The sequence below is a fragment of the Burkholderia sp. MSMB617WGS genome, assembly GCF_001532025.2.
Lineage (GTDB): Bacteria > Pseudomonadota > Gammaproteobacteria > Burkholderiales > Burkholderiaceae > Burkholderia > Burkholderia savannae.
On the sequence record NZ_CP013458.1, the window covers coordinates 1,944,169 to 2,000,712 of the forward strand.

50 protein-coding genes (2 of these 50 cut by a window edge) are annotated in these 56,544 nt (G+C 68.0%); 24 read left to right on the forward strand and 26 right to left on the reverse strand.

Annotated elements, in window-relative coordinates; translation table 11 throughout:
- Together bprR and WT60_RS29475 are read left to right on the forward strand one after the other, a co-directional pair.
- Positions 1-510 carry the 3' portion of a two-component system response regulator BprR gene (gene bprR, locus WT60_RS29470; protein ID WP_038752686.1) on the forward strand. It extends 216 nt beyond the left edge of the window, so 510 of the gene's 726 nt are visible here — the last part of the coding sequence; its start codon lies beyond the left edge, outside the window; its stop codon occupies positions 508-510.
- Positions 511-1,839 (forward strand): ATP-binding protein, encoded by a 1,329-nt coding sequence (locus WT60_RS29475; protein ID WP_060355750.1) that lies wholly within the window; start codon positions 511-513, stop codon positions 1,837-1,839. It begins immediately after the preceding gene.
- Between the two features lie 583 nt (positions 1,840-2,422).
- Here WT60_RS29475 and WT60_RS29485 read toward each other — a convergent pair.
- The 3 genes from WT60_RS29485 to WT60_RS29495 all read right to left on the reverse strand — a co-directional run bounded on the left by WT60_RS29485 (position 2,423) and on the right by WT60_RS29495 (position 6,352).
- Complete coding sequence (locus WT60_RS29485; protein WP_038752398.1) at positions 2,423-3,826, reverse strand: LLM class flavin-dependent oxidoreductase; 1,404 nt, start codon at positions 3,824-3,826, stop codon at positions 2,423-2,425.
- A 68-nt stretch (positions 3,827-3,894) separates the two neighbouring features.
- Positions 3,895-5,109: an SfnB family sulfur acquisition oxidoreductase gene (locus tag WT60_RS29490; RefSeq protein WP_059670275.1), complete on the reverse strand. Its 1,215-nt coding sequence runs from the start codon at positions 5,107-5,109 to the stop codon at positions 3,895-3,897.
- Between the two features lie 4 nt (positions 5,110-5,113).
- The gene (locus tag WT60_RS29495) at positions 5,114-6,352 is read right to left on the reverse strand and encodes an SfnB family sulfur acquisition oxidoreductase (RefSeq protein ID WP_059578677.1); all 1,239 of its coding nucleotides are present in this window, start codon (positions 6,350-6,352) and stop codon (positions 5,114-5,116) included.
- Between the two features lie 443 nt (positions 6,353-6,795).
- On the opposite strand from WT60_RS29495, the gene WT60_RS29505 reads away from it, so the two are divergent.
- On the forward strand, positions 6,796-7,152 hold the full coding sequence (locus WT60_RS29505; protein ID WP_038752406.1) for a DUF3564 domain-containing protein: 357 nt from the start codon (positions 6,796-6,798) through the stop codon (positions 7,150-7,152).
- A 418-nt stretch (positions 7,153-7,570) separates the two neighbouring features.
- Here WT60_RS29505 and WT60_RS29515 read toward each other — a convergent pair whose 3' ends face one another.
- Both WT60_RS29515 and WT60_RS29520 read right to left on the reverse strand, forming a co-directional pair.
- Complete coding sequence (locus WT60_RS29515; protein ID WP_038752688.1) at positions 7,571-7,969, reverse strand: nuclear transport factor 2 family protein; 399 nt, start codon at positions 7,967-7,969, stop codon at positions 7,571-7,573.
- Positions 7,970-8,126: 157 nt separating this feature from the next.
- Entirely contained in the window at positions 8,127-9,116 is a 990-nt protein-coding gene (locus tag WT60_RS29520; RefSeq protein ID WP_059578687.1) for an AraC family transcriptional regulator, read from the reverse strand.
- A 195-nt stretch (positions 9,117-9,311) separates the two neighbouring features.
- Here WT60_RS29520 and WT60_RS29525 point away from each other — a divergent pair, with 195 nt between their 5' ends.
- The 3 genes from WT60_RS29525 (at position 9,312) to WT60_RS29535 (ending at position 13,019) form a co-directional block, all read left to right on the forward strand.
- The gene (locus WT60_RS29525) at positions 9,312-9,773 is read left to right on the forward strand and encodes a (2Fe-2S)-binding protein (protein WP_038752415.1); all 462 of its coding nucleotides are present in this window, start codon (positions 9,312-9,314) and stop codon (positions 9,771-9,773) included.
- A gap of 3 nt (positions 9,774-9,776) precedes the next feature.
- On the forward strand, positions 9,777-12,005 hold the full coding sequence (locus tag WT60_RS29530) for a xanthine dehydrogenase family protein molybdopterin-binding subunit (RefSeq protein ID WP_060355752.1): 2,229 nt from the start codon (positions 9,777-9,779) through the stop codon (positions 12,003-12,005).
- A 528-nt stretch (positions 12,006-12,533) separates the two neighbouring features.
- A complete protein-coding gene (locus tag WT60_RS29535; RefSeq protein ID WP_038752421.1) occupies positions 12,534-13,019 on the forward strand; it encodes a winged helix-turn-helix domain-containing protein in 486 nt (161 codons plus the stop codon).
- 44 nt (positions 13,020-13,063) lie between these two features.
- Here the strand turns inward: WT60_RS29535 and asnB are convergent, their stop codons facing one another.
- Complete coding sequence (asnB, locus tag WT60_RS29540; RefSeq protein WP_038752423.1) at positions 13,064-15,034, reverse strand: asparagine synthase (glutamine-hydrolyzing); 1,971 nt, start codon at positions 15,032-15,034, stop codon at positions 13,064-13,066.
- Positions 15,035-15,251: 217 nt separating this feature from the next.
- Positions 15,252-16,076, reverse strand: a complete 825-nt coding sequence (locus WT60_RS29545) for an autoinducer binding domain-containing protein (protein ID WP_060355753.1) — start codon at positions 16,074-16,076, stop codon at positions 15,252-15,254.
- A gap of 460 nt (positions 16,077-16,536) precedes the next feature.
- Between WT60_RS29545 and WT60_RS29560 the strand changes: the two genes are divergently transcribed.
- Positions 16,537-17,427 (forward strand): LuxR family transcriptional regulator, encoded by an 891-nt coding sequence (locus tag WT60_RS29560; RefSeq protein WP_059641978.1) that lies wholly within the window; start codon positions 16,537-16,539, stop codon positions 17,425-17,427.
- Between the two features lie 371 nt (positions 17,428-17,798).
- Here WT60_RS29560 and treA read toward each other — a convergent pair whose 3' ends face one another.
- On the reverse strand, positions 17,799-19,508 hold the full coding sequence (gene treA, locus WT60_RS29565; RefSeq protein ID WP_038752433.1) for an alpha,alpha-trehalase TreA: 1,710 nt from the start codon (positions 19,506-19,508) through the stop codon (positions 17,799-17,801).
- Between the two features lie 511 nt (positions 19,509-20,019).
- Here treA and WT60_RS29575 point away from each other — a divergent pair.
- The 3 genes from WT60_RS29575 (at position 20,020) to WT60_RS34095 (ending at position 23,408) form a co-directional block, all read left to right on the forward strand.
- A complete protein-coding gene (locus WT60_RS29575) occupies positions 20,020-21,417 on the forward strand; it encodes an MFS transporter (RefSeq protein WP_060355755.1) in 1,398 nt (465 codons plus the stop codon).
- A 470-nt stretch (positions 21,418-21,887) separates the two neighbouring features.
- Complete coding sequence (locus WT60_RS29585; protein WP_059670042.1) at positions 21,888-23,099, forward strand: crosslink repair DNA glycosylase YcaQ family protein; 1,212 nt, start codon at positions 21,888-21,890, stop codon at positions 23,097-23,099.
- A 105-nt stretch (positions 23,100-23,204) separates the two neighbouring features.
- Positions 23,205-23,408, forward strand: a complete 204-nt coding sequence (locus WT60_RS34095) for a hypothetical protein (protein WP_145986911.1) — start codon at positions 23,205-23,207, stop codon at positions 23,406-23,408.
- A 285-nt stretch (positions 23,409-23,693) separates the two neighbouring features.
- Here WT60_RS34095 and WT60_RS29590 read toward each other — a convergent pair whose 3' ends face one another.
- The 3 genes from WT60_RS29590 to WT60_RS35780 all read right to left on the reverse strand — a co-directional run bounded on the left by WT60_RS29590 (position 23,694) and on the right by WT60_RS35780 (position 25,275).
- Positions 23,694-23,912 carry a DUF1653 domain-containing protein gene (locus tag WT60_RS29590; RefSeq protein ID WP_038752445.1) on the reverse strand — a complete coding sequence of 73 codons (219 nt, stop codon included), beginning with the start codon at positions 23,910-23,912 and terminating at the stop codon, positions 23,694-23,696.
- Between the two features lie 75 nt (positions 23,913-23,987).
- Positions 23,988-24,440: a GNAT family N-acetyltransferase gene (locus WT60_RS29595; protein WP_059578730.1), complete on the reverse strand. Its 453-nt coding sequence runs from the start codon at positions 24,438-24,440 to the stop codon at positions 23,988-23,990.
- Between the two features lie 226 nt (positions 24,441-24,666).
- Positions 24,667-25,275 (reverse strand): helix-turn-helix domain-containing protein, encoded by a 609-nt coding sequence (locus WT60_RS35780; protein WP_197430370.1) that lies wholly within the window; start codon positions 25,273-25,275, stop codon positions 24,667-24,669.
- Between the two features lie 114 nt (positions 25,276-25,389).
- Between WT60_RS35780 and WT60_RS35785 the strand changes: the two genes are divergently transcribed.
- The gene (locus WT60_RS35785) at positions 25,390-25,818 is read left to right on the forward strand and encodes a hypothetical protein (protein WP_161788689.1); all 429 of its coding nucleotides are present in this window, start codon (positions 25,390-25,392) and stop codon (positions 25,816-25,818) included.
- 163 nt (positions 25,819-25,981) lie between these two features.
- Entirely contained in the window at positions 25,982-26,557 is a 576-nt protein-coding gene (locus tag WT60_RS29605; RefSeq protein ID WP_059578738.1) for a hypothetical protein, read from the forward strand.
- Between the two features lie 428 nt (positions 26,558-26,985).
- Here WT60_RS29605 and WT60_RS29615 read toward each other — a convergent pair whose 3' ends face one another.
- From WT60_RS29615 to ftrA, 4 genes are all read right to left on the reverse strand, one after another.
- Positions 26,986-27,564, reverse strand: coding sequence for an NnrU family protein (locus WT60_RS29615; RefSeq protein ID WP_059578743.1), 579 nt, complete (start codon positions 27,562-27,564; stop codon positions 26,986-26,988).
- Positions 27,565-28,086: 522 nt separating this feature from the next.
- The gene (locus WT60_RS29620; protein WP_038752693.1) at positions 28,087-28,452 is read right to left on the reverse strand and encodes a TfoX/Sxy family protein; all 366 of its coding nucleotides are present in this window, start codon (positions 28,450-28,452) and stop codon (positions 28,087-28,089) included.
- A 109-nt stretch (positions 28,453-28,561) separates the two neighbouring features.
- Complete coding sequence (locus tag WT60_RS29625) at positions 28,562-30,013, reverse strand: M20 family metallopeptidase (RefSeq protein WP_059578746.1); 1,452 nt, start codon at positions 30,011-30,013, stop codon at positions 28,562-28,564.
- A gap of 629 nt (positions 30,014-30,642) precedes the next feature.
- On the reverse strand, positions 30,643-31,599 hold the full coding sequence (ftrA, locus tag WT60_RS29635) for a transcriptional regulator FtrA (protein WP_038752461.1): 957 nt from the start codon (positions 31,597-31,599) through the stop codon (positions 30,643-30,645).
- 111 nt (positions 31,600-31,710) lie between these two features.
- Here ftrA and WT60_RS29640 point away from each other — a divergent pair, with 111 nt between their 5' ends.
- A complete protein-coding gene (locus tag WT60_RS29640; protein ID WP_060355758.1) occupies positions 31,711-32,118 on the forward strand; it encodes a rhodanese-like domain-containing protein in 408 nt (135 codons plus the stop codon).
- A 166-nt stretch (positions 32,119-32,284) separates the two neighbouring features.
- A complete protein-coding gene (locus WT60_RS29645; RefSeq protein WP_059578759.1) occupies positions 32,285-32,611 on the forward strand; it encodes a superinfection immunity protein in 327 nt (108 codons plus the stop codon).
- 188 nt (positions 32,612-32,799) lie between these two features.
- Here the strand turns inward: WT60_RS29645 and WT60_RS29650 are convergent, their stop codons facing one another.
- Together WT60_RS29650 and WT60_RS29655 are read right to left on the reverse strand one after the other, a co-directional pair.
- Positions 32,800-33,069, reverse strand: coding sequence for a YodC family protein (locus WT60_RS29650; protein ID WP_081989964.1), 270 nt, complete (start codon positions 33,067-33,069; stop codon positions 32,800-32,802).
- Between the two features lie 384 nt (positions 33,070-33,453).
- Positions 33,454-34,314 carry a MurR/RpiR family transcriptional regulator gene (locus WT60_RS29655; RefSeq protein WP_059670036.1) on the reverse strand — a complete coding sequence of 287 codons (861 nt, stop codon included), beginning with the start codon at positions 34,312-34,314 and terminating at the stop codon, positions 33,454-33,456.
- An 892-nt stretch (positions 34,315-35,206) separates the two neighbouring features.
- On the opposite strand from WT60_RS29655, the gene WT60_RS29665 reads away from it, so the two are divergent.
- The 3 genes from WT60_RS29665 to WT60_RS34100 all read left to right on the forward strand — a co-directional run bounded on the left by WT60_RS29665 (position 35,207) and on the right by WT60_RS34100 (position 38,523).
- A complete protein-coding gene (locus tag WT60_RS29665; RefSeq protein ID WP_059578771.1) occupies positions 35,207-35,869 on the forward strand; it encodes a response regulator in 663 nt (220 codons plus the stop codon).
- Positions 35,866-37,248: an ATP-binding protein gene (locus WT60_RS29670; protein WP_038752476.1), complete on the forward strand. Its 1,383-nt coding sequence runs from the start codon at positions 35,866-35,868 to the stop codon at positions 37,246-37,248. The genes WT60_RS29665 and WT60_RS29670 overlap by 4 nt, the downstream gene beginning before the upstream one ends.
- Before the next feature lie 645 nt (positions 37,249-37,893).
- Positions 37,894-38,523 (forward strand): hypothetical protein, encoded by a 630-nt coding sequence (locus tag WT60_RS34100; RefSeq protein ID WP_145986912.1) that lies wholly within the window; start codon positions 37,894-37,896, stop codon positions 38,521-38,523.
- Positions 38,524-38,619: 96 nt separating this feature from the next.
- Here WT60_RS34100 and WT60_RS29680 read toward each other — a convergent pair whose 3' ends face one another.
- The 4 genes from WT60_RS29680 to WT60_RS29695 form a co-directional block, all read right to left on the reverse strand.
- Positions 38,620-38,907: a hypothetical protein gene (locus tag WT60_RS29680; protein ID WP_236860895.1), complete on the reverse strand. Its 288-nt coding sequence runs from the start codon at positions 38,905-38,907 to the stop codon at positions 38,620-38,622.
- Positions 38,908-39,019: 112 nt separating this feature from the next.
- Positions 39,020-39,730, reverse strand: coding sequence for a DUF899 family protein (locus WT60_RS29685; RefSeq protein ID WP_060355759.1), 711 nt, complete (start codon positions 39,728-39,730; stop codon positions 39,020-39,022).
- Positions 39,731-39,755: 25 nt separating this feature from the next.
- Complete coding sequence (locus WT60_RS29690; RefSeq protein ID WP_038752481.1) at positions 39,756-40,415, reverse strand: glutathione S-transferase family protein; 660 nt, start codon at positions 40,413-40,415, stop codon at positions 39,756-39,758.
- A 157-nt stretch (positions 40,416-40,572) separates the two neighbouring features.
- Positions 40,573-41,049, reverse strand: coding sequence for a VOC family protein (locus tag WT60_RS29695; protein ID WP_038752483.1), 477 nt, complete (start codon positions 41,047-41,049; stop codon positions 40,573-40,575).
- A 99-nt stretch (positions 41,050-41,148) separates the two neighbouring features.
- Here WT60_RS29695 and WT60_RS34105 point away from each other — a divergent pair, with 99 nt between their 5' ends.
- Positions 41,149-41,412, forward strand: a complete 264-nt coding sequence (locus WT60_RS34105; RefSeq protein ID WP_145986913.1) for a hypothetical protein — start codon at positions 41,149-41,151, stop codon at positions 41,410-41,412.
- Between the two features lie 56 nt (positions 41,413-41,468).
- On the opposite strand, the gene WT60_RS29700 is transcribed toward WT60_RS34105, so the two are convergent.
- The 3 genes from WT60_RS29700 to WT60_RS29710 form a co-directional block, all read right to left on the reverse strand.
- Positions 41,469-41,732, reverse strand: coding sequence for a hypothetical protein (locus WT60_RS29700; protein ID WP_038752486.1), 264 nt, complete (start codon positions 41,730-41,732; stop codon positions 41,469-41,471).
- A 96-nt stretch (positions 41,733-41,828) separates the two neighbouring features.
- Entirely contained in the window at positions 41,829-44,102 is a 2,274-nt protein-coding gene (locus WT60_RS29705; protein WP_060355760.1) for an amylo-alpha-1,6-glucosidase, read from the reverse strand.
- Between the two features lie 598 nt (positions 44,103-44,700).
- A complete protein-coding gene (locus WT60_RS29710; protein WP_059578992.1) occupies positions 44,701-46,278 on the reverse strand; it encodes a family 10 glycosylhydrolase in 1,578 nt (525 codons plus the stop codon).
- Between the two features lie 279 nt (positions 46,279-46,557).
- On the opposite strand from WT60_RS29710, the gene WT60_RS34110 reads away from it, so the two are divergent.
- On the forward strand, positions 46,558-46,851 hold the full coding sequence (locus WT60_RS34110) for a hypothetical protein (protein WP_145986914.1): 294 nt from the start codon (positions 46,558-46,560) through the stop codon (positions 46,849-46,851).
- A gap of 707 nt (positions 46,852-47,558) precedes the next feature.
- Here the strand turns inward: WT60_RS34110 and WT60_RS29715 are convergent.
- Positions 47,559-52,085: an autotransporter domain-containing protein gene (locus WT60_RS29715; protein ID WP_060355761.1), complete on the reverse strand. Its 4,527-nt coding sequence runs from the start codon at positions 52,083-52,085 to the stop codon at positions 47,559-47,561.
- Between the two features lie 293 nt (positions 52,086-52,378).
- Here WT60_RS29715 and WT60_RS34115 point away from each other — a divergent pair, with 293 nt between their 5' ends.
- From WT60_RS34115 to WT60_RS29735, 5 genes are all read left to right on the forward strand, one after another.
- Positions 52,379-52,684, forward strand: coding sequence for a hypothetical protein (locus WT60_RS34115; RefSeq protein ID WP_145986915.1), 306 nt, complete (start codon positions 52,379-52,381; stop codon positions 52,682-52,684).
- Between the two features lie 165 nt (positions 52,685-52,849).
- On the forward strand, positions 52,850-53,416 hold the full coding sequence (locus WT60_RS29720) for a hypothetical protein (protein ID WP_038752698.1): 567 nt from the start codon (positions 52,850-52,852) through the stop codon (positions 53,414-53,416).
- Complete coding sequence (locus WT60_RS29725) at positions 53,413-53,859, forward strand: hypothetical protein (protein ID WP_038752497.1); 447 nt, start codon at positions 53,413-53,415, stop codon at positions 53,857-53,859. Before WT60_RS29720 ends, WT60_RS29725 begins: the two co-directional genes overlap by 4 nt.
- Positions 53,860-54,295: 436 nt before the next feature.
- Positions 54,296-55,504 carry a cytochrome C gene (locus tag WT60_RS29730; protein WP_186448667.1) on the forward strand — a complete coding sequence of 403 codons (1,209 nt, stop codon included), beginning with the start codon at positions 54,296-54,298 and terminating at the stop codon, positions 55,502-55,504.
- A 49-nt stretch (positions 55,505-55,553) separates the two neighbouring features.
- Positions 55,554-56,171 (forward strand): c-type cytochrome, encoded by a 618-nt coding sequence (locus tag WT60_RS29735; RefSeq protein ID WP_038752500.1) that lies wholly within the window; start codon positions 55,554-55,556, stop codon positions 56,169-56,171.
- 42 nt (positions 56,172-56,213) lie between these two features.
- On the opposite strand, the gene WT60_RS29740 is transcribed toward WT60_RS29735, so the two are convergent.
- A protein-coding gene (locus tag WT60_RS29740; RefSeq protein ID WP_038752503.1) for a rod shape-determining protein crosses the window boundary here: on the reverse strand, positions 56,214-56,544 show its 3' portion. It continues 734 nt past the right edge of the window; the window shows 331 of its 1,065 coding nt (coding positions 735-1,065); its start codon lies off the right edge, out of view; its stop codon occupies positions 56,214-56,216.

The window sequence follows — 56,544 nt, forward strand, 5'->3', positions numbered from 1 at the left end:
ATCCGCGCGTTCTCGAACGTGCCGGTGCTGATCCTGACCGCGCGCTCGGACGTCTACGATCAGGTGGCGGGCCTCGAGACGGGCGCGGACGACTACGTGACGAAGCCGATCGAGCCGCGCGTGCTCGTCGCGCGCGCTCGCGCGTTGCTGCGCCGCGCGCAGCCTGCCGGCGCGCCCGTCGACTCGCCGGCGAGCGAGGCGCTCGTGTTCGGCGAGCTGACGATCTCGCCGCCGAACCGCACGGTCACGTGGCGCGGCGAGCCCGTCGATCTGAAGACAGCCGAATTCAACCTGCTGCTGATTCTCGCGCGCGCGGCGGGCACCGTGCTGAGCCGCGACGACATCCTGAAGCAGTTGCGCGGCATCGAGTTCGACGGCCTCGACCGCTCCGTCGATTCGGGCATCTCGAAGCTGCGACGCCGGTTCGAGGACGCGTCGTCCGAGCCGCACAAGATCAAGACGATCTGGGGCCGCGGCTATCTGTTCAGCCCGTCTGCCTGGGATGACTGAATGCTGCGCTCGCTCGTCAGGCTGTATCTCGTCGTGGTCGTCTGCGGCGCAGCGGCGATCGTCTTCATCAACACGTCGTTCAACCACTTCTTCTACGAGCGAATTTCGAGCGCGGCGCGCGAGACGCTCGCCACCTACGCGTTCGTGCTGAACGACTATCTCGAGCGCCATCCGGGCCCCGAGCGGCGTCAGGCGCTGCGCGAGCTCGCGAAGCACGGCAACGAGGGCTTCGAGTTCATCTCGATGGACGCGGCCCGCAAGATGCTGAGCGCCAGGCAGCAGCGCGACCTCGATCGCGGCGAGATCGCGATCAGCTACGACGGCAGGGACTATTTCATGCCGCTCGTCGACGGCACCGTTCTGCACGCGCGCCCGGACGAGCCGACGAGCCTCGACATCCAGATCTACGCCTATCTGACGGTCGCGCTCGCGACGCTGCTCGCCGTCGCGCTGTGGATTCACTATCACTGGCGCGACCTGCGCAAGCTCGAGGCGGCCGCGCGCGCGTTCGGCAGCGGCCGGCTGTCGACGCGCGCGCAGGTATCGCGCAAATCGAACATCTACGAACTGTCGCAGCAGTTCAACGACATGGCGAAGCGGATCGAAGCATCGATCCAGCAACAGCGCGAGATGATGCACGGGATCTCGCACGAACTGAAGACACCGCTCGCGCGGCTCGAATTCGGCCTCGCGCTGCTCGCGTCGCCGGACGCGGCCGAGCGCATGCACGAGCGGCAGGAAGCGCTGCGTCGCGACGTGCGCGAACTCGACGAGCTCGTCACCGAGCTGCTGACGATCGGCCGGCTCGAACAGGACGAGCGGCATCTCGCGTTGATGCAGGTGACGGTTTCGGAGCTGATCGACAGCGTCGTCGCGAGCGTCGCGAACGACATCGCCGACCGCCGGCTCACGCTCGACGTATCGATGCGCGGCGCGCCCGCTTGCCACGTGTGCGATCCGAAGCTCGTCGCGCGTGCGCTCTTGAACCTGATCCGCAACGGCATGCGCTACGCGGCGACGACGATCTCGCTGCATGCGTCGCTCGGCGACGCGGGCGCGCTCGTGCTGACGGTCGACGATGACGGTCCCGGCATTCCGGCCGCCGATCGCGACCGCGTGTTCGAGCCGTTCCATCGGCTCGATTCGAGCCGCGACCGGCAAACGGGCGGCTTCGGCCTGGGGCTCACGATCGTGCGGCGCGTCGCGTTCGCGCACGGCGGCAACGTGCGGCTCGACGGCGCGCCGATCGGCGGCGCGCGCTTCGCGATCACGCTGCCGGCGCTCGAATCGCCGCCTCACGACCAGAAGGCGCGGGCGACGGCGGCCTGACGCCTGGTTGGCGGGGGAGGCGGTGGAAGCGTCGAATCGCGGGTGGGGTAAGCGCCGGACGCGTCGGTGCAACGGCGAATGAAGCCGCTAGCGAAGCAACTGACGAAGCGACAAACGAGGCGACAAACGAAGCGAAAAACGAAGCGACAAACGATTCATCGGCACGATGCGCGCCGCTCCGTCGAGACGCATCGCTTCCGCGTGGCGGCCTTGCTTCGTCGTTCGAATCGTCGTTAGGTTCGCTGTTCGATTCATCGTTTGAATCGCCATGCGGTTTGCCGCACGATTCCTCATTCGATCGCGCGCGCGGTTTGCAGCTCGATCAGCAACGCAATCGGCAACGTGGTCAGCAATCCGATCGGCGATTCATCGGCGATTCGTCACGCATTTGATTCGCCGCGGCGATTCGGCCGCGCGCATTCCCGCTCGCGTCATCGTCCGATTCGTCGCGCGCCGCATCACGCGATGCCGCGATCGCGCAGCGCGATTCGCGCCGTTGCGGCAGCCCGTCGAATCATCCATCGCCGGCGTCGCGGCCGAGGCCAGCGTTCGCCGCCGAGTCGCGCCGACACGCCGCCCTCCTTCACTCTTCCGCCGCGATGCGCTCCGCCGCCGCATGCTCGTGGCCAACGCGATATCGCGCGGCCGGATGCGGCGCGGCCAGCCTCGGCCCCGCGCGATGCAGCTTCTCGCGCAGCGTGCCCGGCGCGTAGTCGGTCTGATAGACGCCGCGCCGCTGCAGCTCCGGCACCACAAGCTCGACGACATCGACGAACGTCTCCGGCGTTACCGCGTACGCGAGGTTGAAGCCGTCTACGTCGGTCTCGTCGACCCACGATTGCAGATCGTCGGCGATCTCGCGCGCATCGCCGACCGACACCGGCCCGAGCCCGCCGATGCCGCCCCAGCGGGCGATCTCGCGCACGGTCCACTTGCGCGTCGGATCGGCGCTCGACAGCGCCTCGACGGCCGACTGAATCGCGTTGCTCTCGACGTGCTCGAGCGGCTCGTCGAGCCCGTAGTTCGACAGATCGATCCCGGTCCAGCCGGACATCAGCGCGAGCGCGCCTTCGTCGCTCGCGTAGCGGCGATAGTCGGCGTGCTTCGCGTGCGCGTCGGCCGACGTGCGGCCTGTGATCACCGTATGCAGGTTGAAGATCAGCACGTCGTGCGGATCGCGGCCGAACTTTTTCACGCGCTCGCGGATGTCCGCGACGAACGCCTTCAGGATCGTGCGCGACGGCGCGGCGACGAAGATGCATTCCGCGTGCTGCGCGGCGAAGTCCTTGCCGCGCTTCGACGCGCCCGCTTGATAGAGCACCGGCGTGCGCTGCGGCGACGGCTCGCACAGATGGATGCCGGGCACGTCGTAGTAACGGCCGTGATGGCCGATCGGATGCACCTTCGACGGCTCGGCGAACACGTGGCGCGCGGCGTCGCGCACGACGGCGTCGTCCTCCCACGAGCCTTCCCACAGCTTGTAGCAGACCTCGAGATACTCGTCGGCGATCGCGTAGCGCTCGTCGTGGTTCGTCTGCTGCGGCAGCCCGAGGTTGCGCGCGGCGCTGTCGAGATACGACGTGACGACGTTCCAGCCGACGCGCCCGCCCGTCAGATGATCGAGCGTCGACATGCGCCGCGCGAACGGATACGGATGCTCGTACGACAGCGAGCACGTGACGCCGAAGCCGAGATGCCGCGTCGCGGCCGCCATCGCGGACACGAGCAGGATCGGATCGTTGACGGGCACCTGCGCGCCTTGCCGGATCGCCGCTTCGCCGCTGCTCCGGTAGACGTCGTAGATGCCGAGCACGTCGGCGATGAAGAGGCCGTCGAACTTGCCGCGTTCGAGCAGTTGCGCAAGCTCGGTCCAGTAGCTCAGCTCGCGATAGCGCCACGACTCGTCGCGCGGATGCGCCCAGAGCCCGGGCGACTGATGGCCGACGCAGTTCATGTCGAAGGCGTTGAAGCGGATCTGTCGGGTCATGGTGAAGCAGTCTCTCGATTCGGTCGATGCGTGTTGCCGCCTGCGTTGCGCGCGATGCGCGGCGCGCGTCACAGTGCGCCGTGGCGCGGTGGCAGCGTGTCGTTCAGGTAGTAGTCGGCGATCGCGATGTATTTCCAGCGCACCGGATCGTGCAGCGTGTGCGTGCGCGCGTTGCGCCAGTGACGATCGAGCGCGTGCTCGGCGAGCGCGCCTTGCGTGCCCGCGAGTTCGAGCAGGCGCGACGATGCGGCGAGCGCGATCTCGGTCGTCGCCGCGCGCGCCTTCGCGACCGCGATCGATGCGGACGCAACCGTGCGCTCGTTCGCGTCGTCGATCGCCGCGTCGACGCGCAAGCCCGCGCGCTCGGTCAGCGCGCCCGCCGCGTCGAGATCGAGCGCGAGCTTGCCGAAGATCTCGAGCGTGAGCGGATCGTCGCTCGCGCGCGCGACGCCGCTGTCGATCCACGGCCGCGCGCGCTCGCGCACGAAGCGGCGCGCGTCGGCGAACGCGGCGCGCGCGATGCCGAGATCGACGGCCGCGTGCAGCAACTGGCCGAGCGGGCCGACGGGCGTCGGCTTCGCGTCGAACGCGTCGCTGTACGGCACGACGGCCGATGCGTCGACATACACGTTGTCGAGCCGCGTCGTGCCGCTGCCCGTCGTGCGCTGGCCGAAGCCGTTCCAGTCGTCTTCGACGGCGAGGCCCGGCGCGTGCGCCGGCGTGAACGCGACGTGCAGCCGCTCGTTCGCGTCCTTCGCGACGACCGGGACCCAGTGCGCGAACAGCGCGCCCGTCGAATAGAACTTGCGGCCGTTGAGCCGGAAGCCCGCGCCGTCGGGCGTGATCGTCGTCCGGTAATCGCGCACGTGCTTCGTGCCGCGCTCGGACAGCGCGTTGCCGAAGCGCTCGCCCGCGAGCGCGCGATCGAAGTAGAAGCGCTGCTGATCGCGCGTGCCGTTCACGCGCAAGACTTCGAGCATGAAGAAATGATTCTGCGGAATCTGGCCGATCGCGGGGTCGCCCTCCGACACGATCGCGGTCACTTCCGCGAGCGTCGCGGCCGATACCGCCGCGCCGCCGAATTCGCGCGGCACCGCGATGCCCCAGAGGCCCGTCGCCGAATACGCGTCGAGCTCCGCGTACGGCAGGCGGCGCTCGCGATCGCGCGCGGCGGCGTCCGGCGCGATCGTCGCCGCGAACGCGCGGGCCACTTCGAGCGCCTCGGCGTCGTTCGAAATCCGCCGCGCCGCGCGCGCGGCGGCCGGCTGCGTGAACGCGTTCATCGGCTCAATTCCACGCGTGGCGCGCGGGCGCGACGCCGTTCAGATAGTAATTGCCGACGAGGTGATACTTCCAGCGCACCGGATCGTGCAGCGTGTGCGTGCGCGCGTTGCGCCAGTGGCGATCGAGGCCGTGCTCGGCGAGCGTCGCCTGCGTGCCGGCGAGCTCGAACAGCTTCTCGCTCGCGAGCAACGCGATCTCGGTCGTCAGCACCTTCGCCTCGCCGACCGCGACCGATGCGCGCGCCACGTCGTCCTCCGAAATGTCGCGCTGCGCGGCGATCTCGTCGAGCGTGCGCGCCGCGCGCTCGAGCAGCGCATCGGCTGCGTGCAACTGGATCACGAGGCGCCCCGTCTCGCGAATCGTCAACGGATCGTCGGCCGCGCGCTCGACGCCGCTGTCGATCCACGGGCGCGAGCGTTCGCGCACGAAGCGCAGCGTATCGTCGAGCGCCGCGTGCGCGATGCCCGCATCGATCGCCGCCTGGATGATCTGCGACAGCGGGCCGTTCAGCGTCGGCGCATCCGACACGCGATGCGCGGGGAACACGTGCGATGCGGCGACGCGCACGTTCTCGAGCCGCACCGTGCCGCTCGCGGTCGTGCGCTGGCCGAAGCCCGACCAGTCGTCGACCACCGAGAGCCCCGGCGTGCCCTTCGGAATGTACGCGAGCCAGCCCTTGCGCTCTTCGTCGATCCCGAGCACCGGCACGTAATGCGCGAACAGCGCGCCCGTCGAATAGAACTTCGTGCCGTCGACGCGATAGCCGTCGCCGTCGCGAATCACTCTCGTCTTCAGATCGAGCACGTTCTTCGTGCCCTTCTCCGAGAAGCCGTTGCCGAACCGCTTGCCCTTCAGGATCTCGCCGAAGAAAAAGCGCTTCTGCTCGTCGGTGCCCGTGAGCGCGATCACGTCGACGAGGCCGAAGTGATTCTGCGGCAATTGGCCGAGCGACGGGTCCGCGGCCGCGACGATCTTCACGGCCTCGGTCAACGTCACGTGCGACACGCCCGCGCCGCCGTGCGCCTTCGGCACCGTGATCGCCCACAGGCCCGATTGCGAGAACCAGTCGATTTCTTCATAGGGCAGCCGGCGCTCGCGATCGCGCTCGGCGGCGCCTTGCGCGAGCCGCTCGGCGAGCGTGCGCGCGACGTCGATCGCCTCGGCGTCGCTCGCGATTAGATGCGCGTCTCGCGCGGGCTCGCCGCGCGCGGGTTGGACGGCCGTCTCATGGATCGCGGACATGCTTGTCTCCGTTGAAGAACAAGGGACCAATCTATCAATGGGGCCTGTCGCGACCAACCGATCGATTCGGGAATCGTTATTCCGCGCGCCGGAAAATGTGCATCGCGCGCGCTGCATTGGCGGTGCGTGCAATCGAATGCGGGCGGCAAATCGACACACCTTCGCGACACACCTGCGCGACACATCCGCGCGAAGCGCTTGCGCGACGCAACAGCGCGTAGCAATCGGATCAATGTGACGCGCGTATGCAAGCATCGCTCATGAAAACACCCGATTGCGCAGAAGAGTCCGCACACGGCACGCTATGCATTGATGATTCGCGCGCGTTGCCCAGTGCCGGGCGATGCGACCCGCATCAATCTTTTCGCAACGCCGCTTGCGTTCCGCGTCAATCCACCTAGACTGAGAAAGCTCACCGGCTAACCTTCGAAAGGAGACGAAGCATGCGCCTCACCATTCGAATCAATGGCAGCGATTCCTCTGCGCAGCAATTCGCGGTCCTGTGGCTCGACACCGACGAGCAACTGTGGTCGCGTGAAGCGCATCAAGGCATCGATCTGCCGGCGTGGGGCAAGGTGAAGGACGTCGAAGGCGCGGTTGCGCTGTGCTCGGCCGACAGCGGCGAAGCGCTGTGCCGGCTGCAAGGGCTGTCGTTCTCGAACGTACAGCCTTCGTCCGAAGACGAAGAGCACGGCGACGCGGTCCTCGGCGGCAAGAATCCGCAAGGCGCGTGGCGCCTGCAAGCGGTCGACTCGGCATCGATCCAACCCGAACATCAGGGATTCACGATCGTGCGCTGAGCGCGCGCGCGTCCGGCCCTGCACCGGGCGCCGCGCACATGATAGGCCGATGCAATCGATTTTCGGATCGGATACGTCGGTCGGCAGCAGACCTTCCACACCACCACCACGCATTGCATCGACAGCGGCGTTCGCTCAACGGGCGAACGCCGCTTTGTGCTGACGGTTCGACGGTTCGCGATTCGACGGTTCGCATGACCGCCGTTCGCGCGCGCCGTGCGAGTGCGGCATGTCGCCGCGCGACGCGCGCGTCGAACTGGTCGCCGCAAAGCGCCCGATTGATTTTCGACGATGCGCGATGCTCGAGCTTGCGTGCGCGTCGCGCATGATGATGTTCGCGCACGCAACGCGCGAACGCACGGCCACGGCGCGGCGAATGCAATCCGCCGCGTCGAGCGCCGCCTTCATACCGCCGCGCTTACTCGATCCGCTCGACCAGATGCGAGCGGTCGTATGGCGCATCGTACGGCTCGGGCCAGAACTCGACGATGCGCGCGATCTTTCGATGCACCACCGTGAAGAACGAAATCGCCCGCGCGCGCTGAACGCCGTCGGTGACCGATACGTCCGACGCGGCCTCGTGCGCGCCGCCTATCACACGACCGATCGTAAACGTCCACCGCCCATGCGCCGGATACTCGCTGTTCAGCAGCGCGAAGTTTCGGGCGCCGCGTATGCGCTCGTTCGATTGCGGCCATTCGAGCACGAAGTCGTCGGCGAGCACGGCCGCGACCGCATGAAAGTCGTTCGTGCCCATCAAGCGCCAGAACGCGTGCACGACGTCGACGGCCGTTTCGGTGTCCAGATTCGTTTTCATTTTCATATTCATGTTCGCATTGCCGTATCGTTCGCGCTCGCGCGCGCGAACGGCACCGCCAAGCGCATGAGACGCGCATCCCTCGCCGCGCGCCGAACCCTGCGAATCGAGACCGGCGTCTCGCTTTGCAACGGATGCGCGGCTCGCCGCGCGCCGTTCATTCCTGCACGCCGATCCCGTTGCGGCGTCTCAACTGCACGACGTCGCGCAACGGCGGCGCGCCGAACAGGCGGCTGTATTCGCGGCTGAATTGCGACGGGCTGTCGTACCCGACCCTGAGCGCGATCGAGCCGACGTCACCGTGCTGGCCGATCAACAAGCGGCGCGCCTCGTGCAGCCGAAGTTGCTTCTGATACTGAAGCGGGCTCAGCGTCGTCACGTACTTGAAGTGATGATGCAGCGACGACACGCTCATGTTCACCTGCTGCGCGAGCGCATCGATGCTGAGCGGCTCCGCGTAGTGGTGCCGAATCCATTCGATCGCGCGCGCGATCCGGTATGTCTGGCTGCCCGCGACCGCGATGTGCCGCAGCCGCGCACCCTGCCCGCTCGTCAGCAGCCGGTACAGCAGTTCCTTTTCGATCAGCGGCGCGAGAATCGGAATGTCGTCTGGAGTATCGAGCAATCGCACGAGCCGCAGCGCGGCGTCGAAGAGCGGCTCGGACAGCTCGCCGACGACGATCCCCTCGCCCGTCGGCACCGCGTCCGGCGGCGGCGTGCGCATCTCGGCCGCGAGCTCGGCGATCCGCTGCAAATCGAGCGCGATCTTCACGCACAGATACGGCGCGTCGGCCGACGCGCGCGTGACCTGCGAGAGCATCGGCAAATCGACCGACGTGACGAGGCAGTGCTGATGATCGTATTCGTACGCCTGATCCGCGACCGTCACCCGCTTCGCGCCCTGCGCGGCAAACACGAACGCGGCGCGCGTGACGCTGCAGCCGAGATCGACGGGCGACGAGCAGCGGAAGAACGACAGCGCGGGAATCGCGCTCGGATACGCGCCGTCCGCGGGCGCGAAGCGGTCGATCAGCGCGGCGAGCTCACGGCGCGCGGCCTCGCGCGGCGCGAGCGGCGGCGGCCGCGCATCGGATCGGGGGGGCGCCGCGTGCGCGGCGGGTTCGAATGGGGTGTAGCGCTGTTCCATCGTCAATGAACGAGCGTCGGTCGTCGTGATCGTAGCAGGCGCGTGCGGCCGACGCCACCGCCGCGCGCCCGCCGGGGGATTTGCAGGATTGTTCAATATTTTTGCAGGATTGTGTGAACGCAGCGGCGGTCCGTCCCTCACACTGCCGGCTATCACCCGGCGCCAAGTCCGGGGTTTTCCCCACGGAGATTGTCCATGTCTACCTCGTTTGTGCTGAACGGCAAGAATCTGACGCTGGACGCCGATCCCGCGATGCCGCTCCTCTGGGCGATCCGCGAGAACGCGGGCCTGCACGGCACGAAGTTCGGCTGCGGCGCCGCGCAATGCGGCGCGTGCACCGTGCATCTCGAAGGCCAGGCGGTGCGCTCGTGCGTGCTGCCGCTCGCGGCCGTCGCCGGCAAGCGCGTGACGACGATCGAGGGGCTCGCGAGCAAGCCCGCGAAGGCCGTCCAGGCCGCGTGGGTCAAGCTGCAGGTGCCGCAATGCGGCTACTGCCAGTCCGGCCAGATCATGTCGGCGACGGCGCTCCTCGAACAGAACGCGGCGCCCACCGACGCCGACATCGACGCCGCGATGAACGGCAACATCTGCCGTTGCGCGACCTACACCCGCATCCGCGCCGCGATCCACGAAGCGGCCGCCACCCTGAAGGCCTGAGCGATGACCACCGACCTCGATCTCCCGGACGCGGCCCGCGCGTCCCGCCGCACGTTCCTGAAGGCCGCGGGCGCCGCCGCGGCCGTCGGCCTCACGATCGGCTTCGAATGGCTCGACGCGAGCCGCCCGGCGCTCGCCGCCGCGCCTGCCTCGGGCGCAGCCGCCGCGGGCGCGTTCGCGCCGAACGCGTTCCTGCGCGTCGCGCCCGACAACAGCGTGACCGTGATCGCGAAGCACGTCGAGATGGGCCAGGGCGCATACACCGGCATCGCGACGATCGTCGCCGAAGAGCTCGACGCGAACTGGCGCGACGTGCGCGTCGAAAGCGCGCCCGCCGACGCGACGCGCTACGCGAACCTGCAGTTCGGCAAGCTGCAGGGCACGGGCGGCAGCTCGGCGATGGCGAATTCGTGGATGCAGCTGCGCGAAGCGGGCGCGAAGGCGCGCGCGATGCTCGTGTCGGCGGCCGCCGCGCAATGGAACGTGCCCGCCGCCGAGCTGACGACCCGCGACGGCTACGTGCGCCACGCGGGCAGCGGCCGCGAGGCCACCTACGGCTCGCTCGCGACGGCCGCGGCCGCGCTGCCCGTGCCCGAGAAGGCCGCGCTGAAATCGCCGCGCGAGTTCCGCCTGATCGGCCAACCGGTGCCGCGCGTCGACGCGCTTGCGAAATCCGACGGCACCGCGCAGTTCACGATCGACGTGGCGATGCCCGGCATGCTCGTCGCGCTGTTGCAGCGCCCGCCCCTGTTCGGCGCGAAGGCGAAGTCGTTCGACGCGACGGCCGCGAAGGCGGTGCCGGGCGTCGTGTCGGTCGTTCAGGTGGAGCGCGGCGTCGCGGTCGTCGCGAAGGGCTTCTGGGCCGCGAAGCAGGGCCGCGACGCGCTGAAGGTCGAATGGGACGATTCGAATGCGGAAAAGCGCAGCTCCGATGCGATGATGCGCGAGTACCGCCGGCTCGCCGAACGCGCGGGCGCGCCCGCGCGCCGCGACGGCGACGCCGAGCACGCGCTCGCCGGCGCGGCGAAGCGGCTGTCCGCGTCGTACGAATTCCCGTACCTCGCGCACGCGCCGATGGAGCCGCTCGACGCGGTCGTCAAGCTGACGGCCGACAGTTGCGAGATCTGGGCGGGCGACCAGTTCCAGACGATCGACCAGGGCAACGCCGCGCGCGCCGCCGGCCTCGATCCGTCGAAGGTGCAGATCCACACGCTGTACGCGGGCGGCAGCTTCGGCCGGCGCGCGAACGCGTGGTCGGACTACGTCGTCGAGGCCGTGTCGATCGCGAAGGCGCTCGGCGCGAACGGCACCCCCGTCAAGCTGCAATGGACGCGCGAGGACGACATCCACGGCGGCCTCTACCGGCCGATGTACTTCCACAAGCTCGACGCGGGGCTCACGAAGGACGGCAAGCTCGTCGCGTGGCGGCACCGGATCGTCGGCCAGTCGATCCTCGCCGGCACGCCGTTCGAGCCGGTGATGGTGAAGAACGGGATCGACCAGACGTCGGTCGAGGGCGCGGCGAACCTGCCGTACGCGGTGCCGAACGTGTCGGTGGAGCTGACGACGACGAAGTCCGCCGTGCCGGTGCTGTGGTGGCGCGTCGTCGGCAGCTCGCACACCGCGTACGCGGTGGAGGCGTTCATCGACGAGGCCGCGCACGCGGCGGGCAAGGACCCGTACCTGTTCCGCCGCGACCTGCTCGCGCACGAGCCGCGCCTGAAGGCCGTGCTCGAGCTCGCCGCCGAGAAGGCCGGCTGGGACCCGGCGAAGTCGCTGCCGAAAGGCCGCGGGCGCGGCATCGCGGTCGCCGAGGCGTTCAAGAGCTATGTCGCGCAGGTTGCGGAGGTGTCGGTCGACGAGCACGGCGGCGTGAAGGTCGAGCGCGTCGTCTGCGCGGTCGACTGCGGAACCGCGATCAATCCGGACATCGTCGCCGCGCAGATGGAAGGCGGCATCGGCTTCGGGCTCGGCGCGGTGCTGCACAGCGCGATCACGCTGAAGGACGGCAAGGTCGAGCAGAACAACTTCGACGGCTACCGCGTGCTGCGGATCTCGGAGATGCCGAAGGTCGAGGTGCACATCGTGCCGTCGGGCGAGGCGCCGACGGGCGTCGGCGAGCCGGGCGTCGCGCCGATCGGCCCGGCCGTCGCGAACGCGATCTTCGCCGCGACGGGCAAGCGGCACTACACGCTGCCGTTTCCGGCCGCCGACGGCGACGCGAGCGCGTGACGGGCGTGACGGGCGTGACGGGCGTGACGGGCGTGACGGGCGTGACGGGCGTGACGGGCGTGACGGGCGTGACGGGCGTGACGGGCGGCGGCAGGCGGCTGCGCCGTCCGCCGCCGCCCTTGTCCATCGATTACGGCTCTCGGCGTGCGAGACGGCCGTCCGTCCTCTTGCGCAGCGATCGCACTCGAAGCGCTGATTGTCGATGCCATCGCCCGGCCCGCCGCCCGCCCGGGCGACCGAGCCACGTCCGGCCCCGGCCGCCCCTCGCGTGTTACGTTGCCGCGCGCGGCGACGTAACACGAACGTCCGTGCTACGTAACACACCTTCAGCCGGTTTCAGATTGTTACATTTCCGGCGCCGCGACAAACCCGCCCAACCCGCATGAAAACGCTTTCAATTCATGCACTTATTCGACAAAAAAACACCTTCTGAAGCGCTCTCCCGCTGCATCGCGCCATGCTGGCCCGACAATTGCAGTAAGCCCCTCGTACCGTTCGCCCATTTATCTGCGAATCACGAGGCTCATCATGGATTGCAAGTATCTGCACATCGACAACATCAAGATCAACTTCGTCCGCCGCATCATCGAGATCGACGGCGAGCCGATCAACCTGACGCCGCGCGAGTTCGACGTCGTCGAATTCCTGCTCGACAACATGAACAAGGTGGTGTCGCGCCAGGCGATCCAGGAAGCGGTCTGGGGCCGCGAGCTCGCGGTGTCGTCGCGCACGCTGGACACGCACGTGTCGCGCATCCGCTCGAAGCTCGGCCTCGACTTCGACAAGAACATGCGGATCATTCCGATCTATTCGGTCGGCTACCGGCTCGTGCTGTTCGGCGCGGCGACGACGCGCGTCGAGGCGCACGACGCGCAGCACGCGGTGCGCACCGAAGAACCGCGCGTCTCCGATACGGCCGCACCGATCGCACCGATCGCGCCCAACGCGCCGATCGCGCCGGTCGCGCGTCCGTCCGCCGCGCCGTACCTCAAGCTCGTCGCCGAATACCATTGAGCGCAGCCCGCGCCGCACGCGGACCGAGTCCGCGCGCGGCGCGCCTACTCGGCGCGCTGACGCTCGAGCCACGCCTGGAACATCAGCACCGTCCATAGCGGATGCTGCCAGTTCATCCGGCCCGACTGGTGCTGCCGCCACAGCCGTTCGACGCGCATCGCGTCGAAATAGCCTTCGTCGCGCAGGCGCGCGGGGTTCAGCAGCTCCGCCGCCCAGTCGCTCAGCTCGCCGCGCAGCCACGCGCCGACAGGCGCGCAAAAGCCCTGCTTCGGCCGGTCGATCAGCGGCCGCGGCACGTAACGGTACAGCAGCTTGCGCAACAGCCATTTGTCCTGCCCGTTCGGAATCCGCAGCGCCTCGGGCAGCCGCCACGCGAATTCGACGACGCGGTGATCGAGAAACGGCATCCTCGTTTCGAGGCTCACCGCCATCGCCGCGCGGTCGACCTTCGTCAGGATGTCGGTCGGCAGGTACGTGAGCGTATCGACGGCCATCGCCTGCTCGGCGAACGACAGGCCCGCGGGCCACGCGCCCGGCGTGTCGATCAGCGTCTGCGGCTCGCGGCCCGCGAGCGTGAAGCGCTCCGGATGATGAACCGACGACATCAGCAGCCGGTACAGCGACGTGCGGCTGTCCGCCGTCATCACGTTCGCGAGCTTGTGCAGGCGGTCGCCTACGCGCGGCGACGCGTCGCGCTGCGCCGACGCGCTCCATGCGCCCTGCACGAGCGCGGCGATCTGGTCCGCGTGATCGGGCCGCAGCGCGTGCAGCGCGGCCGCGATCCGCATCCGCACCGCGGCCGGCACGCGGCGCAGCCGTCCCCATAGGCGCGGCGTCAGGAAGTAGCGCGTGTAGCCGCCGAACAGCTCGTCGCCGCCGTCGCCCGACAAGCTCACCTTCACGTGGCGGCGCGTCAGCTCGGAGACGAGCAGCGTCGGGATCTGCGACGAATCGGCGAACGGCTCGTCGTAGACGCACGGCATGCGCGGCACGGTCGCGAGCACGTCGGACGGCTTCACGTAAAGCTCGGTGTGCGACGTGCCAAGATGCTTCGCGACCGCCTTCGCATGCCCCGCCTCGTCGTAGCCCGCTTCATGGAAGCCGATCGTGAACGTCTGCACCGGCTGCGCCGTTTGCGTCTGCATCAGCGCGACGATCACCGACGAATCGACGCCGCCCGACAGGAACGCGCCGAGCGGCACGTCGGCGACCGACTGCTCGGCGATCGCGTCGCGCAACACGTGATCGAGCTGCGCGACGGCGGCGTTCGCATCGCCGTCGAACGGATTCGCGCGGCCCGCGGCGATCACCCGCTCGAGCGACCAGTAGCGGCGCGGCACCGGTTCGACCTCGATGTCCTCGAGCTGCAGGTAAGTGCCGGGCGGCAGCTTGCGAATCCCTTCGTAGATCGTGTACGGCGCGGGCACGCTCGCGTGCCGCAAATACAGGCACAGCGCATCGCGATCGACCGCATGCGATTCGAAGCCGGGAAAGCGCCGCAGCGCCTTCAGCTCCGAGCCGAACACGAACGAGCCGCCGACGCGGCCGTAATAGAGCGGCTTCTCGCCGATGCGATCGCGCGCAAGCGTAAGCACGCGCGATTCCCGATTCCATAGCGCGAGCGCGAACATGCCGACCGCTTTTTGCAGCGCGCGATCGATGCCCCATGCGGCGAACGCGGCAAGCAACACTTCGCTATCCGAATGACCGCGCCATTCGGGCGCGCGATGCTCGCGCTCGAGCTCGCGGCGCAACTCGCGAAAGTTGTAGATCTCGCCGTTGAACGTCATCGCGTAGCGGCCGCACGCCGAGTGCATCGGCTGATGTCCGTGCTCCGACAAATCGACGATCGACAGGCGCCGATGCCCGAGCGCGACACCCGCGCCGGGATCGACCCACAAACCGCTATCGTCCGGGCCGCGATGCGCGAGACTGTCCGTCATTCGCGCGAGGGTCGCGCGGGCTGTCTCCGGCGCGCATGCGACAGGGCCCACGAAGCCGCTGATTCCGCACATGACGAATATCTCGTTCGAATGGTGAAAAGGATATCGCTTGACGGGCGGCTCGCACCCGTCGGTTGGGCGCATATTACGAAGAAAATATTCGTCAATTAATCCGGCTTGCAGCGTTCATTTTTTTCCAGTGAAAAATTAATTCTGCTGTCGCGATTTTGTACACGATGCGCCGATCTGTTGCGCCGCGTCATCCAACACGCGTTCGATGCGCGATTCGTCATGTACGCAGACGTCGCGCCGCGAGATAGGCGAGCTGCGCGCGATTGCGCGCGTTGAAACGTTTTTCGAGCGTGCGGATCTGCGCGCCGACGCGATGCAGCGAGGTGCTGAGCGCGTTGGCGATTTCCTGATCGGACAGGCCGTGCACGAGCCGCTCGAGCACGGCCGCCTCGCCGTCCTCGAGCACGAACGCGCGCGCACCGCCGACGCGCGCATCGAGATGCGGCTGCGCGGCGCGATGCACGTCGAGGCTGAGCGCGAGCGCGCAGCCGACCACGCGATCGTCGAACCACGCGTCGTGCGCCTCGGACGCGAGGCTCACGGCGACGCGCAAATCGAGATGCGGCACCGGCCAGCAAAAGATCACGCCGCTGTGCATTGCATGCGCACGCAACGAATTCACGAGCGCGAGCATGCGCCGCTCGCCCGTGCGGCGCGCGTGCGCGTCGAGCTCGTCGAGCCGCCACGCGACCGGCGAGACGCCCTGCCGCCATTCGGCGAAGCGCGGATCGGCTTCGAACATCCGGCCTTCGACGTACGCGCGCACGAACGACACGGGCGCGAACTCGCGCAGCAGATATGCGGCGAGCATTTGCTGGCCGATCAGCTCGAATGCGCCGTAGCAGAGCGTCGTGAAGCCGGCCGCGCGCAAGCGCGCATCGCAGTCCGCGACGTCGAACGACGCGCGGCGCGGCCCATCGTGCGATGCAGCGAACGACGAGACGGAAGAATGTGCATCGCGCGGCGCGAATTCTCCGCGCGATGCGGCGAGCTCGGCATGCGAGAACCATTCGATGCGCGGCGCGCTGTCGGCAATTGTCATGGGGAAAATCGGCTTCCTGTGTTCGTGACGCTGTTGCGCAGGAACCCCGGCATGCAAGCGGTCTTTGATTCGCGCTTTCGTAGCGCTGCTCTGTGCGGTTAGTATTACGGGATATTACGCGCAAGCGTGCCGCTTTGTACAATGCCTTCGCCCGCGACAAGGGCGCGAGTTGCGACGTGCGGATGTCGGGCGCGGGCGAGCGTGTCCGCAATGCGCGCGCCTGCGGCATGCGCGTCAGCGCCGTGCGCATTTGCGACGTGCGAGGCAACGACATGCGCATCCACGCCGCGCACGATGGAAGGGTCCGCGTCGCACACGCGAACGCGCGCGCCGCAGCCGGTTCGCGTCGCGAGCACACGAGCCGCATACGCGCTCGTCACGAGCGTGCACGTGGCGATCGCACACCGCGTCCGTCCGTTCGATCGAACGGCATCGGGCCACCGCCGCGAGGTTTTTCGTCATGTCGGACATTGCAGTGCAGGAGGACGCCGCCGCCGCGGCAGTCGCGCGGCCCGTGTCGTGCGCGAACCCCGGCGGCGCGGCGCGCGACGCGCAGTCGATCGACGTCGTCTGGTGCGGCCACGCGAGGCGCGCGACCGATGCCGAGCCGCGCTTCGCGCCGCGCCTGGGCGTGGCGGAAATGCTCGCGAGCGCGCGCGGCACCGCCGAATGCGGCCGCATCGCGACGAGCCTGCTGCGGCTGATGGGCTTCGCGACGTTCGCCTATTTCGCACTCGAGTTCACGCGCGACGACGCCGAATGCCTGTACCTGCACGAAGCGTTCACGCCCGCCGCGTATCGCGGAGATTACGTGCGGCGCCGCCATCACGACGTCGATCCGCGGATGCTCGGCTCGCGCGCATCGAGCATGCCCGTCGTCTGGGACTTGCGCCAGCTCGCGCGAGACCACGCGCCGCGCGGCGCGGACGGGCTCGACGGCTTCCTGCGCGTGATGCACGACGACGACATGTGCAGCGGCGTGATGTATTCGATGCCCGTGCCGGGCACGCGCATGCATGCGTTCGCGAGCTTCACCGCGCCGCGCCGCTCGCGCGACTGGATCTCGTCGGCGACGCTCGAGCAGGTGCTGTCGCTCGGCTTGTCGGCGCACCGGTTCGCGGCGCCGCAACTGATCGCGTCGTCGCGCGAGCGCGCGGCCGAGCGCCTCACGCCGTTCGAGCGCGAGCTGCTCATCGGCATCGCCGAAGGCGCGTCCGACAAGGAGATCGGCCGACGGCTCGACACCAGCGCGCACAACGTCGACTACCATCTGCGCAAGCTGCGCAAACGCTTCGGCGTCGCGAACCGGATTCAGCTGACTTATTTCGCGTCGGCGCGCGGATTGATCTGATTCGCGTGATCACGCACGGCGACCGGCCGCGCGCGATCGCGAGATCGAAAGAGACGCCGCCGCGGGCCGGCGGCGGCAACGGACAACGAGCGGCGCGCCCGAAAGGCGAACGCAAAGCGCCGGCATGCGACGAACGAAGAGGCGAAAAAGCGAAGACGCGAAGACGCGAAGACGCAAGATACAACGCCCGCGCAAACACCACGCGACCGCCGCGCGCTCGCCGAGCCTCACCGCGCGACGACGAACGCGCCATCGACGACGATCGCGAGCCGCGGCCATGCATCTGCCTGCTCGCGATCGTTGCATCCGCAACCAACGGATGCAGCGCAAGCCGCTCGCCGCCGCCCGCGCTCCACCCGCTCCGGCATGCGTCAGCCGCCGTACAGATCGAGCAGCTTGAGCGTCACGCCGTTGGTCCAGCCGAAGCCGTCCTGCAGCGGGTACTCGCCGCCGCCTCCGCCGCCCGTGCCCGCGCCTTCGACGACGTACTTCTCGACAAGCTTGCCCTGCGACGCGTATACACCCTTCACGTCGGCTAGGAAACGCGTGCCGATGTCGTTCGCGAGCGCCTTCTCGCCGTATTGCTGCAGCCCGACGAGCGCGATCCAATGCAGCGGCGCCCAGCCGTTGGGCGCGTCCCACTGCTGCGTCGTATCGTAGGTCGTCGTCGTGAGCCCGCCCGGCTTGAGCAGCGTCTTCTGCACGTTCTTCGCCGTCAGCTTCGCGCGCTCCGGCCACGCGACGCCCGCAAACAGCGGATACAGCGCCGCCGCCGACAGGTTCTCGCGCGGCTTGCCGAGCTTCCAGTCGTAATCGCCGTAATAGCCGTTGCGGTTCCACAGATAGCGGTTGATCGCGACCGCCCGCTTCCCGGCGCGGCCGGCGAACTCGGCGACGCACGCGAAATCGCGCGTCACCGCGCAGCCCTTCGCGATCGTCGCCTCGAGGTTGAACATCAGGCTGTTCAGGTCGACGGGCACGATCGCGGTCGTGCGGATCGTCACGAGCGTCTGGTTGTCGCCGAACCAGCGCGAGCTGAAGTCCCAGCCGCTCTCGGCCGCCGCGCGCAAGTCGCGCCAGACTTCCGCCGCCGGCCGGCCGCTCGCCTGCTGCGCGGTCTTCACGTCTTCGAGATACGACTCGTCGCGCGGCGTGTCGCTCGCGTCCCAGTAGCGGTTCAGCACCGAGCCGTCCGGCATCGCGACCACGTTGCGCGCCGCCTGGCCGCGCGGCGTCGTGCGCTCGCCCTGCATCCAGTACGCGTACTCCTTGCGCAGCGCGGGCAGATACTTCTGATAGACGCGATTGCCCTCGACCTTCGCTGCGAGCGTCACCATGTACGCGAAGAACGGCGGCTGCGAGCGGCTCACGTAGTAGCTGCGGTTGCCGTTCGGCACGTGGCCGACGGTGTCGATCAGGTATGCGAAGTTATCGAGCATGTCGTCGACGAGATCTTCGCGGCCCGCCTCCTGCAAGCCGAGCATCGTGAAGTACGTATCCCAGTAGTAGCCCTCGCGGAAGCGCCCGCCCGGCACCACGTACGGTTTCGGCAGCGCAATCAGCGAACTGTAAGGCGGCACGCTCGCCGTCGTGCGCGTGAGGTTCGGCCACAGCCAGTCGATGTGCTCGCGCAGCGTCTGGTTCGCCGGCGGGCTCACCGACTGGTCCGACGGCGGCGTGAAGTACTGCGCGACGAACGCCTTCAGCGAGAAGCCGGGCTGCCCTTTCTGCTGCTGGTAGAGCTGGACGATCGTCGCGGGATCGGCGTTCGGCGTCGAATCGACGAAGGTCTTCTGGTCTTCGAAGATCTGCGCGGTTTGCACCGCAACGAAGAGATCGCCGTAGAGCTGGCTAGGCGGCGGCGGAATCGAAGCGGCGCTCGGCGCGACGCTCGATGCGAAGGCCGCCGCGGAAACGGCGGAAGCCGGCGCGGGCGATGAGTCGGCGCGAGCGAGCGTCGCGCTCGTGCAGCCGATGCCGGCCGCAGCGACGAGCGCAACCCAGGCGGGCGCATTCAGCAGCCGGCGATGGAACGGATTCTCAACATGAAGCTGAAGCGGGCGATGCCGCGGCGTGACCATATCTCCTCCTCCCGTTTTCGCGATGAATGGCAATACGGTCTCCTGCCGCGCGGGCCTCGTGCGTCGCGGCTTTTGTCTGTCGTATGCCGCGGCGGGCAGATTCGCACGAAAACCCGCGTTCAGGCAAGCGGTACATCGCACATTACGCACATATGGCCCGACAACGCGCGCCGCATGCGCACGTCGAGCGCGGTCGCGTCGCTCTCGCCGCGCCCGCCCGCTCGCCGCTGCGGCAGCGCTTTCGCGGGCGCGAGCAGCGGTCGCGAGCTCGTCGTGCGTCGCGACGGCCGGATGCGCGAGCGGCGCGCGGCGCCCTCGCCGAACGCCGCGCGCGACGCCGCGACGCTCCGCCCGGCGACGCAGCCGGCCCGCCGCCCGGCGGGCGCGGCGCCTCGAGCATCGATCCCGGGCCGCGCGCGGCCGGCGACGCGCGACGACAACACGTCGTTGCACGCGCAAGCATGCTGCAACAATCGATGCAATAATGACGTCTTTATCGCGCGTCGTTGCCATGCCGTCTGCTATCTACGCTTTCCTCGCACCGCTGATCGTCGCTTGCGCGTTGTTCATGGAAAGCGTAGACGCCAACATCATCGTGACGGCGCTGCCCGCGATGGCGCGCGACTTCGGGCAGAACCCCGTCACGCTGAACATCGCGATCACGAGCTATGTCGTCGGCCTCGGCGTGTTCATCCCGATCTGCGGATGGCTCGCCGACCGCTTCGGCGCGCGCACCGTGTTCCGCACCGCGATCGGCATCTTCGTCGCGGGTTCGCTCTTGTGCGCGGCGTCGAACAGCCTCGAGCTCTTCACGTTCGCGCGCTTCGTGCAGGGCGTCGGCGGCGCGATGATGGTGCCAGTCGGGCGCATCATCATCTTCCGCGCGGTGCCGCGCACGGAGCTCGTGCGCGCGATGAACTACCTGAGCGTGCCCGCGCTCTTCGGGCCCGCCGCCGGGCCGCTCCTCGGCGGCTTCATCACGACGTACCTGCACTGGCGGCTGATCTTCTTCATCAACGTGCCGATCGGCCTGCTCGGCATCTATCTCGCGAACAAGCACATCGCGAACACGCACGAGCTCGATCCCGGCCCGCTCGACTGGTTCGGCTTCATCCTGTCCGCCGCGGGCGCCGCGCTCCTGCTGATGGGCCTCACGCTGCTCGACGGCGCGCTCGTGTCGCGCGGCACCGCGCTCGCGATGAGCGGCACGGGCGCGGCGCTCGTCGGCTTCTACGTGCTGTATGCGCGGCGCGTCGAGCGGCCGGTTCTCGATCTGCGCTTCCTGCGCATTCCTACGTATCACGCGAGCGTCGTCGGCGGCTCGCTGTTCCGGATCGGCCTCGGCGCGGTGCCGTTCCTGCTGCCGCTCACGCTGCAGGAGGGGCTCGGCATGAGCGCGTTCCATTCCGGCGCGATCACGTGCGCGTCGGCCGTCGGCGGCGCGCTCACGCGCATGCTCGCGCCGCGCACGCTCAAGCGCTTCGGCTTCCGGACGGTGCTGATGTACAACGCGGCGTTCGCCGGGCTTGCGATCGCCGCGTACGGCGTGTTCCATCCGGGCATGTCGGTGCTCGCGATCTGGCTCATCGTGCTCGTCGGCGGCATCTTCCCCGCGTTGCAGTTCACGAGCCTCAATTCGATGATCTACGCGGAAATCTCCTCGCGCGACGCGGGCCGCGCGACGAGCCTCGGCAGCGTCGTCCAGCAAATGTCGCTCGGCCTCGGCGTGACGGTCGCGGCGCTCGTGCTGCACGTGTCGCATTGGGCGCAAGGGCATCCGACGATGGTCTGGTCGGACTTCTGGCCCGCGTTTGTCGTGGTCGGCCTGTGTTCGTTCGCGTCGATTCCGATCACGCGCCGGCTGCCGCCGAACGCGGGCGACGAAGTCGCGCGCGGCAAGCGCGGCTGATGCGATCGGGTGTGCGAAATAAACGGGAAATCGGGACGGGCGAACGCTTCGCGTCGCCGCTCGGAGTTCGGAGTTCGGAGTTCGGAGTTCGGAGTTCGGAGTTCGGAGTTCGGAGTTCGGAGTTCGGAGTTCGGAGTTCGATCGGAATTGGGCCGCGGAAAATCCGTCGCCCCAAAAAAATCGGCGGACATCCACTCGGGGCCGGCTGAAAGCCGCATGGATGTCCGCTTGAACTGCTCCGGCCGTCTCGACGGGGGTGAGACGTCCGGACTCGCTCCCTGCGTGCCATAGAGGTATCGTGCGTCGGAAGCAGAGTACTTGTGTCGATGAGACTATAAGGAAACTTCCGACAGACTTCTGTCAACGATTGTCAGACGCCCGCGCCGCAATGCTTCGCGGCGCACGGCGCGGCGCGCCGATTCGCGCTAAAGTGGCGCATCCGTCCGCCCATTGCATCGTTCTCGCCGCTCGTGACCGCTCCGCTCTCGATCGCTTCCGCCCGCGCCCTGCACCTCGCGGCCCAAGGCCTGCTGACCCCGCCCCGGCGCAAAGCCGTCAAGGCCGACGTGCTCGACGCGATTCGCCGGATGGCGCAGTTGCAGATCGATACGATCCACGTCGTCGCGCGCAGCCCGTATCTCGTGCTGTTCAGCCGGCTCGGCCCGTATGCGCCGCAATGGCTCGACGAGCATCTCGCCGACAAGAGGCTGTTCGAATACTGGTCGCACGAGGCCTGCTTCCTGCCGACCGAGGACTTCGGACTGATGCGCCACAAAATGCTCAACCCGGTCGGGATGGGCTGGAAATACGCGGCCGATTGGCACGCGACCCATCGCAAGGAAATCGACGAGCTGCTCGCGCACGTCCGCGCGAACGGCCCCGTGCGCTCCGCCGACTTCACGCGCAGCGCCGGCAAGGGCAACGGCTGGTGGGACTGGAAGCCCGAGAAGCGCCATCTCGAAGTGCTGTTCTCGACCGGGCAGTTGATGGTCGCCGAGCGGCGCAACTTCCAACGCGTGTACGACGTCGCGGAACGCGTGCTGCCGGACTGGGACGACGCGCGCGATCTGCCCCCGCGCGACGCGGTGCTGCCGCGCCTTGTCGACAACACGTGCCGCGCGCTCGGCATCGTGCGCGCGGACTGGATCGCCGACTATTACCGGCTGCCGAAGCGCTCGTATCGCGACGCATTGCATGCGCGCGCGGATGCGGGCGAGCTGCTGCCCGTCGCGGTCGACGGCTGGAAGGAAGACGCGTTCGTGCATCGCGCACTCGCGCCGCTCGTCGACGCCGCGCGCGACGGCGCGCTGCGCTCGACGGTCACGACGCTGCTGTCGCCGTTCGATCCGGTCGTCTGGGACCGGCGGCGCGCGTCGGCGCTGTTCGACTTCGACTACACGATCGAGTGCTACACGCCCGCGCACAAGCGCCGCTACGGCTACTTCTGCCTGCCGATCCTGCATCGCGGGCGGCTCGTCGGCCGCGTCGACGCGAAGGCGCATCGCGCGCAACGCGTGTTCGAGCTGAAGGCCGTGCACATCGAGCCGGGCGTGCGGCTCGGCGCGGGGCTCGCGGCCGACGTCGGGCGCGCGGTGCGCAAGCTCGCCGACTGGCACGAGACGCCGGTGATCGCGATCGGCAACGCGCCGAAGGAGATTGCGCGGGCGATTGGCGCGCAATGACGGACGCGGACGATGGCGAGACCGGGTTGAAGTTGAAGTTGAAATGGAAACCGAAGCCGACGCCGAGGTCGTAAGCGAAGCCGCAGCCGCAGCCGAAAGCGAAGCGTGGCCGGAATCGAAGTCGAAAACCGCATCGACGGCAAACCATCGATAACCCCCTGCCGCCGCCGCGCGCTGACGAACGTCGCCGGTGCCGGCCCGTCGCGCTTTCCGTTCGCATCGACGCCCGTCGACAAGGAAACAAGGAAGCGCTTCACGGGAATGCGATTCGCCGCGCTTTCCCGCAGCGTGCGCGCACGGACTGCATAAAGTTGGGCCTCGGCCGCAAGCGCCCGCACGCCGTCCCGAACGGCTGCGCGCCACCGCAAGCCGCGGCGCCGAAACAGACGGCCACCACGCACACGCCGACTTCCCGTTCGACTCGCCGACGAACCGCCGGCCGATCGACGCCGCGCGCATTCTCGCAAACGAGCGACCGGCCCGCCCGCCGCCGACCGCGCCGAGCAAGGATCGACGCGCACGCGATGCGCCGCCGCGAACGGCCTTCGATCGCGGCGGCACAGGCAACCCGGCCGCCGCCCGCGCGTCGCGCGCTCAGCCGCTCAGCTTGCGAAAGCGCGGCGTGCCGTCGTCGAGCGTTTCGTTGAACATCGCCTCGGGGCGCACCCATAGGCTGCGCTCCTTCGGCCACAACTGCTCGTAGACGACAAGCGATTCCTCCGTCTCCGAATGCCGCGCGACGCCGACCACGCGGTACAGCCCGCCCTTGTAATGACGATGCGTCGCGATGCGTTCGGCTTCCTGCTCGGTCATGATGCGCTCCCTGAAAATCGGCAAGCGCGTATTGTATGCGCGGGCGAGCGCACGAACGCAGCGCGCCCGACGTACTCAGCGCGCCTCAGGTTGCGCGTACACGTTCGGCCGATGCAGTTCCATCCAGCGTTCCGGATGCGCGGGCGCGACGAAGCCGACGGGCCGGTACAGGCCGTGCGCGTCGCTCGTGACGAGCATCACGCGGCGCAACCCGCGCACGGCGTCGTGCGCGAACACGTGATCGATCAGCGCGCGGCCGTAGCCGTTGCCGCGAAACGCGCGCAGGACGAATACGTCGCACAGATACGCGAACGTCGCGCGATCGGTAACGAGCCGCGCGAAGCCGACGAGCCGTTCGTCGAGATACGCGCCGAAGCACAGCGATCCGGCGATCGCCCGCTCGACCACGTCGCGCGGAATGCCCGTCGACCAATGCGCTTCGTCGCGCAGGAACGCGTGAATCGCGTCGATGTCGAGTTCGGCGTTGTCGGTCGAAAAGCGCAACGCGGACGTCGATGAGGTGGACACGGCAGGGCTCCGGAAAACAAAACGCCGATGGCGAATGTTTCAGAAGATAACGCGAAGCGCAGGCGTTCAACAAGAGACGCGACGATGCCGCGCGTTTCGCGGTGCGGGATGCATGTCGAAGCGCGTGCTCGACGCGCCGCGCGCTCGCGCCTCGCGCGGCGTGAGTGAGTGAGTGAGTGCGCGCGGCGTGCGATGCGAGCGCGAACGGCGACGCCGACGATCGCGGCTAGGACGACGCCGCCCGCCCGGAAAAGCGCCGCGACCGCGTGCGTACGCCCGCCTGCTCGAGCGTCTCGCTCGGCGTGTGGCCGAACGCCGCCTTGAACGCCCGGCTGAAGTATTTTTCGTCCGCGAACCCGTGCCTCCACGCAACGGAGGCGATCGACTCCGCCGGCCGCGCCGGATTCGCCAACACATGCCGAGCCAGTTCGAGCCGCCTGCGTCGAACCCGGTGCATGATGCCGCCCATCGGCTCGAAGAGCTGATAGAGCTTGGCCCGCGACACGCCCACGGCCTTGCAGATCGAGTCGGGCGTCAGGTCGGGCGCAAGGAGATGGGCGTCGATGTGCCGCTGAACGCGCTGCCTGAGCAGCATGCCGATCTCCCGCCCCGCCTCCGCCACGGCGTCGGGCGTCCCGGACACGCACGCGTTCGCGAGGCGCGCCGTCGATCGGGCGATGTCGGGAATCTCGGCGGTCGTCAGTATCGGCAGGTTGCGAATCAACGAGCGGATGTGATCGGCAAGCAATCGCCCGGTGCCGGACATCAGCGAACTTCCGTGCAAGCTGTCCACCCGCGTCGAAAGCAGCGCCCGCGGAACGGCGAGCCACAGCATCGAGCCCGCGGCGATCCGTGAGTCGAACGGTTGCCCGGCGTCGACGAGATATAGCTCGTCGGGCCGCTTGACGCCGGTTTCGGATGCGCTCTGCCAGACGAGCGCACCGCTCGCATGCAACGTGAATTGACAGACGTCGAGACCGTCCGCGCGAATCCGAGGCCGGTTGCGCGTCGCCTTGATCGTCGCGCGGCGCGCGGCGTGAAGCCAGCGATGCTCGCCGACCGACATCGCACCGACGGCCGCCCCCGTATAGTCCCAGTCGAACGGCACGCTCGCGGAATCCTCGAGCGAATATGCGCAATGGCCGCCGGCCGTCCAGACTTCGAATCGATCGCGCGCGGGCACGTCCAAAGTCGAAAATCGCTGGATATCGATATGCGTTTCGCCCACGTCGCCCCCGATATACGTCGTTTTTGCGACGAGATAGGAACGCTCGATTTCGATTTGAATCAATTCGGCCGAGCATTCGCCGATCGTTACCCGTCGCGCCGAGACGTTCAACGCTCGCGCATGGCCGGCGCCCCGTCGCGCCAAAAATAGACGGGAATCCACCATCCGCGCGATACGCGTTCAATATACTCGGCCACGCGGGGAAACCCGTTTCATTCAGCCGTCGCCGCGATATTCAAGCCGTCCCGCGGCTGATATCCGCGCATCGGCAAGCATTCCTCGCGACAACAATTAACGAAAACCTGGGGATATCATGAAAATCAAATCCGCATTAATCGCCGTGATTGCGCAAGCGGCGGTATCCGGTGTCTGCGCCGCGAGCGCCGACACCGGCGACCTCGACGTCAACCAGCTCCGCGCGGCCGTGTCCAACACGACGACGCGCGCATCCGGCGGCATCGACCAGTCCAGTCTCACTTCGGAGCAACAGGAACAACTCGTCCAGTGGCTCGCCGGCGCCCCTTCGCAGAAATGGAAACCGGGGCCGATCTGCATGTGGAATTGTCCGCCGCCGTTCGGAAGCCTGTCGGCGGACCCGCAGCGTGTCAACGTGCCGGTCAGCGGCACGGGCAGCACGACCATTCACTGGACGTGGGACGAATCCCACCAATACCCGATCGCGGAATACGCATGCCTGTGGGTCACGACGCCCGGCGATTCCCAGGCCTACGTCGTGGATTGCGAACATCCGGGCAATCGCTACACGGTTTATATCCCGTGGATCGGCCAGGGGTCCTACAACTTCTTCGTCGCGCTTCGGCAGCAGTCGCCCGCGCCGGTTGCCGGCATGCCCGTGCTGGCCGCGACGACGGTGACCGGCACCCGGTGATCGTGCATGAAGGCGCGCCGCGCCGGCGCGTCGCCCGATACGCGACGCGGCGCGCCTTTTCGTGCCGGGCGGAATGCGAGGCGGCGCGTTGCCCGACGCCGCTTGTCGACGAGCGGCACTCGAAGGCGAAGGCAACGCGCTCATGCGCCGCATTCGCGCCGACGAGCGCGCGGCCGTGAACGCGACGCCGCGGGCGACGCCGTCGGACGGCACGTACGCATCGGGCCAGCGCAGCCGGCGAGAAAAGAAACGCGCTTGCCGCCGACGCGTCCGGCGCGCTCCGCCCGACGCCGGTCGCCGGCCTCATCCGAATCGATTCGATTCGATCGCGCGCCCCGCGACTCGGCAGCGCGTCGATCGACGTTCGCCGCGCCCGCCGTGCAAACGCGGGCCGCGCGAGAGGCGGCGAGCCGCGGCGATGCGCGCCGTCATGCGAACGGCCGCACGCCGATCAGCCAGCCATGCAATGCGAACGCGAACAACCCCCAAACGACGAGCCCCACGCCGAGCGCGACGCCGTCGCGTACAAGCGATCCCGCCGGATAGCGAACGCCGTCGCGCCGATCGCGCGCACGCGAAGCGATGAAGTCGACGAACGCCCATGCGAAGAACGCGGCGAACAGCAGCTCCGCGTGCAGCGTCCCGTTCGCGAGCAGATGCGCGCCCGCCCACACCATCACGCCCGCGAGCATCGGATGGCCGACGAGCGCCTTGATTCGCGTGCCCGGCACGTAGGCGGCCGCGAGCAGCACGAACGCGATCGCGGTCAGGAGCGCCGTCAAGTGCCTGACGCCGACGGGCGGAAACCACAGCGACGCCGTATCCGCGCGCGCAAGCCCGTAGCCCCAGACGATCAGCACGAACCCGACCACCGACGCGAACGCGTACATCCCCTTCCAGCGCCGCTCGCCGAGGCTCGCGATATGCGCGGCGCGCCAGTCGCCCGCGACGATTCGAATCGAATGCGTACCCAGGAAGATCACCAAACCGAGAATCAGGACGACCATGTGCATATCTCCAGGTGGGGAAATCTTGTTGTCGGCCGAATCGGCATACGATGCCGCCGTGCATCGTACACCTCGCATCGCGCCCTTCCGCATCCTCCGTACCATCGTTTCTCGTCTGGGCCGCCGGCGCACCGCGCGGTTCACGACCGCGCGCGCGCGGCGCAACGCCCGCAAGGCCCGCTCGATCTCGCGATCGGCCGACGCGCGCGCATCGGGATACCTCGCCATGCCGCGCACACCTGCCTCGCTGCCTTGCGCCGGCCTCGCCGCGCGCGCTCGCGTTCGTGCCGGCAACACCGGGATGCGACGGTACCGGCCGGCCCGCGCTTGCAGGCCGAAGCGCGACGCGACGACTGACGTCCGACGCCCGACGCTTGCTGCGCATGTCCGCGCACGATCGCACTTCGCTTTTTTGTTGTCGCCCTGCTGTCGCCCTGTTGCGTCTCGCCGACATGTCATCGCGCACACCGTACACCATTGCGCGTGCCGGCGCGCGCCGCGCGGCGGCGTGCCGCAGCCGCGCTACTTCCGCTTCGCGCGGCGCGCGCCGGCCCCCGCGCGAACGGCCGCGCGATAGGCGCCGCGACACCAGTCGCGCAATGTGCCCACGTCTTCGAGCACGTCGGCGGGCGTCTCGAAATAGCCGCCGACGACGACCGTTCGCGTGCGCCCCGGATACGAGAACGGCCGCATGCCCGCTCGCTCGAACGCCGCGCGATTGTCATCGTCGACGCGCAGGAACAGCGATCCCGCATGGACGAAGCCGAACAGCACGCCGTCGATCCTGAGCGACGCGCCGCTGAAGAAGCGCGCGACGCCGATCGGCCCGAGCGCTTCGAGCTGCTCGGCGAGCTCGTCCGCGCGCAGCTTTTCCGCTTTCCAGTTCATCGCTCGCCGCCGCGCCGCGCCGCGCGCGGTCGAACGCCCGCCGCCACGCGGCCGCATGCTCGCGGCGGCGCGATCGTCATCGAACGATGAAGACGAATCGACACGCGCATCAACGTGCGGCGGCAACCACGTCGGCCACCGCGGCCGTCAGCTTCTTCGCGTACGGCACGTGCAGGAACTCGTTCGGCCCGTGCGCGTTCGATTTCGGGCCGAGCACGCCGCACACCATGAATTGCGCGGCCGGGAAGCCCTCCTGCAGCACGTTCATCAGCGGGATCGTGCCGCCCAGGCCCATGTACGCGCAGTCGGCGCCGAAGTGCCGGCGCGACGCGTCGCCGAGCGCCGCGCCGAGCCACGGCGCGACGTCGGGCGCGTTCCAGCCGGTCGCCGCGCCCGCGTCGGGCTTGAACGTGACCTTCGCGTTGTACGGCGGATCAAGCTCGAGCAGCGCCTTCAGCTGCTGCACCGCCTGCGCGGCGTCGACGAGCGGCGGCAGCCGCAGCGACAGCTTGAACGCGGTGCGCGGCCGCAGCACGTTGCCCGCGTTCTCGAGCGCGGGCAGCCCTTGCGCGCCCGTGACGGACAGCGACGGCCGCCACGTCGAATTGAGTAGCGCCTCGCTCGGATCGTCGGTCGTCGGCAGCACCGGCTTGCCGTCCTGCCCGCATGCCCACGGCAGCCCCTTCCACACGGCGTCGCCGAGAATCGACGCGGCCGCCTCGGTCTCGCGCAGGCGGCTCGCGGGCACCTCGCAATGGAACGACGACGGCAGCAGATTGCCGGTAGCCGCATCCTCGAGCCGCTCGAACAGCTGGCGCATCACGCGGAAGCTCGACGGCGCGATCCCGCCGTACACGCCCGAATGCACGCCCTCCTCGAGCACCTCGACCTGCAGGTCGCCCGACACGAGCCCGCGCAGCGACGTGGTGAGCCACAGCTGATCGTAGTTGCCCGCGCCCGAATCGAGGCACACGACGAGGCTCACGTCGCCGAGCCGCGCGCGCAGCGCGTCGACGTACGGCAGCAGGTCGTAGCTGCCCGACTCCTCGCAGGTCTCGATGAGGCCGACGCAGCGCGGCCGCTCGATGCCTTGCGCGTCGAGCGCGCCGAGCGCCGCGAGGCTCGCGTAGATCGCGTAGCCGTCGTCCGCGCCGCCGCGGCCGTACAGCTTGCCGCCCTCGAGCTTCGGCGTCCACGGGCCGAGATCGGCGCGCCAGCCGTCGAATTCGGGCTGCTTGTCGAGGTGACCGTAGAGCAGGATCGTGTCGGCGCTGCCCGCGCGCGTCGCGGGCGTCTCGAAGAAGATCACCGGCGTGCGGCCGGCGAGCCGCACGATCTCGACCTTCAGCCCCTTGACCGGCTGCCGCTCGGCCCATTGCGCGGCGTCGACGACGACGCGCTCGATGTAGCCGTGCTTCGCCCAGTCGGGATCGAATGCGGGGCTTTTCGCGGGCACCGCGATGTAGTCGGTCAACGCGTGCAGGATCTCGTCGCTCCATTTGCGTTCGATGAAATCGGCGAGGCGGTCGTGGTCGATGGCGGAAGCGGTGGCGGTGGTCATGGCGCGGAGCAGACGAACTGTCTGACGGAAGTGGAGTGGCGATGATAGCGCCGGTGCGGGCAGTTATGCACGCGCCGAAAAAAGCGACGCGCGTTGTGCGATGCAACTCGGTTGCGCGTTCGTCGCGCCGAATCGGAAACCGGCGGCCCGCAGAAGCCGCCATCGACGGCGAGGTCGCGGCGAGCCGCCGCCGAACGCGTGTTGCGGCCGCACATCGGGAATATGTGCGTTTGCGGCCCGCTCGCATGCGACGTATGCGCGTGCCACGTCCGCATTTTGTGTAGCTCGGGATGCGCGCCTGCGATTCTCGTGTAGGCGATGAGCTTGTTTGCGGACTGCGCGCTCAAGATGCGTGCGCGTGCGAGCGCCGCGAGATGCGCACTCGGTTGCGGCAAGGACGTTCGCAGCGTGCGCGTCGTACGACGCGCGCTGTCGCGATACGCATGTTCGCGACGTGCGCGCCCAAGAGACGCGCGTCTACGGCGCACGCACGGCGTCCGCTGCCCCGCGATGTCGCGGGCCGAACGCCGCTCGCTCCGCTCCGGCACCGAATCGAGCCGCCCCGCCGCCTTCGTCTGCGCATCGCCCCGACACCGCACGCGCACGCGCCGCCGCCCGGGCGGCGCGCGTCAACGCGCATCGAAGCCGCGGCGATACGCGGCTGGGCTCGTTGCCGCGATGCGCCTGAAGTGCCGGCGCAACGACTCCTCCGAACCGAACCCCGCGAGCGCGGCGACGCGCGCGACCGACAGCGCGGGGTCTTGCTCGATCATCTCCTTCGCGAGCCCGACCCGCTCGCGGATCAGCCATTCGTACGGGCCGAGCCCCGTCGCGTCGCGAAACTGCCGCTGCAGCGTGCGCGGGCTCATCGCCGCGCGCGCGGCGAGCGTCGCGAGCGTGTGCGGCTGCGCGGCATGCGCGCGCATCCAGTCGATCAGCTTCGCGAGCCGATCGCCGCCGACGCCCGGCAGCGGCCGCGGCACGAACTGCGCCTGGCCGCCGTCGCGATGCGGCGGCAGCACGAGCCGCTGCGCGACGCGATTGGCGATCGCGCTGCCGTGATCGCGGCGCACGATGTGCATCAGCATGTCGAGGCCCGCCGCCGAGCCCGCCGACGTGACGATCCGCCCTTCGTCGACGTAGAGCGCGTCGGGATTCACGCGCAGCGACGGATAGCGCGCCTGCAGACGCTGCGCGTAACGCCAGTGCGTCGTGACGGTCGCGCCGTCGAGCACGCCCGCCGCGGCAAGCACGAACACGCCCGAGCAGATCGAGCAAAGCCGCGCGCCGCGCCGGTGGGCCGCGCGGATCTTCTTCAACAGCGGCTCGGGCGGCGTTTCGTCCGGATCGCGCCAGCCGGGAATCACGATCGTGTCCGCGCGATCCATCAGCGCGAGCCGATACGGTGCTTCGACCTTGATGCCGCCCGCCGCGCGCACGGGCCCCGGCTCGCTCGCGCAGACCGCGAAGCGATACCAGTCGACGCCGAGTTCCGGCCGCGGCAGCGCGAACAGCTCGACGACGCAGCCGAATTCGAAAGTGCAGAGCCGATCGTACGCGAGCGCGACGACGAGATGATTGTGCATGGCGCGATGTTACCGGAAGTTGTCGATCGCGCCACTGTCGTGCGACGCGCGCGATCCGGATACTGAGCGCTCGTTCGCCACTGCAACCATTCGACACGAGGAGAACCGGCCATGTCCCGCGTCACCGAAACGCCCGCCGCCGACAGCGCGGCCGCCGCCGCGCACTTCGCGGCATCGCTCGCCTTCGAGACCGATTGCTGGGACGTGCACGACGCGCTGGCGTCCGGCGCGCCCGATTTCGTGCTGCTCGACGTGCGCGGCCCCGGCCTCTACGCGGCCGGACACGTGCCCGGCGCGCTCAACCTGCCGCATCGAAAGATCGTTGAAAGCAAGCTCGCGGAATTTACGCGCGGCACGTGCTTCGTCGTCTATTGCGCGGGGCCGCACTGCAACGGCGCGGCGCGCGCGGCGCTGCGGCTCGCTCGTCTCGGCCGGCCGGTGAAGCTGATGCTGGGCGGCGTGACGGGCTGGCTCGACGAAGGGTTCGCGCTCGCGCGCGCCGACGGCGCGCAAGCGTAACGTTGCGTAAGGCGCCGTCAACCGGTGTAAGCCAGCGTAAGGCAGCGATCGATCCGTTACGAATCCGCAACAATTAGTTGTCTGCACAACAACCGAAAAAGCGCGACAATCAACTCCATCGTAGGTGCGACGTCAAGTCGCACCGCAGCACGGATGGAGAAGCCTCATGCAGATGGGAATCCTGATCCAGATTGGCGGCTCGGTCGTCGCGATCGCGCTCTATTTTCTTCCGGCGATCGTCGCCGATCGCCGCGGCCGCGGCGACAAGCTCACGATCGCGCTGTTCAACGCGCTGCTCGGCTGGACGGGAATCGGCTGGCTGCTGACGCTCTACTGGGCGCTGCAGCCGAACGCGGCCAACAATTTCGCCGGCGAGGTGCTGCTCGAGCGCCGCGCGATCAGCATGAAGACGTTCTCGACGGGCCTCGTCGAACGCGTGCAGCGGCGGATCGCCGCGCAGGAGCGCTGGGCCGAAAAGCAAGGCACTCGCTGATTGCGCCCCGCCGCGTTTCTCGCGTCCTCGCGCGCGATAGCGGTCGGCCTGAGCGGCAACGCAGCGGCGCCCACCCGCACATGCGACTACGCCGCGCGCCCGTTCGGGCGGCGGCGCAGCGTTCGGCGCTCACACGTGCGCCGTTTTCCTGACGAATGCTTGACGTTCTTCGGACGCGCGATCCCGCGTCACGCCTGCATGCCGCCGCGCACCGACTGCGAGCGCATCCGCGCGAGCCCCGCCGAAATCGTCCGCGGCTCGAGCACGACGGTCTCGTTCGGAAACATCTCCTGGCGGAATTCGCCGTGCTCGTCGAACCATTGGCAGATCACCCATTCGCCCGTGTCGAACACGACCGGGCCGGCGTACGTCACCGTCATGCGTGGACCGCCCGTCTTGAGCGTCACGACGTCGCCGACCCGAAAGGAAGTGGTATGCGTATCACGGTAAGTCATCATGGTGGCCCTTTTTCGGAAATAATTTATTTATTCATTTTTCCGGATCTTCGATCCAGCTATTCGTTCATCTCCCGCAGATTAGCAATCGACTGAATAGCCGGCAAGTCGCCATTAAAACTTTTTTTCGAATCGGGTTAATAAGTGGCGGCATCGTTACGCGACCTTGGCCGCTCGACAGCGCGCCAGAGCGGCCTTGGCGGCGTGTTGCGCCGCAATTTCATTTGCAATGCAACAATCGCCGCCAATCTAATTCAGCGCATCGATACGTGGAAACGTTTCCAATTGCGGAGCAGATTTATCATCGAATGCGCCGGAAGTAAACGGCATGCTCCGGATATGGCGGCTTGAAAGACTTTTGCAATCCGCGCGAATGCGGCGCCGCACTCAGACGACGTATGCGCCCTTTGCGTGCAGCTCCGCCTCGGCCTGCTCGAGCGCCGCGATCGCGTCGCCGCCTTCGAGCGCGAGCAATTGCGCGACGAGCGCTTCCACCAGCGCATGCGCGGCGACGAGCGACGGGAAGAACGACGGGCTGTCGTGCGTGAAGATCAGTTGCGCGTCGGCGTGCAGCGCGATCGGCGACACCGCGCTGTCGGTGATCGCGACGATCTTGCCGCCCTGCGCGCGCGCCGCCTGAGCGACGCGCGTCGCCTCGGCCGAATACGGCGCGAAGCTGACGACGACGGTCACGCTGTTCTTCGCGATCGTCCGCAGTTCCATGTCGAGCGAGCCCGCCACGCCTGTCAGCAGCGACACCGTCGGCCGGAACAGCCGATAGCCGTAGACAAGGCCGAACGCGACCGGATAGCACGACCGGAAGCCCGCGACATGCACGTGCGCGGCCTTGCGCATCAGCTTCGCCGCATCGGCGAGCGCCTGCGCGTTCTGCGCGGCGCTCGCCTCGAGGTTGTGCTGCTGCGCGGCGAGCAGATCGGCCGCGAGCGAGGCCTTCGCGTTCGGCTTCACGAGCGAACGCGCGCGCTGCGTGAGCGGCTGCGGCCGCGTGCGCACGCGCGCGACGAACAGATCGCGCAGCTCGTTCCAGCCCGGAAAGCCGAATTGCTGCGCGAGCCGCACGAGCGACGCCGGCTGCACGTTCGCGCGCTGCGCGACCTTGCGCATCGACGACACGGCCACCTCGTCGGGATGATCGAGCAGGAACGCCGCGCCCACCTGGAATTGCGGGCTCAGCTCGGAAAATTGCGCCCGGATCAGGGACGCGAGTTCATCGAAATCGGCGGGCATCGTGGTCGGGGAAAAAGTCGATCGGCCATGGTATCACCCGCGTTACGCGGTCGATGCCTGCGAATGCCGGGCGGCGCGAGATGGGGCCGGGGCCAAGTTCGCCGCGACCTGCCCGGCAGCGCGCCGTGATTCGGATTCGCGCGCGCATCGTCGGGCCGGCCCGCCATGCTTGCAGAAGATGCGATGGATGACGCGCTTTCCGATCTTTCCGATCTTTCCGATCCTTCCGATCGTCAGATTTTTCGATCTTCGATCTTCGGGCCTTTGGGCCTTTGGGCCTTTGGGCCTTTGGGCTTTTGGGCTTTTGGGCTTTTGGGCTTTTGGGCTTTTGGGCTTTTGGGCTTTGGGGCCTTCGGACCTTTGGGCCTTCGAGTCATCCGATCTTCTGATCTCCTTCAATAATTCCAATCTCAACGATCCTCGCCGCCCGCTTCGATCCGGCGAAGTTTCACCCGTCGATTCACTTGATCCCGCGATCGTTGCCCCACCTCGATTCACCGCTTCTTCGCCGTTTCGATGTCTCGCCGATCGTCCCATTCGAGGACTTCATTCGAGGACTTCATCAACGTCGTCATCACATTCCCTTGCGACTCCCTCGTTTCAGCGCGCCTTCAAGCCCCGATCCCCAAATCTTCGATCGACGCGCGCCGATCCATCGCTGCGCCGGCGATTCGCGCCGTCGCGCGCCAAATCGCCCATCTACGACCATCTACGACCATCTACGACCATCTACGACCATCTAGGCTCACCCGCGCCCGCCGTCGCCCGCCCCATCGCGTCGCGCTCCGCATTTCCCGACGCTTTAAGCCGCCGCTAAGCATCGAGCGCTTATCATTCCCGCAAGCGGCATGCACGCGCACGCGCGCGCCGCGCTCTGACGGAATCTCGAAACATGCGCGTATTGCTCGTCGAAGACGATCCGCTCATCGGCAGCGGGCTCGAACAAGGACTGAAACAGGAAGGCTTCGCGGTCGACTGGGTGCAGAACGGCGACGCGGCGTCGCTCGCGCTGCGCACGACGCCGTACGGGCTGCTGCTGCTCGACCTCGGCCTGCCGGACAAGGACGGCCTCGCGGTGCTCGCCGCGCTGCGGCGCCGCGACGACGCGCTGCCCGTGATCGTGATCACCGCGCGCGACGCGCTGCCCGACCGGATCGCCGGGCTCGACTGCGGCGCCGACGACTATCTCGTCAAGCCGTTCGCGCTCGAAGAGTTGCTCGCGCGCATCCGCGCGGTGAACCGCCGCCAGACGGGGCGCGCGCAGACGGTGCTCGCGGCGGGCGTGCTGCGGCTCGATCCGGCGCGCCATCAGGTGTGGCGCGGCGACGAGGAAGTCGCGCTGTCGCCGAAGGAATTCGTGCTGCTGCACGAGCTGATGCGCGAGCCGGGCGCGGTGATCTCGCGCGAGCAGTTCGAGGAGCGGCTGTACAGCTGGGGCGAGGAAATCGAGAGCAACGCGGTGCAGGTCCACATCCACAACCTGCGCAAGAAGCTCGGCCACGACACGATCCTCACGGTGCGCGGCGTCGGCTACCGGATCGGAGACGGCGCATGACGGGCGCGCCGCGCGGCTTCGCGCGCCGGCTCACCGCATCGCTGCGCGGCCGGCTGCTGATGTGGCTGCTGCCCGCCGCGTGCGTCGTCGGCGTGCTCGCGAGCACGGGCACCTACTGGGGCGCGCTGCGCGAGCTCGACGATCTGCTCGACGATCAGATGCGCAGCATGTCGAAGCAGATTCAGGTCGACGACAGCGGCAAGCTGTCGATCGAGGGGCGCGACAAGCTCGGCAAGCGCCACCCGGCCGATTACGATTCCGACGACGTGCTGCTGCAAGTATGGCGCGGCGGCCAGCTCCAATTCACGACCGATCCGGCAACGCAGCTGCCGCCGCCCGCTGCGGCCGGCTTCGTGGCGCTCGACGCGGGCGGCCAGCGCTGGCACACGTACGTGCGCGAGAGCGCGGGCACCACGATCCGCGTCGCGCAGCCGCGCCAGGCGCGCTGGGAGGCGATCGCGGGCATCGCCGTGCATCTGCTCTGGCCGGTGCTGTCGCTGCTGCCGCTGCTCGCGGTCGGGCTGTGGCTCGGCATCGGTTACGGGCTGCGGCCGCTCGGCGCGATTGCCGCGGGCCTGAAGCGCCGTCATGCGAATCACCTCGACCAGCTCGACATCACGACCGTGCCGACCGAAGCGCAGCCGCTCGCGTCCGAGATCAACGATCTGCTCGCCCGGCTCGACCGCTCGTTCACGCTGCAGCGGAACTTCATCGCGGACGCCGCGCATGAATTGCGCACGCCGATCATGGGCCTGTCGATCCAGACGCAGCTGCTGCAACGCACGGCGAGCGCCGACGAGCGCGCGCGCATCCTCGCGCAGATCCAGGCCGCCACGACGCGCCTGTCGCATCTCGCCGAGCAGTTGCTCACGCTCGCGCGCCTCGAGCCCGATGCGCAATCGGCGACGTTCGCCGACGTCGATCTCGCCGCGTTGTGCCGCTCGGTCGTCGCCGAGCGCTCGCGCGTCGCGAGCGCGCAGCATGTCGATCTCGGCGCGGTCGGCACGGCGCCCGTGCGCGTGCAAGGCAACGCCGACACGCTGCGCGTGCTGCTCAACAATCTCGTCGACAACGCGATCCGCTATGCGGGCGCGGGCGCGCGCGTCGACGTCGAAGCGCGCGCCGACGCCGGCGGCGCGCCCGCGCTCGAAGTGCGCGACAACGGCCCCGGCATTCCGGTGGCCGATCGTCCGCGCGTGTGGGAGCGCTTCTATCGCGGCGGCGGCGCGCAGCTCGTGTCGGCGTCGGGCAGCGGGCTCGGGCTGTCGATCGTCAAGCGCATCGCCGAGCAGCATCGCGCGGAGGTGTCGCTCGCGAGCGGCGCCGACGGGCGCGGGTTGACGGTGACGGTACGCTTCGGCGCGAAGCCGCGGGCGTGAGCGGCGCGGCACGCGGGCGCGGCGGCCGGCTCGGTTGCGCGTCGACGCCCGGCGGAGGTGGCGTGTTCTTTGCGGTCGGCACGTGCGCTGCTTGGTGGGGCGGCGGATCGGTTTGTCGGTTTGTCGGCAGATCGGCAAACCAGTGAGTGGGTAAACCACTGAATCGGCGAATCACCCAATTCATCACGCGAACCGCACGATCATCGCGCGCCGAACGCCACGTCCTTGTCCACATTTTTTGTTGGCAAGCTTGTGGACATCCTGAGCATCCGGCAATCAAGTCATTGATGCGGCAGCGTTTTCCCAAAGGTGTCACGAATGCGGCACGCTGCGCCTACGCGCGCACGTACGCGGCATGCGGCGTTGCCTGTGCGCGGAGCTGCTCACGTCGGCTTCGCGACATATGAACATCCGTTCACCGAAATCGCCCATAAGAAATGCGCCGTCGTTTTCCACAATTTTTGTTGGCAAGCTTGTGGAGATCCTGGGTGCGCCGCGATCAACTCGTTGATCCATTGGACTTTTGTCGAGCAGCTCAGGCAAGCGGCGGCACGTACGGAATCGCGCTGTCGCCAACGGCCTTTGACGTCTCCGCGCGTGCAATTCGCGCACTGCCTCGCGCCGTCCGGCCATTCGACATGCTCGATGGCCGAGCCGCTTTTCCACAATTTTTGTGGTCAAGCGTGTGGATATCCTGAGCATCCGCCGCCCAAGCAATTGATCCCGCGACATTTTCACGAACAGGGCGACAAAGAAGCAGCGCACGCAAGTTCATCGCATGCGAACCGCCGGTCGAACCCGCCGTTCGCCCATGCCGGCTTGAGCAGCCGGGCCGCCGCATCTCCGGCAGCGCTTCCGCATCGCCTTTTCCACAATTTTTGTGGCCAAGCTTGTGGACATCCTGAGCATCCGATTCTCAAGCCATTGATCCAGCGACACTTTTCTCCGCATGTCAATGAAGCGGCACATGGCGTCGGCATACCCCTTTTCGCGCAGATCGGCGCGGCGTCGCGGCCGGGGTTCGACAATCGCGCCATCGCGTCGGCGAACGCGATCGCATCGCGGCCTTTTCCACATTTTTTGTTGGCAAGCTTGTGGATAGGCTGGGCATCCGACAGTCAACTCATTGATCCGCCGACGTTTTCTCGTACGCACCAAACAAGCGGCACGAGCGCGCCATGTTCGCGCCCGTGCGGACCATCAACATCCGGCATTTCAACGCGCGATATCGAGCGATGCGCTCGGCATTCGGCGAATCTTCGATGCGCGATCTGAAGTCGGGCCTTGTCCACAATTTTTGTTGGCAAGCTTGTGGACATCCTGAGCATCGGGCGCACAACACATTGATCCGACGACACTTTCGCCGAGCAGTCAGAACTGCGGCACGGCGACGGAAATCGGTTCGCCGCATGCGCATGCATGCGCGTCGCGCCGCGCCGACTCGTCACGGCGCAAGCGCCCGCGCGACAAAACAATCCACAATGCATTCTCGACATTAGGGTTTTCCACAGATTTTGTGCGCAAGCTTGTGGATATCTCGGCGAACTCAGCGCCAAACAATTGATATATCGACATTTTTCCGGAATCGTCGTACCGTCGGCACAAACCGTTGCGAAGCGTCGGCGACGCAGCCCGGGAAATGGCAACGAAAGCGCTCACGCGCGCCGGCTCGCGCGAACTTGCGAGCGACCGCTCGCGCACGCGGCGGCCGTCGCGCGCCTTCGCGTCGGCCGCCGCCCTGACCTCGCGCCCGCGATGACGCGCGCGTCGCTCACACCGGATAATCGAGCTTCGGATACCAGTCGACGCCGCGCCCTTCCGGCGTCATGTCGAGGATCGTCCATAGCGGCATCGGATCGGGCGCGCCGCGCGGGTCCTGCCCCGGGTCCACGCTCCAGCCGCCCAGCTCGCCGCTCCAGAAATGGCGGATCGCGCCGTCGCGGCGCGTGAACACGTTGATCGCCGGATCTTCGCCGCCGTCTGCGCCGATCGCGTGATAGTCCTGGCTGTACCGGCCGTCGAGATCGCAATACAGCTTGAGATCGCGCCAGCCGCGCTCGCGCTTGAACGCGACGAGCCGCTCGATCGGCGAGCGCGCGACGACCGCGAGCGCGACGCGCTGCTCGACATCGCGCGCCTCGCCGTTCCATGCGCCGAGGAGCGACGTGCACATCGGGCACGGCCGCTCTCGCTGCGGCCCGAACATGTAGCTGTAGACGACGAGCGTCGCCTTGTCGCCGAACAGGCCGGCGAAGCCGCACGGCCCGCGTTCGCCTTCGAAGCGATAATCGCCCGTCACCTCGCCGCCCGGCGGCAGCGTGCGCCGCAGCGCGGCGACGCGCTCGACGTGCCGGCGCAACTCGATCTCCTCGACGAGCAGCGCGTCGCGCGCGCGACGGTATGCGTCGCTCTCGTTCGGCCAGTGCGTCGTGTTGCGCTTCACGAGCTCGGCGGCGGGGGTCAGCGTGGAACTCACTGTCATGTCAGTCTCCTGTCGATCGAACGATTCAATCCCGGTCGGGCGCGCCGAGCGGGAACAGGTGCCGATACGGACGCGCCTCGTCGAGCGCGCGCGCGAACGACGGCCGCGCGAGCAGCCGCTTGCGATACGCGATCACGCGCTGCAGCGACGCATCGATCGGATGCGTCCAGTCCGCGTAGAACAGCGACGGCGCGGCCGAACAGTCGGCAAGACTGAACGCGCCGCCCGCCGCCCAGTCGCGGCCCTCGAGCGCGCGTTCGAGCCACGCATACGACGTGCCGAGCATCCGGCGCGCATCGGCGACGCCGCGCGGATCGCGCTCGGCCTGCGGCCGCAGCGCGTCGAACACGATCTTCTGCAGCGGCGTCGACACGTAGCAGTCGAAGAAGCGGTCCATCATGCGCACGTCGAGCGCCGCGCCGGCGTCGGCGGGCAGCAGCCGCGCGTTCGCCGGGCGCCGCAGGCCCAGGTACTCGACGATGATCGTCGACTCGACGACCGTGCGCTCGCCGTCGACGATCATCGGCATGTGCTTGAGCGGCCACCGCGCGGCAAATTCGGCGTTCGCGTCCGGCGTGTCGCCCGCGAGCAGCCGCCACTCGAACGGCAAGTCGTACTCGTACAGCGCGACCAGCACCTTCTGGCAATACAACGAGAACGGATGCCCATAGAACTTCAAGCTCATTGCGTTCCTCCTCGGTCGAGTGGGCGCGCGACGCGCGCACGCCGCCCGTCGAAAAAAACGCGCGGCAGGGCGCACGCCGCCCGCGCCGCGTCATGCGTTCGCCCGACCGGCGCACGCGCGTCGCGCGCCTCACGCGCCTCACGCGCCGGCCACCCGCTCACCGCGCGGGCGGCACGCATTGCTCCATCCCCTCGCGGATCTGCTCGGGAGTCAAGTCGCGCTTGTGCGTCGCGACCGACCAGCGATGGCCGAACGGGTCCTCGATCTGGCCATAGCGGTCGCCCCAGAACATATCGGCCGCGGGCATCGTCAGCTTCGCGCCCGCCTCCACCGCGCGCGCGATCACCGCGTCGACGTCCGGCACGTACAGATGAATGAACACGGGCGAGCCTTTCAGCGCTTTCGGCCCGAGCGCGCCGCAGCTCCCCATCTCGTCGACGAGCATCAGCGTCGAATCGCCGATCCTGACGGCTGCATGCATCAGCCGGCCGGCCTCGCGCGACGGCAGCCGCGTGATTTCGACGGCGTCGAACGCCTTCTTGTAGAACTCGATCGCGGCGGCGGCGCCGTCGCAGATCAGATGAGGGGTGAGCGAATGCATCCCCTCGGGGATCGGTTTGACTGCATCAGGCATGATCGCGGCTCCTTGGCTTCGAATGGTTTCATCGATCGAGCGCGCCGCTTGCGCGGAGGCGCTCTATCGCCACGACGAACGAAGCGGGCGGAATTCGACATGCGCCGCAAAAATTTTTCCCGTAAGGTGAACGGCCGGCCGCAGCCGGCGCGCGCCGGCGTCGACGCGGCATCGCACACGATGCCGGAAAGCGCGTCGATCAATCGCATCCGGCCGGTCGGCCGGGCCGCGCATGCTGCGCACGCAGCGGATAACGCGGAAGCAAACGGGCAGCCGCTTCGCGCGGCCCGCCGCCGCGGGTTATCAACAATTTCTGTCGACAAATATGTGGATATCCTGCGCACGCGCGCGCCAAGCCCTTGAAAGCACGGCGCTTTCCGCGCCGCGGCAATAAGCGGGCACCGGCCGCGCGCGTCGCGTCAGCGCTTCTCGAGGTTCGCCTTCAGCTCGCTCGCCTTGTCGCGCAGCGCCTCGTAGCCGGAGCGCGCATGCTCCGGCAGGTCGGGATCGCCGACGAGCGCGCCGAGCGTCTCGATCAGGCTGAACAGGATGCCTTTCGCCGCGCCGGCCGCGATGCTCTGCGACTGGATCGACTCGTGCAGGTGATCGACGGCCGCCTCGAACTGCTCGAGCTTCGGCTGATCGTCTTGCCGGCGCGCTTCGTCCGGCTTCTCGTTCGTCATGATGATGCCTCCCGTCTATCGGCTCGTTGCGAATCGTGGATCGATGCCGTCATTGTATGGCGAGCGCCGCGCGCCCGACGCGAGCGAGCGCAATCTTCACAGCACCGTGACGACGCGCACGCCGCTCGGCTCCGCCGCCGCGACCACCTGCCCTTCGACGCGCCGGAACGTGAGCGACACGCCGTCGTCGCCGACGCGCAAATCGTCGACGCGCAGCCAGTCGACGCCTTCCGGCAGATCCGGCCGCTCGATGCGCACTTCGCGCCGCGCCGCGTCGACCGAGATGCCGAGGCACGCCTGCAGCATCATGAACGGCGCGCCCGCCGCCCACGCCTGCGGCAGGCACGCGACCGGATACGCGGTCGGCGGCTCGCCGGGCCGGCGCGGAAAACCGCAGAAAAGCTCGGGCAGCCGCATGTCGAAGCTCACTGCGGCCTCGAACAGCGCGCGCAGCAGATCGAGCACCGAGCGCTTGTCGCCGTAGCGCGCGAGGCCGCGCGCGACGAACGCGTTGTCGTGCGGCCAGATCGAGCCGTTGTGGTACGCCATCGGGTTGAAGCGCGGCTGCCCCGCCGCGAGCGTGCGCACGCCCCAGCCGGTTCTGAAGAGCGTCGAGCCGAGCACGCGCGCGACCGATTCGCCGCGGCTCTGCTCGGGCAGGCCGAACGCGAGCAGATGCGCGGCGTTCGACGCGAGCACGCGGCACAGCTCGCCGTGGCCGTCGACCGCGATCCCGTAGAAGCCCGCCTCCGGCATCCAGAACAGCGTCTCGACCTGCTCGCGCAGCGCCTTCGCGCGTTGCGCGTAGCACACGGTGTCGGCCGCATGGCCGCGCCGGCGCGAGAACGCCGACATCGCGTCGAACGCCGCGCACGCGTACGCCTGCACTTCGACGAGCGCGATCGGCCCGGCCGGAAAACGGCCGTCCGCATGGAACACCGAATCCTGGCTGTCCTTCCAGCCCTGGTTCGCGAGGCCGCGCGCGGACGTGCGCTGATAGTCGAGCAAGCCGCGCGGGTTGCGGTCGCAGACGCTCATCACCCATTGCGCGGCGCGCTCGAGCGCCGGCCACAGCTCGTCGATCAGCGATTCGTCGTCGGTGTGCTCGAGATACGCGCCCGCGAGCACGACGAACAGCGGCGTGGTGTCGACGCCGCCGTAGTAGAGCGCGAACGGCACTTCGCCCGTGGCCGCCATCTCGCTCTTGCGGAACTCGTGCATGATCTTGCCCGGCTCCGCGTCGCGGAACGCCGCCGTCTCGCGCGCCTGATGCTCGGCGAGAAACCGCAGCACGCCGCGCGCGAGCGACGGCTGCAGCCACAGCATCTGCAGCGACGTGATCACCGCGTCGCGGCCGAACGGCGTCGAGAACCACGGGATGCCCGCATACGGATACGGGCCGGATTCGAGCGATGTCGTCAGCAAGCCGAGGTCAGCGAGCGAGCGGTCGAGCCACGCGTTGAAGAGCGGATTGCTCGTGTGCACGCGCGCCATCGTGCGGCGCCGCTCGCGCATCGCGCGGTGCACGGCGGCAAGCGCCTTGCGCAGCGCGCCGCGCCCCGCCGCGATGCACGGCTGCTGCGCGAACGCGTCGCCGCTCGCGTGCGCGGCGCCGACGCGCGCCTCGACCGTCAGATACAGCGACACGCACGCCTGCGCGGCGATCGTCAGCGTGTAGTCGGCGCGATCGACCGAGAGCGTGTCGGGCGTCGGATCGAAGCCGATCCGCACGCTGCGCTCGACCGCGTCGAGCCCGTCGTAGCGCAGCCTGACCGCGCCCGCCTCGACGCACGGCGGCGCGATCGCGCCGCGCCGATCGCGCCGCGTTCCGCGCACTTCGAACATGTCCTTGAAGTCCGCGCCGAACGACACCGACAGCGGCACCTCGGCGTCGCTCGTGCCGTAGTTCGTCAGCGTGAGCGCCTCGTACAGCACGTCGTCGGCGAGCACGCGCATCCGCTCGATGTGGATCACGCCCTCGGGCGTCTCGCGGCCGCCGAGCGGCGGCAGCGGACGGTTCGTCAGGTGCGCGGTGAACGACGCGTTGTCCGCGCTCGTCGCGCCCGACAGCAGCGACGGCGCGCGGCCGCCGAACGTGAGCCGCCATTGCGACAGCATGCGCATGTCGTCGACGAACAGGCCGTCGTCGCTGCCGCCGATGTCGCCGAGCGCGTCGCTCACGACGAACGCGTCGCCCGCCTTCAGCACGAACTGGCTGCCGCGCACGGCCTTCTGCGTGTCGGACTCGGGCGCGATGAACGCGGGGGCGGACGGCGCCGGCCGCGCCGGTGCCGGTGCGGCGGGCGCGGACGAGGATGAAGACGCGGCCTGCGGCGCGCGCGGGGAAGAGGAATCGGCTTGCCTCGGCATCGGAACTCCTGGGGGGACGCGGCACGCCGGGTGCGCCGCGTTTTCCGCACAGGATAGGACAGAACGCGCCGGACGCGCAGCGTTGTCAGGGTCGGTTCACCCGAATGACGACTCACATGCGCCATCGAAGGGCCAGGCTCGAGGTTCGCGACGAAGCGGCGGCTCGACGCATTCGCGGCGCGCGCGCCCCGGCGACCGGGGCTTGCGTCGGCCGATCCCGCGAAAATTCGATTCACACGGCGTGACAAGCGCGCGCAGCCCGAGCGAATGCTGCGCAATCAGACTGTCGAAAAGCGCCTCGTTTTGACGACCGGAGCGCTGCCGAAAAGAGCCTCGCATGCAACTGGCTGCCGGGTTGCGGTTGAATTGCCCCAGTCGCCCCTCAGGCGAGCGGGGCAGCCGGCGTGTTGCCGCGCACGGTCGCGCCTGAGCGACTCATTGCCGCGCTCCCGGCAAAGCACGTTCCCTGATTTTGAAATTCATCCGCGGTGCTGGCCGCCGGATTTCGCACGAATCGGACGACTACCCGACTTGTCGGCCCACGAATGATCCGTATGCCAGCAACTTGACGGCGCCCTGACGAGCGCTGCCGTCAGCGTCAAAGCGCGGGGATCGGTTTCGTGGCGACTGGCGCGCTCTCGTTCCAGACACGGTCCAGCGCCGTGACCGAGTACATGTATTCGTGATCGACGCTTGCCTTCGCGTCGAGATAATCGGTTCCTCTGACGGTTGCGACCAGATGCCGTGCGTCGATGTCCCGGCACGCATCGCACCGCGGCCGTTCGTGGCGATAGATCGCATACGACACCGTGTCGGCCGAGCCGGCTTGCCATCTCAACCGCACGCCGTCCGGAGTCCGCTCAACGCGCAGGCCATTCACCGCGAGCGGCGGCGTCGCTTTGAGCCACGGCATGGTCGGCACGAGCGCGGGACGCGAATACCACTTGCGAACGAGTTGCGACATCGAGCCGAGGCGATCCGCGCGGACGTCTTTCGCGGAGAAATAGATATCGCCTTTCACTTCGGGAAGCTTGCAATTGAACGCAAGATGATTGTCGAGCTCGCCGGGATCGGACCATCCGGGAGATTGCTCCGATATGCCGACCTTGTAAGCCGCCTGGCCGATATAGAGATGCGCGCGGGACATCCGGGCCTGCTCCACCCACCACGGCACGACCTTGTCGTAGTCCGCGACCGGAAAGCCTTGCGCCCAATAGACTTGCGGCGCGATGTAATCGACCCAGTTCTCGCGGAGCCAGCGGCGCGTATCGGCGTATAGATCGTCGTACGTTTGCGCGCCGGCCGATGTTTGCGAACCCTGCGGATCGGTGAGCGCGTTGCGCCACACCGCGAACGGCGAGATGCCGAACTTGACCCACGGTTTCGCCGCCTTGATGCGTTGCGCGAGCGTTTCGACGAACACGTCCACATTATGACGGCGCCAGTCGGCAAGCGTCGCGAACCCTCCGCCGTATTGTCCGTATGTCGCGGCATCGTCGAACGTCTGACCCGCGATCGGATACGGATAAAAGAAGTCGTCGAGATGGACACCGTCAACGTCGTAGCGGTCGACCGCGTCCATGATGGCGCTGACGATGTGCTCGCGGGCGGCGGGCATACCGGGATCGAAATAGAATTGCCCACCGTAACGCACGAGCCAGTCAGGATGCAGACGCGCCGGATGCATCGGCGCAAGCGCGTCGAGACGGGTGTTTCTCGTCGCCCGATAAGGATTGAACCATGCGTGCAGTTCGAGATTGCGCCGATGCGCCTCGGCGACCGCGAACGCGAGCGGGTCGTAGCCGGGATCTACGCCCTGCGTGCCGGTGAGGAATTCAGACCACGGCGCGAAAGGTGACGGCCAGAACGCGTCCGATACCGGCCGCACCTGCAGGATCACCGCGTTGAAATTCAGCCGGACAGCGTCGTCGAGCCACTTTCGCAGTTCGTCTTGCTGTTCGACGAGCGTGAGCCCCTCCCGGGAAGGCCAGTCAATGTTCGCCACCGACGCGATCCAGAACGCGCGAAATTGCCGCTTCGGCGTCACGTCGTCCGACGCACACGCGACGTTCGGTGCCGCCTCGGAGGTCATGTCCGCCCTCCCCCCTGTGCATGCGCCCGCGAGAAACGTCAGTGCGGCGGCAAGGACGACGCGCCACACGTGCGTCGGCGTCATTTCGTTGTTCATCAGACGGCTCCTTCGATTCGTTCGTGAAGACTCCCACGCCCGTGCGCGGCGGAAGAGATTCAGGGGGCACAAGTCGTGACTGGTCAGTGACCCGATTGCCCGCGCGATAGTGCACAACCCCAGTGATCGTCGGCCGCGAGATCAGTGATCGATACTTCTCACCAAGATCCGGTTCCTCCGACATTTTCAAGCCGGAATCCGCAGGCGCGCCCCCGGCCGCCAGTCAGAAAAGGGCGATCACATGCTGTCCGGCTCGCTCGACACCGCATGCCTCGCGACAAATCCTTGCATCAACGCAACGGATATGGTCGCGCCCCGGATGAAAAAGATAATCTTTCGCGCTCCTGCTACTCGTTGCAAACCAAGATACCCCTCGGGTTCCGTTTCAAACCCAAATTGCCGAGCCGGGAAGACATGGCTCTTGTCTCCCGGATCGCTTTGCACATTGAAGGAGAAATCAATGCGTGGTTGTTACCCTTGCTGAGCGCAAAGCTTCCGGAGGGGGAAGTGATGGCTCACGGCGAGAATAATGAAAATACAGCATCGAAAACAAACACATGAAGCATAATAGCGGAAACGGTTTTCAAATCCAGTTAAATCATCACATCCCATAAAAATCAAATTACCCGCCAATTGCAAAACTCGGATTCGCAATCTGAAAATCGAATCCATGCAGCCTTATTCGCTTGCTCGCCCCATGAAACTTCTAGGCTGAATCGACATTCACTGCAGCCATGGCATGACGGAAGCCAACTGAATGGTTGCCAGGAAGTTGACCGGCTTGCGGACGTAGCGTGCCGCAACGCGCCTCCATTGCCTGACGCGCGCAAATCAGCGGGCAAAGCCGCGCTCGATGCGATTGCGTAGCCGGTAGCGGGCTTTGTCGTATGCCCGCGGTCGCCGGCAACTTCGCGGCGGATTCACCGCTTTACTGCACCGCTTTACTGCCCCGGCGTTCGATCAGTTCGGCCCGCTCGCGGCTGTCGTATCCGTTGTCGGCCGATATGCGCCGAGGCTTGAATGTGGAGCGGCGTGGGTCTAACCGTCCCGTTCGCCTGTCTGGACTGGGCAAAAACGAAAGCGGCGCATCGGCACCTGTCCAATGAGCGTGAGAGCGGGCGGGATATTCCGGGTGGACGTTTTCCGGCAAGCGCCGCCCGCGCATTTCGTCGAACGCCCCATCGCCGGGATATCGTCGAAACGCGAACGGCCGGGCAGCGCGGCGCGCTGCCGTTCGCCCTTCCCGCGCGGCGCGCGTCACGCGCGCATCAGAACCGCCACAGCGCGTTGCCGAGCACCGCGTTGTCGCGCACGCCGCTGCCGTACTGCCCGCTGTACGACACGCCGAGCGTCAGGTTCTTCGTGACGCTCGCGTCGATGCCGAGCTCGAGCACCGCGCTGTCGCGCGCGATCGGCACGCCCGCGACCTGGAACGACGAGCCGCCGGCCGCGAACGCGAGCGTCGACGTCGGCCGCGCGCTGCCGAACGCGTGCCGCCAGCCGGCCATCGCGCGCGCGCTCAGCGTGCCCTTCGCGAGCACGCCGAGCTCCGTCGCCGCGCGCACGCCGAGCGTCGAGAACGCGACGTTGCTCGTGTCCGCGTCGCCCTTCAGCGCGGCCGCGCCGCCGCTCTCCTGATAGCCGTCGGTATGCAGGCTCACGTACGCGAGCCCCGCGAACGGCTCGAGCGCGAAGCGTCCCACCGGAATCGCATAGCCCACCTCGCCGAACACTTGGCCCGAATTCGCGTCGTAGCCGGCCGAATCGTGATCGCGGAAGGCGGCGAACGCGGGCGAGCGGTCCGTGTCGATCCGGTACCACGTGTACACCGCGCCCCCGCGCACGCCCCACGCGCCGTACTGTGCGCCGCCGTAGAGCGCGACGTAGTAGCTGTTCAGCGAGGCCGACGAATTCAGGCCGTTGTCGAGCGAGCTGTGCGTGAGGCCCGCCGCGGCGCCCGCGCGCCAGCGGTCGTTCAGCGCGACGTCCGCGCCGGCAATGAAGCCCGTCATGCTGCGGTTGAGCGTCGACGCATTGCCGTCGCTCGCGAGCCGGCTGCGGCCGCCGAACGCCTGCCCCCAGACCACCGGCCGATACGGCGTGCCGCCGACGCAGCTTTCGCGCGAGCCGAGCCGCCGCTCGGGCGGCGTCGCGTCCTGGCGCGGCGCGCCGCCGCCCGCGTCGTCGCACAGCGCGGCCCCGCCCGACGACAGCGCCGCGAGCGGCCCCGAGCCCGGCGCGAGCCCCTGGCGCACACGGTCCGTCACCGCGTCGCGCACGTAGCGGCTGTCGGTCAACAACATGCTCTTCATGCTCGCCTGCAGTTCGCCGTCGAGCTGCGAAAACGCGCTGCGCGCGGTCGGCGCATCGGTGACGAGCACGGTGTCGAACAGCGGATTGCCCGCGCCGAGCGTGCCGAGCGCGCCCGCGGCGGCCGTCTGGTTCTGCGTCGTCGCAACAGACGTGAACGGCGTCGCGTTCGGCGCGAGCCGCAGGAACACGTGGTTCGCGTCGTAGCCGAGCGTCGGCGTGACGAACGCGTACGTCGCGTTCACGCCGGCGAACTGGCCTTGCACGCCCGCGCCAGCGCTCAGGATCGTGTAGGTCGTGTTCGCCTGATAGTTCGCCTGGCTCGCGAGCACCTGCACGGTGCCGCCGTTCAGCGTCGCCGAGCCCGTCGCCGCGAGGCTGCCGCTTTGCTGCGGATTCGCGGCGACCTGCAGCGTCGAGCCCGCCTGGAACGTCACGTTGCCCGCCACGTTGAGCACCTGCCCCGGCTGCGGCAGCGACGCGGTGCCGCCGCTCGCGACGACGAGCCCGCCGAGCGTGCCCGTGCCCGTCACCGTCGCGCCGTTGCGCACGCTCACCGTCGAATTCGCGAGCGAGCCGTCGACGGCGAGCGTGCCCGCCGCGACCGTCGTCGGCCCGGCGAGCGTGCTCGCGCCCGTCAGCGTCAGCACGCCGCTGCCCGCCTGCGTGAGCGAGCCCGATCCGGAAATCGCGCCGCCGTACGTGACGTTGGCCGCTTCGTCGAAGACGAGCGCGCCGTTGTCGGCGACGTTGCCCGCGAGGCTGCCCGTCGTTCCGCCGTTGCCGATCTGCAGCGTGCCGCCGCTCGCGATCGTCGTGCCGCCCGTGAACGTGTTCGCGCCCGTCAGCGTGAGCGGCGCGCCGCCCGACACCGCGAGCGAACCGCCGCCCGTCAGCGCGCCGCCGAAGCTGCCGCCGCCCGTCACGGCGAGGCTGCCGGCGCCAGTGTCGATCGTGCCGCCCGCCGCGCCGTTCAGCGTCGGCAGCGTCACGTTCGAGCCGCCGAGCGACACGCTGCCGCCGTTCACCGTGAGGCCGCCCGTGCCGAGCGCGCCGCCGTTGCCGACGACGACCGTGCCCGCGTCGACCGTCGTGCCGCCCGCGTACGTGTTCGCGCCGACGAGCGTGAGCGTCGACGAGCCGTTCATCACGAGGCCGCCCGCCCCCGACACGGGGCCCGACAGCGTCAGGCTCCGCGTGCCGCCGATCGTCGCGGTCGAGTTGAGCGCGACCGCGTTCGACAGGTTCACGGCGGCCGTCGCGGCGATCGTCGTCGGCGCGGCGACCGTCACCGCCCCCGTGCCGAGCGCGCCGCTGCCGCCGAGCGCGACCGTGCCGCCCGCGAGCGTCGTGCCGCCCGAATACGTGTTGCTGCCGGTCAGCGCCTGCGTGCCGGTGCCGGCGAGCGTCAGGCCGCCGGTGCCGCCGATCGTCCCGCCGAACGTCGCGTTGCCGCTGCCCGCGAGCGTCAGCGAGTTGCCGCCGAGCGTGACCGTGGTGCCCGCCGCGCCCGACAGGCCACCGATCGTCTGGCTCCCGCTTGCGCCGCTGAGGTCGAAGCCCGCGCCCGCGTTCACGAGATTCACCGCGCCGCTCGGCGACAGGCTGCCGCCCGCGCCGAGCGCGAGCGTGCCGGCGTTGACCGTCGTGCCGCCCGTGTACGTGTTCGCGCCCGTCAGCGTCTGCGTGCCCGCGCCGTTCTTCACGATTCCGCCCGTGCCCGTGATGCTGCCGCCGAACGTCTGGTTCGTCGCGGTGCCGAAGCCGAGCGTATTCGCGCCGAGCGATATCGTCGTGCCCGCCGCGCCCGACAACGCGCCGATCGTCTGATTCGCGCTCGCGCCGCTGATGTCGAACGTCGCGCCCGCGCCGGCGAGCGTCACCGCGCCCGCCACCGCGAGGCTGCCGCCCGCGCCCAAGGCAAGCGTGCCCGCGTTGATCGTCGTGCCGCCCGTGTACGTGTTCGCGCCCGTCAGCGTCTGCGTGCCCGTGCCGGCGAGCGTCAGGCCGCCGGTGCCGCCGATCGTCCCGCCGAACGTCGTGCCGCCGCTGCCCGCGAGCGTCAGCCCGTTGCCGCCGAGCGCGACCGTCGTCCCGGCGACACCGGACAGGCCGCCGATCGTCTGGCTGCCCGTCGCGCCGCTAATGTCGAAGCCCGCACCCGCGCCGGCAAGATTCACCGCGCCCGTCGCCGCGAGGCTGCCGCCCGCGCCCAAGGCAAGCGTGCCCGCATTGATCGTCGTGCCGCCCGTGTACGTGTTCGCGCCCGTGAGCGTCAGCGTGCCGCCGCCGTTCTTCGTCAACGCGCCGCCGCCCGAGATCGCGCCCGACAGCGTGAGCCCCGTCGCGCCCTGCACCGTCAGGCCGCCCGCGCCGAGCGTCACGTTGTTGCTCACGTCGAGCCCCGCGGCGCCCGCCTGCAGCGCGCCGCCGTTGCCGGCGATCGTGCCCGTGCCGAGCGACGCGTTGTTGCCGATGATCGCGACGCCGCCCGACAGCGTCGCGTCCTGCGCGCTCGACGCGCCGTTGATCGTCCACGCGCCGCTCGTCACGTCGAGATGATTGAAGTTGATGTAGTTGTTGACGGCGATCGTGCCGCTCGCGGGGCCGCCCGCGGCCTGCTGCAACAAGAGCGTGTTGTTGCCGCCCGCGCCGCCGTCGACGATGCCCGTCGCCGCGAAGCCGAGCGTGAGCGAGCCGACGCCGATGTTCAGCGCCACCCCGGTGCCGCCCGCCGCGCTGACCGTCGAGCCCGTCATCGCGGTGAACGTGTTCGTGCTGTTCGCGCCCATCGACACGCTGCCGTCGATCGTCCCCGAGTTGACGAACGTGTTGCCCTGCCCGGCGGCGCCGTTCGGCTGGAACGCGACGCGGCCGGTGATCGTGCCGCTGTTGTTGAAATTGACCTGGCCGCCGCCGTACGCGGCGACCACGGGCGAATCCGGGCCGAGCAGCGTCGCGCCGACGAGCGGCGTCGAGCCGATCGTCCCGGTGTTCGTGATGTTCGACACGCCGCCCGTGCCGTTCTGGACCGCGAGCGCCATGCCGGTCAGCCCGCTGATCGACACGCCTGTCGTGCCGTTCATCGTGCCGTTGTTCGTGACGTTGGTCGTGCTCGGCGACGCGTTGCCGACGACGGTGCCGCTCGACAGGATGCCGAGCCCCGAGCCGAGCACGGTCGGATCGATCGTGCCGTTGTTGGTCAGCGAAACGCCGCTGCCCGTGAGCGACAGCGCGGTGCCGCCGATGCCGAGCAGCACGCCCAGGCTCGCGCCGCTGTCGACCGTCACGTTGAGATTGTTGCCGCTGTTCGAATAGCTCGGCGCGAGCGGATTGGCCGCCCCCGAGCAGGTGACGGTGGTGCCCGCCGGGGTGCAGGCCGCGTGCGCCTGAACGATGCCGGCGCCGACGAGCGCGACGAACACGCCCATCGACGGCACGAGCTTGGCAAGCTCGTTGTTTTTTCTTGAACGCGTGCAGTTCATGTTGCCCCCTTCCTTGCCATCGAAAATAGACGTCGAAGGAAACTGCCTGGCGCGGCGGGAATTGCGTCGACGATTCGGCGAATCGTCGGGACAAAACAGTCTTCCGGCCGCGCGGCGACGGCCGTCTGTTTCGAAGGAAACGCAGGAATCGGAAAAACCGCGAAAGCGCGAACGCCGATCTGATCGACTAAGCGAACGGCATGACGACTCCCCCTTTATGGCGGCGACATCTCGAGTTGGTCTAGTTAATGCGGATGACGACTTGTCGGAAGGCTATATCAAAGCACGCCGATATGCAAAAAATCGGAACGGTCGGCGCCGATGTCTTTGCCTCGGCTTCAATGCGGCTTTCCCGCCGCATCCGCGATGCGCTTCGCAATGGACTTCAAAGAACGAGAATCGTTTCGGCCGAGATCTCGCGATTGCCGCAAGCGAAACGTATGCAACAGGTAAATGCCGCGCGTGGTCGACGCGCCGAGCGCAACGCCTTCGCGAACGCGCGATGCGCTTCGGTCCCGAACGGCAACATGCATTCGCCCCACCTTTATCTTTTCCGCCGATTCATCCTATCATTTCATTCGACCATTTTTTTCAGATGACTCCGACTGACAAATAGCCGACTCGCAATCTTTGAATCGTTTTCGAATTCATTTCGCATCTCGAATAAATACTCGCCACGTCATTTCGATTGATCTGTCTCAACGCAGCAAGCCCGCCATCCAACACGATGAAAGGCGAAACCCGCCACATGAACGGAGGCCATGATGGAAATTTCATTGAGAGACCTGCTGACGGTGCTGCACGGAATGGGATTCGGCGCGTTGTTCATGCTTGCGTTTTCCGGTGCGATCGCCGAGCTCTATCGCACGTCGTCGCCGGGCGCGCCCGCCGTGCCCGCGCCGCGTGAACATCGGCTGTTGATGATCTATCTGTCCGCGATGGTGATCCTCGCGTGGGCAACCGTGTTCTCCGGCGCATACATCGTCTATCCGTGGTATCGCGCGGTGCCGCCCGCCGGCCTGACCGATCTCGCGAACTACCCGCAGCGCCTGTTGATGTCGAGCCGCGACACGTCGGGCTGGCACAGCCTCGGGATGGAATGGAAGGAGCACGTCGCGTGGCTCGCGCCGATCGCGATGACGATGGTCGCCTACGTGTTCGGCAAGTACGGCGCGGCGCTCGGCAAGCAACGCCAGATTCGCAACGCGGTGCTGGCGTTCACCGTCGTCGCGTTCGTCGCGACGGGCGTCGCGGGTGCGTTCGGCGCATTCCTGAACAAGTACGCGCCGGTCCGCGGCGGCGCCGCCATCCACCTCATGACGGGAGAATGAAAATGCATGCCTCTCATCCGCACACCGCCGCGCAACATGCCGCCGATACGGCGCATAATCAGTCATCCGTAGCAAGCGAGCCGACAAACGCTTCGCCGCGAACAAGCGCGCCCGCCGCCGCCGAAGTGCTGCCGAACGGCCCGGCCGCCGCCGCCATTCTCGCGGCCGGCATCGGCTGCTTCGCCGTCGGGCTCTTTGCGCTCGCCGGCGACGCGTTCCGCTCAGTTGCGCATTTCTTCACGTTCTACACGCCCACCGGGCCGCTTTCGGGCGTGACGACGAGTGCGATCGTCGTCTGGCTGCTGTCATGGGCGGCGCTGTCGCGCCGATGGAACGCGGCGTCGGTCGCGCTCGGCCGCGTCACGACCGTCGCCTTCGTGCTGCTCGCGCTCGGCATCCTGCTGACATTCCCGCCCTTCATGGATCTGCTGCAAGGCAAGTAGCCGCTCGCGCGCCGAACGGAGCATCGCGTTCCGTTCGGCACGCGCGACGCCCCCTCTTCGTTGCTGATCCAAGTCAATTTTCGCAATTGTGGCGATCATAGACTCGAATCATCGACATCGGTCGCGACGAAAGATGGATCGTTAGCGGTGCGACACGTTTGATGAAGTCAGAACGATATTGAAATAAACGAGAAGGACCGCAGCGGATATCAGTGGAAACACCGGCTTCAATGCGTTGGAAAAAGGCGGTTTCTCAACGGAAACCGGATACACGAGCCCTGACGACAAACAAGAAGGGGGCGGTATGTTCAATCGCATCCGTCGCGGCCTTACCGCCATGCTTGCATGCGTGTTCGGGGTGCTGTGCCTGTCGAATGACGCCGCCGCGGTTCCGGCGTTCGCGAGACAAACGGGGCTCGCCTGCGTCGCGTGCCACGTGAGCTTCCCGGAACTCACGCCGTTCGGGCGCTTCTTCAAGCTGACGGGCTACACGCTGTCGAACCGGTTCACGATTCCGCTCGCGGGCATGGTGCAGCTGTCGCAAACCAATACCCGCTCGATCGACAACCGCAACTACGACTTCGTGCGCAATCAGGACGTCGTGCTGCAGCAGGCGAGCCTGTTCTACGGCGGGCGCATCGCCGGCCCGGTCGGCGCGTTCGCGCAATGGACGTACGACGGCATCGCGCACCACAGCGGCATCGACAACACCGACATCCGCGCGGCCGGGCACTTCACGCGCGACGACGTCGACTTCATCTACGGCGTCACGGTCAACAACAATCCGACCGTCTCCGACGTCTGGAACAGCACGCCGGCATTCGGCTATCCGTACGCGTCGAGCAGCGTGTCGCTCACGCCGACGGCGAGCACGCTGATCGACGGCGGCCTCGCGCAGCAGGTCGCGGGCTTCGCCGCGTACGCATTCTGGCAGCGCAGCATCTACGCGGAAGTCGGCCTCTATCGGACTGCCGACCAGATGTTCTCGGTGTTCCGCACGGGGCAGGACATCAGCACGCCGGGCGGCGTGACGCGGCTGCGGGGCGGTAACCCGTACTGGCGCGTCGCGTACAACCGCGAATGGGGCCCGCACTCGCTGATGCTCGGCACGTTCGGCCTGATTGCCGACGTGTATCCGGACAACACGCTGCCCGCGACGCCGACCGACCGCTTCACCGACATCGCGCTCGATGCGCAGTATCAATACCTGACGCTGTCGCACGCGTTCACGACGCAGTTCACGTTCATCCACGAGAAGCAGAACTGGAGCGCGAGCTTCCCGAGCGGCGGAATCGGCGCGGGGCCGACGCCCGCCAACCCGACCGACCGTCTCAACACGTTCAAGGCGAAGGCTTCGTACTACTACCAGCGCAAGTACGGCGCGACGCTCGCGTACTTCTCGACAACGGGCACGACCGATCCCGGGCTGTACTCGCCGACGCCCGTGACGGGCAGCGCGAACGGCAGCCCGGACTCGCGAGGCGTCATCGCGGAGCTCGACTATCTGCCGTTCCCGCAAGTGAAGCTGTCGTTGCAGTACACATGGTTCCTCAAGTTCAACGGAGCGCGCTTCAACTACGACGGCAACGGCCGAAACGCGAGCGACAACAACACGCTGTACCTGCTCGCGTGGTTCGTGTTCTGACGCCGCCCGAACCTTGCCTCGCCAACCCGCCTGCTCCGCGAGAACGATCATGAAAAAGCTGCTTGCATCACCGATGTGGATCGCCGCGCTCGCCGCCGCGCTCGGCGGCTGGCCCGCCGTCCGCGCGCACGCGCAGGACGGCGCGCGGCTCGCCGCGCAGCTCTGCGCCGCTTGCCATGGCGCGCATGGCCGCAGCGAATCGCCGATGTTCCCGCGGCTCAATGCGCAAACGAACGAGTATCTGAGCGCGCAGCTCAAGGGCTTTCGCGAGCACGCGCGCGGCGAGACCGACGCGCGCGCGTACATGTGGGCCATCGCGTCGCAGCTCGACGACGCGACGATCGCGTCGATCGCCGACTACTACTCGCATCAGGAGCCGACGCACGGCGAGCCCGGCGATCCGGCGCTCGTCGCGAAGGGGCAGGACATCTTCGAGCACGGCGTGCCCGAAAAGGGCACGCCGGCGTGCGCGTCGTGCCACGGACAGAACGGGCAAGGCGTCGGAACGTTCCCCCGGCTCGCGGGACAGCACGAGGCCTACCTGCTGCGGCAAATCGAGGTCTTCAAGAACGGCACGCGCGCGAATGCGCCCGTGATGAGCGCGGTCGCGCATACGCTCGACACCGATCAGGCGAAGGCCGTCGCGGCGTGGTTGCAGTCGCGTTAGCGAAACGCGGCCCGAGGACGGGCACGCGGCGACACGCGCGCGTCAGCGGCTGAAGCCGATGTCGCCCGCGTCGTCGTCGCCGGCCTCGAACCCGCCGCGCCCCATCGCCTCGCCGGCGCCGCGCACCGCGCAGGTCAGCGGTTCGTCGGCCACGCGCGCGGCGAGCCCCGTCTCGTCGTGGAGCCGCTTGCCGAGATTCGCGAGCAGCGCGCCGCCGCCCGTCAGCACGATCCCGCGATCCGCGATGTCCGTGATGAGCTCCGGCGGCGCGTTCTCGAGCGCGCTCTTCACCGCGCTCACCACCTGGTTCAGCGGCGCGGCGAGCGCATCGGCGATGTCGTGGTTGCTGAGCTGGATCGTGCGCGGCAGGCCG

Excerpts from the sequence above, each read along its gene's own strand:
- WT60_RS29475 (WP_060355750.1), top strand. The coding sequence starts at position 511 with ATGCTGCGCTCGCTCGTCAGGCTGTATCTCGTCGTGGTCGTCTGCGGC.
- WT60_RS29485 (WP_038752398.1), bottom strand. The coding sequence starts at position 3,826 with ATGACCCGACAGATCCGCTTCAACGCCTTCGACATGAACTGCGTCGGC.
- WT60_RS29490 (WP_059670275.1), bottom strand. The coding sequence starts at position 5,109 with ATGAACGCGTTCACGCAGCCGGCCGCCGCGCGCGCGGCGCGGCGGATT.
- WT60_RS29495 (WP_059578677.1), bottom strand. The coding sequence starts at position 6,352 with ATGTCCGCGATCCATGAGACGGCCGTCCAACCCGCGCGCGGCGAGCCC.
- WT60_RS29505 (WP_038752406.1), top strand. The coding sequence starts at position 6,796 with ATGCGCCTCACCATTCGAATCAATGGCAGCGATTCCTCTGCGCAGCAA.
- WT60_RS29515 (WP_038752688.1), bottom strand. The coding sequence starts at position 7,969 with ATGAAAACGAATCTGGACACCGAAACGGCCGTCGACGTCGTGCACGCG.
- WT60_RS29520 (WP_059578687.1), bottom strand. The coding sequence starts at position 9,116 with ATGGAACAGCGCTACACCCCATTCGAACCCGCCGCGCACGCGGCGCCC.
- WT60_RS29525 (WP_038752415.1), top strand. The coding sequence starts at position 9,312 with ATGTCTACCTCGTTTGTGCTGAACGGCAAGAATCTGACGCTGGACGCC.
- WT60_RS29530 (WP_060355752.1), top strand. The coding sequence starts at position 9,777 with ATGACCACCGACCTCGATCTCCCGGACGCGGCCCGCGCGTCCCGCCGC.
- WT60_RS29535 (WP_038752421.1), top strand. The coding sequence starts at position 12,534 with ATGGATTGCAAGTATCTGCACATCGACAACATCAAGATCAACTTCGTC.
- asnB (WP_038752423.1), bottom strand. The coding sequence starts at position 15,034 with ATGTGCGGAATCAGCGGCTTCGTGGGCCCTGTCGCATGCGCGCCGGAG.
- WT60_RS29545 (WP_060355753.1), bottom strand. The coding sequence starts at position 16,076 with ATGACAATTGCCGACAGCGCGCCGCGCATCGAATGGTTCTCGCATGCC.
- WT60_RS29560 (WP_059641978.1), top strand. The coding sequence starts at position 16,537 with ATGTCGGACATTGCAGTGCAGGAGGACGCCGCCGCCGCGGCAGTCGCG.
- treA (WP_038752433.1), bottom strand. The coding sequence starts at position 19,508 with ATGGTCACGCCGCGGCATCGCCCGCTTCAGCTTCATGTTGAGAATCCG.
- WT60_RS29575 (WP_060355755.1), top strand. The coding sequence starts at position 20,020 with ATGCCGTCTGCTATCTACGCTTTCCTCGCACCGCTGATCGTCGCTTGC.
- WT60_RS29590 (WP_038752445.1), bottom strand. The coding sequence starts at position 23,912 with ATGACCGAGCAGGAAGCCGAACGCATCGCGACGCATCGTCATTACAAG.
- WT60_RS35780 (WP_197430370.1), bottom strand. The coding sequence starts at position 25,275 with ATGCTGTGGCTCGCCGTTCCGCGGGCGCTGCTTTCGACGCGGGTGGAC.
- WT60_RS35785 (WP_161788689.1), top strand. The coding sequence starts at position 25,390 with ATGCAACGTGAATTGACAGACGTCGAGACCGTCCGCGCGAATCCGAGG.
- WT60_RS29605 (WP_059578738.1), top strand. The coding sequence starts at position 25,982 with ATGAAAATCAAATCCGCATTAATCGCCGTGATTGCGCAAGCGGCGGTA.
- WT60_RS29615 (WP_059578743.1), bottom strand. The coding sequence starts at position 27,564 with ATGGTCGTCCTGATTCTCGGTTTGGTGATCTTCCTGGGTACGCATTCG.
- WT60_RS29620 (WP_038752693.1), bottom strand. The coding sequence starts at position 28,452 with ATGAACTGGAAAGCGGAAAAGCTGCGCGCGGACGAGCTCGCCGAGCAG.
- WT60_RS29625 (WP_059578746.1), bottom strand. The coding sequence starts at position 30,013 with ATGACCACCGCCACCGCTTCCGCCATCGACCACGACCGCCTCGCCGAT.
- ftrA (WP_038752461.1), bottom strand. The coding sequence starts at position 31,599 with ATGCACAATCATCTCGTCGTCGCGCTCGCGTACGATCGGCTCTGCACT.
- WT60_RS29640 (WP_060355758.1), top strand. The coding sequence starts at position 31,711 with ATGTCCCGCGTCACCGAAACGCCCGCCGCCGACAGCGCGGCCGCCGCC.
- WT60_RS29645 (WP_059578759.1), top strand. The coding sequence starts at position 32,285 with ATGCAGATGGGAATCCTGATCCAGATTGGCGGCTCGGTCGTCGCGATC.
- WT60_RS29650 (WP_081989964.1), bottom strand. The coding sequence starts at position 33,069 with ATGATGACTTACCGTGATACGCATACCACTTCCTTTCGGGTCGGCGAC.
- WT60_RS29655 (WP_059670036.1), bottom strand. The coding sequence starts at position 34,314 with ATGCCCGCCGATTTCGATGAACTCGCGTCCCTGATCCGGGCGCAATTT.
- WT60_RS29665 (WP_059578771.1), top strand. The coding sequence starts at position 35,207 with ATGCGCGTATTGCTCGTCGAAGACGATCCGCTCATCGGCAGCGGGCTC.
- WT60_RS29670 (WP_038752476.1), top strand. The coding sequence starts at position 35,866 with ATGACGGGCGCGCCGCGCGGCTTCGCGCGCCGGCTCACCGCATCGCTG.
- WT60_RS34100 (WP_145986912.1), top strand. The coding sequence starts at position 37,894 with ATGGCCGAGCCGCTTTTCCACAATTTTTGTGGTCAAGCGTGTGGATAT.
- WT60_RS29685 (WP_060355759.1), bottom strand. The coding sequence starts at position 39,730 with ATGACAGTGAGTTCCACGCTGACCCCCGCCGCCGAGCTCGTGAAGCGC.
- WT60_RS29690 (WP_038752481.1), bottom strand. The coding sequence starts at position 40,415 with ATGAGCTTGAAGTTCTATGGGCATCCGTTCTCGTTGTATTGCCAGAAG.
- WT60_RS29695 (WP_038752483.1), bottom strand. The coding sequence starts at position 41,049 with ATGCCTGATGCAGTCAAACCGATCCCCGAGGGGATGCATTCGCTCACC.
- WT60_RS34105 (WP_145986913.1), top strand. The coding sequence starts at position 41,149 with ATGCGCCGCAAAAATTTTTCCCGTAAGGTGAACGGCCGGCCGCAGCCG.
- WT60_RS29700 (WP_038752486.1), bottom strand. The coding sequence starts at position 41,732 with ATGACGAACGAGAAGCCGGACGAAGCGCGCCGGCAAGACGATCAGCCG.
- WT60_RS29705 (WP_060355760.1), bottom strand. The coding sequence starts at position 44,102 with ATGCCGAGGCAAGCCGATTCCTCTTCCCCGCGCGCGCCGCAGGCCGCG.
- WT60_RS29710 (WP_059578992.1), bottom strand. The coding sequence starts at position 46,278 with ATGACGCCGACGCACGTGTGGCGCGTCGTCCTTGCCGCCGCACTGACG.
- WT60_RS34110 (WP_145986914.1), top strand. The coding sequence starts at position 46,558 with ATGCCTCGCGACAAATCCTTGCATCAACGCAACGGATATGGTCGCGCC.
- WT60_RS29715 (WP_060355761.1), bottom strand. The coding sequence starts at position 52,085 with ATGAACTGCACGCGTTCAAGAAAAAACAACGAGCTTGCCAAGCTCGTG.
- WT60_RS34115 (WP_145986915.1), top strand. The coding sequence starts at position 52,379 with ATGCAAAAAATCGGAACGGTCGGCGCCGATGTCTTTGCCTCGGCTTCA.
- WT60_RS29720 (WP_038752698.1), top strand. The coding sequence starts at position 52,850 with ATGGAAATTTCATTGAGAGACCTGCTGACGGTGCTGCACGGAATGGGA.
- WT60_RS29725 (WP_038752497.1), top strand. The coding sequence starts at position 53,413 with ATGAAAATGCATGCCTCTCATCCGCACACCGCCGCGCAACATGCCGCC.
- WT60_RS29735 (WP_038752500.1), top strand. The coding sequence starts at position 55,554 with ATGAAAAAGCTGCTTGCATCACCGATGTGGATCGCCGCGCTCGCCGCC.